Raw genomic sequence first — 57,671 nt, 5'->3', positions numbered from 1 at the left:
AGCGACAGGGATTGATTTACTATTCTATATTCGCTTTAAGGGTATGCAAACGTATCATGTGGCATTGGCCTCTATTGAGAAACTTAGGATAGTTTTAGCTTTTCTTAAAGGAGAGTATGGGTACGATGAGTTTATCATAGAGGACCTGCTCGTTATAGAGGAAATGACAGGTATCTGGTTATGCCCTAAATGCTGGAAAGAAATGGTGAGCATGGAGCATCTGAATCAGATAGATTTTGATTATATAAAAGATGCTATAGAGTTGATAAATATTGAGTTAGGAGGCTGGACCGATAAATGTCATATAATGGCGATGATGTTATGTTCCGCTTGCTGTCAAACGGGGGTTGACATGTATCTTTTTGTATATATTTCTGGAAGTGATAAATATAATATGATACCGGCCTCAATAGAAGAGCTTAAAGCTTTCCTTGCTCTGTGGGAGAAAGTAAGAATGAGCCATGATTACATATCATTGGGAGATTTAAAAGATGCACTTTATCTTATTCAATATCTTAAGGATAGTATGGGAAAAATAGATTTTCATCCTAAAGATTCTAGGAAAGGATACATGGAGGGACGGTTAGATAGGGAGTTCTCTTATCCCAAGGATGACAGTTGTATACGTTTTGTGGAACATTTGGATTTCTTGAAGAAAATAGTAGGCATAGAATCATGAGGAATCGGGTTATAAGATTACCAAGAAATGCGGTGTTGGAGGTTACATACCAATGTAATCACCGATGTCTCTTTTGTTCCTGTCCTTGGTATGCTCCCGAGGGGAAATATCCCAAAGGTGAGGAACTGGATTTACAAGCGTGGAAAGAGGTGGTAGATAGATTGTATGACAAGGGCGTGGAGGTTTTCTCTATCTCCGGAGGTGAGGCCTTGCTAAAGGATTGCCTACCTCAAATACTTGAGTACATCCATATACAGAGTGGTAAGAGAAACAAGTATCCGGGGATTACCTTGATCTCAAATGGACGTTTCATGACGAATGAGTATCTTCGGCTTTTCCAACGTTACCATGTGAACTTAGCGATGAGTTTACCGGGGTATGCTACGTTTAAGGATCATACCGGGGTTGATAATGCGGATGGAGTATTGGGTTGGTTCAGGGAAGCGAAAAGACTAAGGCTTAGAACGACGGTTAATATTACGGTGACAAGAATAAATTATGACGAGTTATTCGAAACGATAGCTTTAGGGTTATTGAATGGGGCCTCATCAGTCTTGTTAAACCGTTTTTTACCCGGGGGACGAGGCTTGCTGTATCGCCATAAGCTTGAGTTGAGCAGGGAGCAATTGAATGGAATGCTTGATACGGCGGAAGAGGTCTTATCGTATAGGAAATGTTATGGATATGTAGGGACGGAGTTCCCGAGGTGCCTCATCAAGGATATCAATAAATATCGTTACCTGGGGATTGGGACTCAATGCGCTGCCGCCAAGGGATTCTTTGCGATAGATCCGAGCGGACAGATCCGGACGTGTAATCATTCCCCAAGGATTGTCGGGCATGTTTTAGAGGGGGAAATGATAACAGACAATGCGTATTGGAATCTGTTTGCTCAAAGCGACTATCATCCGGCTTATTGCGCGAATTGTTCTGATATCGGTGTGTGTGATTGCGGCTGTCGTGAGGTCTCTAATATCTTGAATGGTACGCCTAAAGGCCTAGATCCTTGCGTGGCTCAGTAACATATTTATGGTGATGAAAACATGTGAAGAAAAAAGAGTTGATGATGGATATTAGTTTGGTATGAAAACAAGTAAATGCTTTGATCGTGCTTCTTGTAGCTGGGATTGTAAACCTCGAATCACGGGTTTAATACATGATCCGGTTGAGGAATCAGAAGCCTATTTATCCATAGAGAAGGAGTTGGAGGAAAAGCTACGATCTTACTTCTCTGATAAAAAAATTGATTCTGGTAGCTGGTTTCGTACCCCGGTCTCATGCTTCGAGTATTGGCAAGCGATGAGACGTTTTTTATGGGAGGACTATCGAATAGAGTGGAGATCCCCGGTTGAATTGAATCCTACTATATTCAAGAATGACCTATAATCGGTAAAAAAGGAGATATGGAAGATTTTTTAACCTTCTTATTCGTTTGTATTGTTGGTGGGGTGGTTGGATTACCGGCCTTCATAATCCTTCTATTCTGGGCAAGGCCGGAGCGATGGACGTTTAAGTCTTTTTGTCTTTGGTTGGCTACTTGGGTCTCATGGGGATGTTGTCCGCCTTTGTACGTGTGGGTTGAGCGGAGATGGCAGCGGGCGAGTTGGAAAAGATGTTCTTATGCGCTGTTATCTCCTATCTCTCTTATTAGCTTAATATATGTTTGCTCGTTTGTATCAGATATTGTCAATAAGCCGGATGGAAACCGGATGGAGATCTCATACAAGGTGGGTGTAGGATTGCCAGCGTACGAGGTTATAGATCGCACCTATGGAAAAAAGTCGTTCACTTTGGACTATATGGATCGGATAGATATTAAGTTTGAACCGGGTCGTGAAACGGAGAGATTCTATTGGTGGATGAAGATGAATCCCCCGGCTCATTGGAGCGTGTCGGAGGACGGTAGTTTTTACTTTAATGAGATTTCAGAAGATGGAACCTTCTTCACAATGCGTATAGATTCCCAAAAGGGTACGGCACGTATAGAATATGGAGCGTGGTAGATAACTGGGGTTCGATTGTTGGGGGAAGGCCCTGTGCCTGTGGACGACAGCGAGAGTCCTTTTCCCCTTATTTATGGTGTTTGGGTATTATAAGATTTATAGATGTAAATTATACATTGATTTTACCTATTGCTTCCATTGCTTCTTTTTTTGAATTATCAAGAACTTCTGTATAAATTTCTGTAACTGTTATACTTTGGTGTCCTAGTAGTTTAGATACAGTATAAATATCTACTTTCTTTGCAATAGCAAGAACGGCAAATGTATGGCGTGAACAATGGAATGTAAGATGTTTGTTTATTCCAGCTTTTTCAGCCCATTTAGGCAATATCTCATTACTTCTACCTAAAGTTATTAATCCAGAAAATACTAGATCTTCCATTGAGGCATTTCCTTGCTCTGGTAGCCATTTCCTAATATTTTCGTTAAGAGGTATATCTACTGGATCATTTGTCTTTTCTTGGACTAAAGAAATGCATTCTATGCCATTTTTAATAACTCCTATATTACCCCATTTCATTTGTTTAATGTCACAATGCCTTAAGCCTGTTAGACAGCCGATCATGAAAGCTCGTTTTAATAATTCATTTGGATGCTCAGTTCCTGCGAATCTCCTTAATTCATCTTCTGTGAGAAATTCCCGTTTTGGGGCTTTTTCTGCCGATGGACGGTATTTCTTTTTTATAGATAAAATAGGGTTCAATGGTATTATGTCATCACTTACAGCCTCATCCAAAACCATTTTGAGACATTTAAAGTACATGGCTTGACTATTCTTGCTTAGCTTTCTTCCTTTGTTTCTTTGGGTGTGTTCTATTTGAGCATCTTCTAAATACTCAATAAAGTCCATGATGTAATATTTATCTACTTTTCCTATTTGTATATCAGTTCCTTTACTCCGCTCTAGATGATATACAAGGGAGTTGAGATTCTGTTGGGTGGATTTTCCTTTGGTTTCTGCAAAGCTTCGGATATAGTCACGTAGTAATATTTTGGAACTTTCTTTTTGATTGCTTAGCCCGTGAATGGTTGTGTTTAGTTGAATGATCATTTGAGCCTTAATCGCTTCTGCTAAGTCCATATTCTTTCTGTTAATAGCTTTAGCCTTCTCATTTGTTTCTGGGACTAGATATAATTTAAGAAACTTATAGTTTCGTTTTCCGTTCTGGTAGATGTCCAAATAGATAGAAAGATTGCCATTCGCTAGTTTCTTGTATCTGATTTTAACTGGCTGTTTTTCTTTTGTGGAAAGTTCAGTTTTCTTCTTGCTCATTGTTATCAGTCTTTTGTTACCCGCTACAAAAATACAGAACAGGTAACAAATGAGTAACAAATTAAGGCTAAAAATAACATAAATAACGATAAGGAAGAGTAATAGAATAAACGTCTCTGTGTTCTTAATCTGTTGATTTATATGTTTTTATTTGTCATTTTTTTGCTTTTGTTTCTCATGCTTCTACCCTGCTTTTACAACACATTGTAATGCCATATTATTATCGTATTTTTTATTATCAATCTGTTATATAGTCGCCCCAAGCGACTTGTTTTGAGTTCGCAAAGATAATCAATTTTAGGCTGATACGGTTATTTTCTTAGGCTTTCTCTTCATGCTTAACCGGTTGCCTCATCGATTGTTTGCTTAATAATGTTTTAACGAGTTTGTTCATAGGCTTCTCGAAATAGTAGTAAGAAAGCAGGCTCAACAGGATTATGACACAAAATAGAAGCGGGATCGAGATGTACCAGTCTATATGAAAGTCGCTTTCTTTTTGCCATTTAGCATAAGAGAGCAGTACAAAAAGATGAATCAAATAGAAACTGTAACTGATTTCTCCGCCAATCACTAAGAGGCGGTTCGATAGGAGTCGTGAGACCATACCTTTTTGCAGGGAAAAACTTATTAGGATAAACGCGATGGGAATCCAGTAGTAGCAGGAGTATCGGTATACTTTGGGGATTTCAGCGGCATACAGATAGAAACTTAAGAATAATGCTATTGACGCGATCTCTATGATACTTCCTTGGCTGGAGGTGATGTTTTTAGTTTTCAAATGGTCGTATAATTGAAATAATAGCATCCCGGCTATAAAATCCGGAAGTCGGGTGATTGGATTAACATACCAATATCCTTTTATACTTTCCATAGGAGTAAAATACATACCGACAACGCTCAATATCGCGCAAATCAAGAAAGTGCTAAGTAACTTTCTATAGTCTTTCGTGAATGCTATAAGGAAAGGAAAACAAATATAGAAAAGCTGTTCACAACATAAACTCCACGAAGGACTGTTGAATGAAAAAAAGTAATTGTCTTTTGGTATATAGGCGTTTGTCAATGTGAGTGAGGCGAGGAAATGCTTGCACCAATCTATAGTTCCCGATGCTATTACATAGTTTCCTAAAGCGACGGCAATCAATAAGGTCAGCCAGTGTAAGGGATAAATACGGGCGATGCGTGCTACCCAAAAAGTGCGTTTGGTTATCTTATTCTCACTAAATTTCTTTTGATAATTGTACGCTATAATAAAACCGCTTAGCATGAAAAAGAAACTAACCCCTACAAATCCCTCCTTGAAAAAATGGATATCGAAGTGATTATCTATTACATAACAGTGCGCCCCAAAAACCATCATGGCGAATATAAATCGCAAAGATGTTAAAGTGTTAATCATAATTTCGTTACATTAAGTCTGTAAATGTAGGAAATTAATATGGAAATTTAGACAAGAGTATTTAAAACAATCTTTTGCTTTAATTATGGCATTACAAATATATTACAGTAATGCCATAATTAATTATTTTGATCTGGCTATATGAGTTCGATTGTATTCTTGATGCCAGTTAAATCAATTGATCCGGAGTTAGCGGGTATCTCTTTTCCATTTATCTTGATAGACTTACAGTTGACTGGTATGGTAAAATGTAGGTTCCACCCGTTTTCTGTACAAGAGATAACAAAAGATTTTTGTTGTCCGGATTTCTGGTAATCAATGCTTAACTGATTATTACCCACTAACAAATTATCAAGTTTGGCATACTCCCAGTCTTCCGGGATATCGGTCTTAATATTTATCTCTTTTTTATAAGCCATCGGGTCTACGCCGAATACGTAGTGTATTAATGGAATATTGTAGCCACTAACGTTCCAAGCTTGCACGAACATGCCGTAATCCGGAGAAACCTCATAAGTCGTTCCGGGTGTAGCGAAACTGAAATTATTCAGGATTTGCCGGATATATTTACGGGCACTCTCAAATCCCCTGTATTGGCACTCCGCTATCGCTAAGCTGGATGTCGCCCCTTGCATGATCGCCTCATTGTAATTGAAATCACCATTGAGGCGGTCGGCCACGGAACACTCCTCCAGCGTGATATCATCCGGTCGTGCGATACCTGCCACGTAAATACCGAACTTATTCGTAAAGAAAGATACCTCGTCCAACATTTGAAGAGCTTTATCCCGATCGGCAATGCCTTCCTTGATCGGTAAGAGGCAAGAAGCATTATAGAATACCGTAAAGCCTTTTTCCTTATGCTCCCCTTTCAATATCCGCTCTTTCAAGGCTGTTAGTTCCTTCCGTGCCCATTCATTTCGGTTGGGGATCACTCGCTCTTGAAGCGCCATATCGATCAATTGAACGGCTTTTTGCTGATCCGAGATAAAATCGGCAAAACGTTTCTCGGACGGACTCCACCAATCCTCGTTGATCTTTTCCTTCAATTGTTCCGCTTTAGAGGCGAAATCTTTCGATAAATCCGGTTCATTTAATACCGCTGCCGCTTGTGACATAACATCCAAGAATGTCTGGGTATGAACGGCTACGTCCAACATCTCGTCATTCAGTCCTTTGATCTCCACTCCTCCGGGGCCTTCCACGTATAAGTTATGGTTGGTATCGTGCTCCTGTAAAAACTCCCATACCTTTTTCCCATGCTCATAATAGGTTCTTAGGAAATCTATATTCCCGGTCCATTTGAATATTTCCCAAGTGGCGATGATAAACTCTTGGGATTCTTCCATACGCCCTTTATCATAGACCGCCCCGTTGGTAGAGAACTCGTGGACGATACGCCCTGTATTATTATTGAACTTGTCCGATACCTCCTTGATCATTTTCATGGAATTGTAGAATAAGCCCGGGTCACGGGTTCCGACTAGGGCCTTGAACGTGATGGATTGGTCATTACTAAAGAACCAAGGATAATCCGGAAGTCCGGCGCTCATGGCATTCCCTAAACCGGGGACATCACGAACCAACCAATCACTATTGTACTTACCCCATTGGTAGGCGGTCATAAGTAAAGTATCCGGTATGGTTATAGCGGCGGTACGGTCTATTTCCTCATACCGTAGTCTCTTTTGCTCATACAGGTCTTTTAGATTCTCTTTCGCTACCCGAAGGTTCTCTTGTATCTCGGTCTCGTTTTTCATGGAGCCGGAGATAAAGAAACGGATGTTCCTCACTTCGTTGGCCGCAAGGTTTAAACGGGGTGTATTAAGTTTCACGGAAATCCCTTGGCCTTGTACCGGGCTATTTCCCAAATCGTCGATCGATAAGCTATCTTGATCGGAAGTAACGCCGACGAACCAATTCTTTAAGCTGTCTTTAGCGAAAACCGTATTATGGATCAAACCGGTATATTGGTCTCTGGTATCCGTCATTCCACTACGTTCACCTAACCAGACCGGAGATAGATCGGTATCGGCGGTAAGTGATAAAAGGATTTCTTTCGGCTGATTCGTTTTATTACGGACTTGATACTCTACGGCCAATACCGGAAGGCTATCCGGAACAAAATCCGTACGTACAATTTCCAAATCATCGGCCCCGTCATATTTGAATTGGGTGGCTAACGGGTACGTGATAAAAGAATCGCATTTATCCAAAACGATGGATTTTGCCCCATCCTGTATGGATAAGGTAAAGCCGTCCAGTAACTTGATCGGATGTTGCCATATACCGCTCATCTCACCGGGTACGTGGAAACCTGCCGGCGGGAAATCTCCATACTGGTTACCGATGGAATATAAGTTATTTCCGGCGGTAACATATAAATAGTTCCCGTTTCCTTTCTTACCTTGGATATTAGGTAATTGACCAACCTCTTTCCCCAAGCTGAATGCTTGGGGAGCCTTAGGTGCGTTACAGCTAAGGAAAAGGGGGATGCTCGCTAATAATATACATAATTTCATGATCGAAGAATTTGAGTTATTTAATTAGATTCCGGATTCAATATCCCGGATTTTGTTTCAACAGCGGGTTTAAAAGTAACGCATTTGTCGGGATCGGTTGCAATATCCGGTCATTATTATTTTTCCATGGCATATCTTTACCAAAATAATAATGATATTTCTCATTTACTTTCTCCAATAACTTGCCGTGTCTCACTAAATCCTCACGGCGATAGCCTTCATGGTACAATTCCCAACCTCTCTCATCGAGAATGGCGTCACGCATGGATGCCATGTTTAAGTTTGCCGGGAGATTCTCCAAACCCGCCCGGCTACGAATTTTATCGACATAGGTTTTCGCTTCCTCCAAATGGCCTAATTCATTCTCGGCCTCCGCATAGGTTAACATAACTTCGCCAAGACGCAATGCGGGAACATTTAGGGAGGCATCCTCTCCTAATGGAATATTCGTTTGCACCTCCCATTTGAACGTAAGTATGCGACTTAGTTGTTCCTCTACGCTTTTGGGTTCCTCGGGAGTACCATAAACCGGCGTTCCATCACTCTTATAAACGATTCCGGATACGGCTATACCTTTGCCGGTAGCTGGATTATAAGGTGTGATGCGTTTATCGTCCGGATCGAAAGTTCGGAAGAAAGGTACGGCCATACCGTATCCGTTGGAAGCGGATACTCCGGTAATGCCAAGGGCGTCGCGGATGGATGCCTCCAATACCAAGGCTACGTATTTGTTTCCATGATTAGCCTCCGCTATATGATTAATAGCCAATATGACTTCATCATTTTGATTCTTGGAGAATATATCTTGATAATCAACCAAGTTGAAACCTCCCTTGTCGATAATCTCTTTCGCATAGATGGAAGCTTTCTTCCAATCTTTCTTATTCAAGTAATAGCGGGCTAATGTAGCCTTGACAGCCCATGAGGTGGGACGGCCATAATCCGTAGAGGAATAAGTTTCCGGCAAGACCTTCTCTACATCAGCCAATTCAGTCTCGATAAAAGATTCCATTTCCTCTTGGGAAGCCCGGGCAATGCCGTTTTTGATATCTTGGCTACCTGTAACCAAAGGAACCGTACCGAATAAATGATATAATTTGTCGTACGAGAAAGCCCTCCAGAAGCGAGCCTCAGCTACATACTGGATAATTTCCGGTTCTGTGGATTCCCCATATTTAGTGATTACCTCATTACATTGCGTAATAAGACTGTAGACACTATTCCAGTTTGTTTCCGACATAGCATGTCCGGCATCCATATTGAGGAAGTTTTGTGCGCCTCCCCATCCGGTTTCAGGCGTACCACCCCAATTACAGAAAAACTCATCGGAGTAAGAGCTAACATTCATTAGCCAATTATTTCCCCCGAAGTAACTGAAATACTGTACATATCCGTAAATACCATTGGTCAATAAACGAGCGCCTTCGATATCGGAAAGGTTACCGTCTCCGATCTGACTGAACAATTTTTCTTCTACCATGGAATCAGAGCAAGAAGTAAAAGCGAGATTGCCAGCTAACAAGGCAAGTAAAATATATTGGATAGAATGTTTACGTATCATATTGAATGTATGTTTTTAATGTTAGAAACTAAAGTTAAGACCAACCGTGAATGTCCGTGCCGGGGGATATGCGTTCATATCTACGCTACCGGGAAGGAATGCGGGAAGATTCTCGGAAGAGGACATATAAGCGTTATTCGCTAATTCCGGGTCCAAGCCGGAGTAAGGGGTGATCAGGAACAAGTTTTGTGCCTGCACATATATCTTAGCCGTCGGGAATATCTTACGAAGTGAAGGGATAGAAGCCAAGTTATAAGACAAGGTTACGTTTTGTAGACGGATAAACCAAGCATCCTCAATCCAGCGGGAATTATAAAGGGCATTACCATTTCCATTCGCACGGTTGGCCGCTATATCTGAGTTCGGATTGGATTCGGACCAATAATTCATGGCATCTACCATATAGTTGGAAGTCTCGAAAGTATTCGGCAGCGTGAAGTTCATCGCTGAGTAGTTATACATCTTATTGCCGAAATTAGCGTTAAAGAAGATATCTAAAGCGAAGTTCTTATACTTGAATGTATTGCCGAAGCCTAGGATTACCCGGGGATCCGGAGTCCCGAGAATCGCTTTGTCTTTGACCGTGATAGAACCGTCTCCATCTAAATCCTTGAAACGATACGAGCCACTGGAAGGATCGATGCCGTCGATGACGTAGGTATAATATGAGTTCGTGCGCTCTCCCTTGATAACACCGATCGTATTCAACGCCGCTACCGTGCTTTCGTCGGTTACGTTATAATCCGTGATCTTATTATCTGTCCAAGAGAAACTCAACTGTGTATCCCATTCGAAATCCCGGGTTTGTATATTGGTTGAGTTCAAGCTATACTCAAGACCCCATACTCGCATGGAGGCGGCGTTCTGCCATTGATATTTATGGCCGGTCATAGGTGATTGTGAAACCTGAACTAACATATCCTTCGTATTTTTCACGAAGAAATCCAGATTACCCGATAAACGGCTGAAGAAGCCATAGTCGATACCCAAGTTGACCTGTGAGGTAGTTTCCCACTTCAAGTCCGGATTTTCCATATAATTCGTTAGCGTGGCTCCGGATACTTTGTTTTGTCCGAGAATGCCATTCGTTGTCATATCATACTTAGAAAGAGATTGGTAAGGATCGATACCCGAGTTACCGGATTGTCCGTAACCCAGACGGAGTTTTAATATATCGACCTTATCTGCGGCTCCGGCCATAAAATCTTCCTTGTCTATTTTCCAACCTACTGAAACGCCCGGGAAATAAGCATATTTATTATTACCACCGAATACGGAAGATCCGTCACGTCTTAACGTTACCGTAGCGAGGTATTTATCATCGAAAGAATAATCGACTCGTCCGAAACCGGAGATATCTTTACGACGATCTTTGGAAGAACTCATCTTGGGAGCGTTTCCACCACCTAGATTGTTTTCGTGTGTGGCATCTGTACCAAAACCTGAGTTCTCGGCACGGAAATAATTGTTATCCCGTTGGTAATACTCGTATCCTAACAACCCGGTTACGTGATGTTTTTTATTGAATACGGCATCATAATGAAGTAAGCCATCGAAGGAGATACCGGTACTTCTCATCGAACTTTGGCTAGCGGTTCCTCCGTGCGTAAAGTTTCCATTATATGCGGTTGTCGACGGTACATAGAAGCTGCGGTGGGCGTTTTGTACGTCGTAGGTAAGCTTGATCTCCGGTTTCAATCCGGGTAATACCTCGTAAGAAGCGCCTGCGCTGAAATTTAATTTGTCCGTATAGATCTTATCGTTTATGTCTAATAAAGAAACCGGATTGGCGATAAAATCATTGTTCGGATCTTTATTATACGCTCCGTTTTGATCCCGTACGGTTACGTTGGGGGCGAAAGCGATGGAGGAGGAGATGACGGAATTACGGGTACCACCTTCCGTCGGCTGGTTCGTATCCAAGATATGGGTAGCGAAAATATTGGAACTGAAGGTGAATTTATCTTTCTTATACTCAATATTACTTCTTCCGGTATAGCGGTCCATTCCAGTATTTTTCACGATACCGTCCATTCCGTAATATCCGAGGGAGAAATAATATTTAAGTGATTCGGAACCACCGGAAAGGTTTACATTATGACTTTGCAAGAAGCCGTTTCTGGTTACTTGATCAAACCAATTCGTGGCTTGCGCCGCATTGATCTCTTGTTCGGTAAAGCTGGTCAAATTGAAAGCGTTGTTGTATCGCATATATTGTTGTGCGTTCATGACGTCATACTCGTTAGCGACAGTTTGTACGCCGGCATATCCATCATAGGATATGCGAATTTTACCTTGTTTACCTCTTTTGGTCGTGATGATAAATACACCATTAGAGCCTTGAGCACCATAAATAGCGGTGGCGGCGGCATCTTTCAAGACCGCTATGCTCTCGATATCGTTCGGGTTGATAGAGTTCAACGGATCACGGTCCGGAGCGTTGAACGCCATTCCGCTACTAGGAGCGCTAGGTGTGTTTACGACGAAACCATCTACTACATATAAGGGGTCCGTATTTAAGAAAAGAGAGTTACGCCCGCGGATAATCGTCTTACCGCCACCACCGGGCTGAGAGGTGTTTTGCTTGAACTGTACACCGGAGATACGACCGGAAAGCATTTGATCCACCGAAGTAGAGGCTCCTCCTATATTCGTCTTGTCCGCACGGATATTGGAAACGGCTCCGGTGATATCCTCAACCTTGCGGCTGGCATAACCAACGACTACTACCTCATCCAGATTCAAGGAGTTTTCTTTCAAGACGATATCGAAATTACTCTTGTTCGCTACCGGGATAATTTGTTTTCCATAGCCGACATACGAAATCTCTATCGAGCTGTTTTCCGGTAATTCCATAGAGAAACGTCCGTCCAAATCCGTGATCGTTCCGTTCGTGGTATTGCGTTGAACGATGCTGACGCCAATAACCGGTTCGTTATTCTCGTCTTTTACCACACCGGAAATCTTCTTGCTCTTTTGCGATATACCATTCTTTTCTTTAATAATAAGAGCGATCTGGCGGTTATCGATCTCGTAGGTGAGATTTGTGGTTTTTAACATAGCATTGAGGACCTCCTCTATACTTTGACCATTTGCGTTAGCGGAGACTTTCTGAGAAAGATCCGTTCTCTTGTCATCATAGAAAAAGGTATATTTACTTGCGGACTCAATTTTTTTCAAAGCCTCTTCCAGAGAGACATTAGAGAAAGAAATACGAAGCTTTTCTTGCGCATAGGTTACTCCCGCATGGAGGAGCATCACTATAAATAATGATAAAGTGCAAAATGAATGTTTAAAGATGGAATAATTTTTCATACTTTTGTATTAATAAAAGATTAAGAATCTGTGAGCTACGGAAAGCGCCAACTTTTGTCATAACTCACGTTTTTTTTCGTTTATGAGGGCATGCGATGCCCCCGAAAGGCATAATCAAATTATGCCTTTTGTCTTTTGTCATATACTCATAGGCAAAATAATTTAAGGTTCTACACTACTTATTGTTACACGGTTGTTATCATCGAATGTATATTTTATCGGATTAATCTTAGACAAAGTTCGTAATATCGTTTCCAAGGAATCATCTTTTACCGTGAACGTATAGAATTGACTCTCGGCTATCTTTGGATCGACATTGATTTTCACGTTGTACCATCTTTCCAGATATTTACAGATATAGCCGAGCGACTTACTTTTAAAGAATACTGATTCTTTTGCCCAGAATGTCTCTAGCTCCACATCCGACTGTTCAATCTTCAATGTCTGCTCCTTTTTATTGATCCTTGCGATCTCTCCCGGGCTTAGAAAGGCTTCCTTTCCGTCTTTTAGTGATACGGATACCGATCCGCTACGAAGGGCGATCTTCGCGTTATTATCGTTCGGGTAGGAATATACGTTGAACTTCGTTCCATATACCTTTACTTTTAAGTCTCCGCTGGAGACGATAAACGGGTACCTTTTATCTTTTGTGACCTCAAAGGAGGCTTCTCCCTCCAGAACTAATTGCCGTTTATGGATGAACGAAGAGGCATATTGAAGGGTAGAGCCGGTATTTAGCCAGACAACAGAGCTATCTGGTAAGATTATTCTGGATTTCCCGTTCAAGGCGGAATAATATTGATTTGTATTATATTGCCGTACGAATTGATAGCTATAACCGATACCTAACAGTAATAAGATACTGGCAGCGATGGAGATAACTGAGTACTTGATCCGGCGTAAATTTCTTTGTTTATGTTGGCCCGCATGTATACGAGTTTGCATCTTTTCCCAAGAAACTGCCAGATCCGGTTTCGCTTCCGATACCTCTTCTTGTATTTTGTCCCAGAGCAAGGTGATGTCGACGAATAACTCGGCGTTATCCGTTTCTTTTATCCATGCGTCGAACAATACATCTTGTTCCGGGGTGGATTCGTGTTTTAATTGAGCTATAAGTAGCCCCCATGGTATGATTTTTTCCATTACACCGAAATTAGCCTTTTATAATAGAGACACGGTTTTGGAAAAGAACCCTAACGTCTCGAATGAAATTTTTTCAGAAAAGATAATGATAGCCTTTCCCTAAATGAGCTTTAATATGTTTGAGCGCTTTGGTTATCTGGGCTTCTACGGTTTTTACCGTGATATTCATATCCGTGGCGATTTCTTTGTTAGAACGATTCTCCATACGGCTTTTTAAGAAGACTTCCCTACATTTGTCCGGTAAGGCATAAATGGCTTCGTTTATCAGTTGTTCCAGTTCTTTCATCTCGAGAGGATATTCCTCGATAGCGGATTCGAAAAGGGATATATTCTCCGTGTAAAGCTCTTGTTCATGGTCTCGGAGATAGTTTAAGGTCCGGTTACGGGCAGAGGTGAGGAGGTAAGCTTTTATGGATAATTTGATCTCGATTGTCTTTCGTTTCTCCCAAAGGGCCGTGAATACATCCAATGCTATTTCCTCCGATAACGTATCTTTCTTTATATAGAAAAAAGAAAGTCGATACACAGCGGTGAAGTAGGTGTCGAAGAGATATTTGAATGCCGCCTCGTCATCTTCTTTGATTCGTTGTAAAAGAAAGATATCATCGATATTTTTCATCATACCATTAGATTTACTGATCCTTATCTCCGCAAAAATAAGAGAATATGATGAAATATGTATACATATGGCTAATTTGTCATAATTTTCTAGCATGAATTATCGCAGAGACTTGCCTATGTATAGAAAGAATTTGAAAGCTTTTGATAACTTTGTATGTATTAGTATTTAATATTCATTCAAAACTTTATGTCAATGAAACACGTCTACTTGGCTTTGTTAGCTTGTGCTACGCTATGTGTACAAACACTTTCAGCTGATCCGATAGGTTCGGCCGAAGCGCTCCGGATTGCCCAGCAACAGTATTCGATGGAGAATACCTCGGTGTTGAGGGCCGGTTCTTTTCCTGAGTTTAAGTTGGCCTACGTAGGGACGGAGGAAGGCATCGAGGCCCCTTCTAAATTACGTTCCTCGAGTGTGGAGAATGCCTTACTTTACCTGTATAACGTAGGGGATAACCAAGGTTTTGTAATCGTATCCGGAGAAGATCGTGGAAAGCAGTTATTGGGTATATCCGATAAGGGGGCTTTGCCGGAGAAAGGTCTGTCCGCTACGATGGAGAATTTTATGCGTATGTATATCCATTATGTAAAGGCGTTACGGTCCGGGATGCCTCTAGCGGTGGATAGTGTTGAGGCTTCTTCACGGTTTCCAGAGGCGGTGATCCCTTTGATTAAAACGGAATGGAAGGATGATGCTCCCTACAATGAGATGTGCCCAGTTGTCAATGATGTTCTAACTTTTGCGGGTGGGGAAGGTGTCGCTATGGCGCAGATCATGAATTATTATCAATATCCGAAAAGCGGTATGGGTAACGTAAATTATAAGAATCCGGGAAGTACGTTGGTTGTTTCCGCTAATTTTGGGCATACAACGTATGATTGGGAAAATATGCCTGCTACTCTTGATGAGTCTTCCTCTTGGGATGAGATAGAGGCTGTTTCCACGCTGATTTTTCATTGTGGAGCGGCTGCCTATATGAATTATGAATGGGATATGGGGGCTAATAAAGAAGATGTACGGAAGGCTTTCATTAATAATTTTGGATATGATAAGAATATACAATTGTATGATAGGACCTTCTTTTCCGGAAAAGAATGGACGGATCTGCTGAAAACGGAACTAGCCGCTCAACGTCCGGTTTATTATGAAGGAGGTAGCGGAGAAAATAATCAGGCCTATAAATGGGCATTTGTTTGCGATGGCTATAATCGGAGCGGACTTTTCCATTTAAATACGGGCTGGTTTGGCAGTGGATATTTTGAGTTAGGTGCGATTGGCGATAATTTACGTACTTACAATGAACGCCAAGCCATGATCACGGGTATCCGCAAACCGTCTGATGACTCGAAGCCTGTGAAGTTGTTAACGATCAGTTCTTTGGGTACTAAAGATATTGAAAGTATCAAGCTTGGTGAGAAGTTTCCGATTACTTATAACCTATTTAACTTGGGGCAAGATGGGAGCTATGTCCATACATTAGCCTTTTTCGAAGAGAATGAGGCGGTGGAGTTGCCTGTTAGCGAAGCGGCATTTTTAGATACGATCGCGGACTTTCAGCTAGGTAATTATATAACGAAAGATTTCCTTTGTGAGTCCCTAGGTATCCCGGATACTACGGCTACTCTGTATATGTACGTACTGGGAGGAATGGAAGGAGATAGCATCTTACGTCCGATCCGTTCGGTAAATCATCCGTATGATTATATCTTGTTGGATGTGAAGGATAGCGTTATTTCTTTCTCACAGGCACGGAATAGCTTGACCGCCGATCCTGTAAAGGTCGAGTATGATGCGGAAAGTGGGACCGCTACCTTTGAGGTGACTTTCTATAACAAGCAAAAAACGAATTTCCAAGGTACGGCCGGCCTTTACGTGCGAGATCCTAATCTCTCGATAGACGATTACAGTTGGGAGGTGAATAATTGGCTGGAGATTCCGGCAGGGAAGAGCCAGACGGTATCTTATAGTGGCTCGTTTGATTGGGGTATTGGTGATATGCTTGCCGTAATGGCTACTTACCAAGGTGACTTGAGTGAGCTGTGGGAAACCAAGTATACGGATATCCGTGAAAGCTATCGTACGTTCTGCCTAAAGATCGATGGTTCGCTAGTGGTTTCTAATGAGGTTACCGAGCCGTCTGTCTCGGATTTGGAATATGCGTTTGATTCCGCTTCCGGCCTATTATCGGTTCAATCGGATGTGGCGATAGAAAATATGATGCTTTATACTTACGACGGCGCATCTGTCTGGGGAACTACCATAGATAGCCGGAAACAATATACGACTACCTTGCCGATACTTCCCGGGCATTATATCTTACGTATAAAGACGGCGGATGGAATAATCTCTAAGAAGATTTATAAGCAATAAGAGTTCCTCTTGATCACTAATAAATAGGGTGTCCTAAAAAGCTTCCGGCGATTTAGGACACCCTGTTGTTTTTACTTAGGCTGTTATGGTCTTAAAAAAACACGTACGTGTTTTTGGAAAAAGTCGTACATGTTTTTCGGAAAACACGTACATGTTTTTTTAAGGGGAATTCCGGCATTATTTTAATGCGCCTCCAACCAGTTCTCTCCCTCGCCGCAATCGGCGATTAAGGGGACTTGTAGTTTCATGACGTTTTCCATTTCCTCCAGCACGATTTTCTTTACCACCTCGGCTTCCTCTTTGTAGACATTGAAGTTTAACTCATCGTGTACTTGGAGGATCATCTTGCTTTTCAATCCCTCTTCCTCAAAGCGTTCGTAAATGCGTACCATCGCTAGTTTGATGATATCGGCGGCGCTCCCTTGGATAGGGGCATTGATCGCGTTTCGCTCGGCATAGCCGCGTACGACGGCGTTGTGTGAGTTGATATCCGGAAGGAAACGCTTGCGCTTGAAAATGGTCTCTACGTATCCTTTTTCCTTGGCGACCTTGATGCTCTCCTCCATGTATTCCTTGATGCGGGGGTAGGTGCTGAAATAACCGTCTATCAGTTCCTTGGACTCAGAACGAGGGATGCCCAGACGCTCGGCGAGCCCGAAGACGGAGATGCCGTAGATGATACCGAAGTTGGCGGTTTTCGCCTTCCGGCGCATATCGCTGGTTACTTCTTCTACCGGGATTCCGTAGATCTTGGCGGCTGTGGCGGCGTGGATATCCGCTCCGCTTTGGAAAGCCTCGATCATATGCGGGTCACCGCTCAGGTGGGCCATGATACGAAGCTCGATCTGGGAGTAGTCGGCCGAGAAGAAGAGGCAATCCGTATTGTCCGGGATAAATGCCTTACGGATCTCACGGCCCAGATCGTCCCGTACCGGAATGTTTTGCAGGTTCGGATTGGTAGAGCTGAGGCGTCCGGTAGATGTTACCGCTTGGTTGAAAGAGGTATGTATCTTTCCGGTCTGCGGATTGATCAACTCGGGTAGAGCGTCGATATAGGTACTTAATAACTTTTTAAGTCCGCGGTATTCAAGAAGCTTGCCGATGATGGGATGCTTGTTGCGAAGTTTCTCCAATACATCCTCGCTGGTACTGTAACCGCCTGTTTTGGTCTTCTTCGCTTTCTCGTCCAGCTTCAAGCGGTCGAAAAGGATTTCGCCGACCTGTTTCGTGGAGTTGATGTTGAATTCCGTGCCGGCCAGCTCGTAAACCTCTTGCTCCAGTTTGTTCATGGAGGCGGTAAGTTCGCCCGAAGATTGCTTAAGCGCTACTGTATCCAGCGTGACGCCGGTGGCCTCCATTTCCACTAATACATATATTAATGGCATCTCGATCGTGGTGAAGAGGGATTCCAGTCCTTCCTTCTTTAACTCGGGCGCGAAATAATTCTTTAGCTTGAGCGTGATGTCCGCGTCCTCGGCGGCGTATTCGGCGATTTGCTCCACGGGTACGTTTCGCATCGATAACTGGTTCTTTCCTTTTGGGCCGATCAGTTCCTCGATGTGGACGGTCTGGTACTTGAGGTAGGTCTCCGCTAGGTAATCCATTCCGTGCCGTAATTCCGGGTTCAGCAGGTAATGGGCGATCATCGTATCGAACAGAGGACCGGCTACCTTCACGTTGTATTTACGAAGTACCAAAATATCGAATTTGATGTTTTGCCCGATCTTTAATGATTTCGGATTTTGCAGGGCAGGGGAGAAGCGTTCCACTACTTTCGCCACCTCTACTGAGTTAGCGGGAACAGGGACATACCAAGCCTCGTTTTCTTTCACGGCGAACGACATTCCGACCAATCCGGCTTTCAAGGGATCGATGCCATCGGTTTCCGTGTCAAAAGCGAAAAATTCTTGACCCAATAAAAAGCGGGCTAAATCGGCTTGTTTTTCCTCTGTATCAGTTAAATAATAGTTATGGGGGGTGGACTTTAAGTCCGTGAGAATCGATTTTTTGGGCTCTTCCGTACTCTCGGGCGTAAAAATCGCGAACAAATCGCCTTGAACGGGACCTTTCGGAGCGGCTTTGACCGGCTCAGAACTTAGTTTGTTAATAAATGTTCTAAATTCCAATTCTGTGTAAATCTCAGTCAGCCGCTCTTCGTTTGGCTTTTCACGAACGCAACGGGCGGCATCGAACTCGATAGGGACATCCGTCTTGATCGTCGCCAAGAATTTGGAGAAACGGATTTGCTCGGCGTTCTCCTCTACCTTCTTCTTTTGCGCGCCTTTCAACTTATCAGTGTTCGCTAACAGGTTCTCGATACTTCCGAATTCGGTCAGTAGTTTTTGAGCGGTCTTCTCGCCGACACCCGGACAGCCGGGGATATTATCGGAAGCGTCGCCCATCAGTCCCAGCAAGTCGATCACTTGCTCCGTACTCGTGAGGCCGTACTTGTTTAAGACCTCGGGCACGCCCATGATCTCGTAATCGCCTCCGAATTTCGGACGATACATAAATATATGTTCGGACACCAATTGGCCGTAATCTTTATCCGGCGTCATCATGTACACCTCGAAGCCTTCCTTCTCCGCCTGTTTGGACACGGTGCCGATCACATCGTCCGCCTCGTAGCGGGGTACTTCCAGAATCGGAATATTGTAAGCCTCTATGATTTCTTTAATGATAGGGACGGATTGACGGATCACTTCCGGCGTCTCTTCCCGTTGTGCCTTGTATTGCTCGAAGGCCTCATGGCGGAAAGTCGGTCCCTTCGGGTCAAAGGCCACCGCTATATGAGTTGGGTTCTCACGTTTTAATACATCCTCCAGACTGTTGATAAAACCGAAAATGGCGGAGGTATTCACACCCTTGGAGTTGATACGCGGATTCTTGATGAAGGCGTAATAGGAGCGATAAATTAACGCATACGCATCTATAAGGAATAACTTCATTACTTTTAACACGTTTTAGTGGGACAAAATCTGGGTAAATGTACGAAAAAACTCGCTTACTCGATAGTTTTTGTTACTTTTGCGAATCTTTGCATGGAATTATGGATGAAAGAAGGAAAATAGAAGAACCGGTTTCCGCTGAATTTGAACGTTTCAATAAGGATTTCGAGGCATCTCTACGCAGCGAGACGACCCGGTTACAATCGGCTATCGACGTTATACTGAATTCTACCGGGAAGCATGTGCGTCCGTTATTGGTGCTCCTTACCGCCAAGGTCTGTGGACAGGTTACGGATAACACGATCAATTCCGCTGTTTTGCTGGAGCTTTTGCATACCGCTACATTGATTCACGATGACGTGATCGATGAGACGAAGCAACGTCGTGGCGTTCCCTCATTGAACGCTATCTTCGATAACCGTATTTCCGTGTTGGTAGGTGATTATGTGCTTTCTACCGCTTTGATCCGTTCCATACAAACCGGCGATTTGCGGATTGTCGGGATTATCTCTAATTTAGGCAGAGACTTGTCCGAAGGTGAGATCAAGCAATTGGAGACCGCCGAGGAGAGTATTTTAGACGAGAATTGTTATCTGCAAGTTATCAAGAAGAAGACGGCTACCTTGCTTTCCGCTTGCACGGAGATTGGGGCCATTTCGTCGGGCGCCTCCGCGGAGGTGATCGCTCTTTGCCGTGAGTTTGGCGAGTATCTGGGGTATTGCTTCCAGATCAAGGATGATATCTTTGATTATTTCAAGGAGGCGAATATCGGTAAGCCGACGGGAAATGACATTCGTGAGGGTAAGGTTACGCTTCCATTATTATATGCCTTGCGGCAGGGTAGGGAAGAGGAGGCCGCCCGTTATTTGGATATGATTTTACGGAAGGATTTCGCGGCGGAGAATGTCGATTCTTTGATTGAGTTTGCCAAGGCGAACGGTGGAATCGAATATGCCGAGGCCCGCATGAAGGAATATCATGATAAGGCGGTCGATGTTCTTTTGAGATTGCCAGAATCCGGGGCACGGACATCCTTGATCCAGTTGGCGGATTATATTATGACTCGCTCCAAATAGAAATTCCTTTATCTATTAGTTGTAGAGAGATGGCTCTTGTTAGTAAAAAAGTAAGTATGCTTCAATAGCCAATGAAGTTAACTTACTTGACGAAGTCAGTTAACTTCGATGCCAAGGTAAGTTAACTGACTTTGAGAGTGCTTACCGGACACAGGATTCTAAGTCATTTGCGCCCGGTTTATTAGAATGGACTATTTCCCGAGTCGTTTTTCTATATCACCGACCAGACTGCTCGCTCCTATACGGAACAAATCCTTGTTCAGCCATTCGTTGCCCAGTATTTCCTTTACGATCGTATAATATCGAACTGCGTCTTCCGCCGTGCGTACGCCTCCGGAGATCTTGATGCCAACCTTGTTTCCGGTGATGGAATGGTAGGTTTTGATGGCTTTGCACATGGTATAGGCGGCCTCGAAAGTGGCTCCCGGGTATCCTTTACCCGTGGAGGTCTTGATGAAGTCCGCACCGGAATACATGGCTAGGATGGATGCCTTTTGGATGTTCTCCGCTGTGACTAAAGCTCCGGTCTCTAAGATTACCTTTAAATGGGCGTGGCGACAGCTCTCTTTGATCTCTTGTAATTCTTCCGTCAGTTCCTCGAAATTGTCTTCCATGAAGTAGCCTAGGTTCATGACAACATCGATTTCATCGGCTCCTTGCATGACTGCCATGGCCGTTTCGGCGATCTTGACTTCCGTAAATGTCTGTGAGGAAGGAAAACCTCCGGCAACCGACGCGATCTTAATCTCTTGTGCGGTAAGTGCCTGCTTAACCGTTTCCACGAATAGGGGATAGACGCAAATAGCGGCTACGTTCGGGACATCCGGACGAGTTCCCTCGAAATCATTTACCGTGTCTACCATCTTCCAGATACTTTCTTTGGTATCCAGACTGGTTAATGAGGTCAAGTCGATGCAACCATGAATCGTTTTCAATACTTCCGGTGTAAAGTTCTCTTGGAAATGTTTCTCTAAAAGAGCGTTTACAGCCTCGGTGGTCTGGGTATCCGGCAGGGCCGGCTCAAACTTATTGAAAGCTTCATGATAACGGTCTATCTGTACGGAATTTGATTCGTGTTCATGTTCATGATGATGATCATGTCCACATTCGCAATCGTGATGATGTGCCATATGCTTATAGTTTTTGATTGTTTATATGTCGTTCTTTATCTCGGTCTGTTTTCTTTTGGAGATTCTTCTCGAAAGCGGCGGTAAGATCTACTCCGGTCTGGTTGGCCAGACAGAGCAATACCCATAACACATCCGCCATTTCATCGCCTAAATCCCGGTGTTTGTCACTTTCCTTGAAAGACTGCTCACCGTAGGTACGTGCCATGATCCGGGCTAGCTCGCCCACTTCCTCGGTGAGGATGGTCATATTGGTAAGCTCATTGAAATAACGGACCCCATAGGTCTTGATCCAAGAGTCTACCATTTGCTGGGCTTGTTGTAAGGTTATATCTGCCATACTTATTCTTTATTTTGAGAGTCGATAATAATAGTAACCGGCCCGTCGTTTAAAAGTTCAATTTTCATATCAGCTCCGAATGTTCCGGTTTGTACAGGTTTTCCGAGTTGAAGCCCTACCTCTTCGCAAAAAGCTTTATACATCGGAATGGCGATATCCGGTTTAGACGCTTTTAAGTAGGAGGGGCGGTTCCCTTTTTTCGTAGAGGCGTGTAAGGTAAATTGGCTGACAACCATGATCTCGCCTCCCGCTTCGATAACCGAGCGGTTCATGACCCCGTTTTCATCGTCAAATATGCGTAGGTTGGTGATCTTTTTTGCCAACCATTCAATGTCTTCTTGCGTATCCTTGTCCTCGATACCGACTAATACCAATAGCCCCTTTCCAATTTTGGACTTAAGCTGTCCGTCTATCGTGACGGAAGCGTGCTGCACACGTTGTGTAACTGTTCTCATCTTGTTCGCTTTTTGTTCGCTTTTGTTTTATTTTTGTTCGCTTTCTGTTCGCTTTCCATCCAGTCCCTCTTGTAGTGCCTTGGCTTTCGCCTCGCCAATCACGGATTTCAGTTCCTCGAAGCTTGCTTCCTTGATTCGTTTTACGCTTTTAAAGTGACGTAAAAGTAATACTTTTGTCTTTTCACCGATACCCTTAATGGTGTCTAATTCGGATTTTGTCTGGGTCTTACTTCGTTTATCCTTGTGGAAAGTGATGGCGAAACGGTGTACCTCGTCTTGTATCCGGGTAAGCAGATGGAATAGCGGACTGTCCAAACGCATGCCAACGGTTACGGGTGGGAACCCGAATAATAACTCCGAGGTTCGGTGCTTACCATCTTTCGCTAGTCCGGCGATTGGAATGGACAAGCCTAATTCATCTTCTACCACCGAGCGAACCACTTCCATTTGCCCCTTTCCACCGTCTGTTATAATCAAGTCGGGTAGGGGAGATCGCTCCTCGATCGCCCGCCCGTAACGCCTACGGACGACTTCTTTCATGGAGGCGTAATCATCCGGACCGACTACGGTCTTTATATTGTATTTGCGATACTCCTGCTTCGACGGTTTCCCCATCTTGAATACCACGCAAGCCGCTACCGCATCGCTCCCCTGTATGTTTGAATTATCGAAACATTCGATATGAGCAGGCAATTTCTCCAAATGCAAGGCTTCTTGGATCTCTTTCAAGATACGGGTATTCCGTTGTTCCGGATTCAACTTTTCCGCTTGTTTCAAGCGGTCAACCTTAAACTGCTTGACGTTCATCTCGGATAAATCGAGCAGTTTCTTTTTATCCCCTCTTTGGGGAATGGTGAAAGTGACATTCTCTAGCTGCATGTCCAGCTTGAAGGGTACGATAATCTCCCGGGCGGTGCTTTTAAAACGATTCCGCATCTCGATAATACCGAGGCTTAACAATTCCTCCTTGGTCTCGTCCAATCGTTTTTTATACTCGAATGTATAGGCTTGTACGATCGCCCCGTTTCCGATATGCATAAAGTTCACATAAGCGGAATGGTCATTCTCTATGATCGTGAATACATCTATATTATGTAGCATCGGGGTTACGACCGTAGATTTAGAACGGTAGTTCTCGATGACTTCGTATTTTTCCTTGATCTTTTGCGCTTCCTCGAACTTGAGCTCGGCAGCGAGCGATTGCATCTCCTCATAGAGGTGTTTGCTAATTTGCGAGATGTTGCCTCGCAGAATCTCTTTGATCTCGGAAATATTTTGCTGGTATTCTTCCAATGATTGCAAGCCTTCACAAGGCCCTTTACAACGCTTGATATGGTATTCCAGACAAACCTTATAGCGTCCTTGTGCGATGGATTCGGGAGTGAGGGGATATTTGCAAGTGCGTAAAGGGTAAAGTTCCTTTAGCATCTGTAGCATCACTTTCGCCGTGAACAAAGAGGGATAAGGACCGTAATATTGTGATCCGTCCCGAACGATGTTCCGGGTTTGGAAAACCCGGGGAAAGTACTCATTCTTTACCACGATGGAAGGGTAGGTTTTGTCGTCCTTCAATAATACGTTATAGCGGGGACGATACTGTTTGATGAGGTTGTTTTCCAGTAGTAACGCGTCTTCTTCCGTATCGACGACTATATATTTGATATCCCGGATTTGCTTGACTAACACACGGGTCTTATTGCTGTCATGTACCTTGTTGAAATAAGAGGATACCCGTCGTTTTAGGTTCTTCGCCTTGCCGACGTATATAATCGTTCCGTTTTCATCGAAATACTGGTAGCATCCCGGCTTTTCCGGAATGACCGATAGGATCGTCTTGATATGTTCGTCTTTATCGGCTATCATACGAATAGGGAAGTAAATTGGAATGTCTCGCTATTGAACAAACCTTTGTTGCTAAGTTTCAAGGATGGGATCACCAGCAATCCCATAAAAGAAAGCGTCATTTGTAATGAATCCATCGGTGTCTTTAACCGTTTGATCTTTTCCTCGATCTCTTCGTAACGGCGGCTCGTCTCTTCCAATGATTCGTCACTCATCAATCCCGCTACCGGCAAGGGCAGGAGAGTGACTTCGTCCATACTGCTTACTGCGATTCCACCTTTAGCCTTTATTACCGCATTGATCGCTTGCATAAGCTCGAAATCGGTTACGCCTATAGCGATGATGTTATGGCTATCGTGGGAAATACTTTGAGCGATGGCACCGAGCTTGAGCCCTGTTCCTTTTATAAAGGCAATAGCGGGAGGAGCCGTTTGATAGCGATTTAGAATGACGAGTTTTAAAATGTCTCGTTCTGTATCTGATTCTACAAATCCATCGAATGTATGTACAGGATATAGTTCTTCTTTCGTGATTAATTCGCGGTCTTCGCAAACAATGACACGCATCTGTTTTCCTTTCGCTTTTACCGCTAGCTTTTCTAATGGGATCGGTTTCGTGTGGAAATTATTGCGGAGTATAGGTTTGTGGAAAGGAAGCGTGCATTTCTCTCCATCGTATACACAGGTTCCTTGTATATAGGTTGCCTGTATGGTTAGATTCTTTAAATTGTTTACTTGGATAAAATCGGCGGAGTCTCCCTCTCGTAAGAAACCTGCGGGAATTTTATAGTGCATGGCCGGATTATAGGAAGCGGCCCGTAATACATCATATAGATCATATCCTAAATCCAGCGATTTTTTTACCATCCTATTTATGTGTCCTTTGTTTAAAAACGAAGGATGTGCGTCATCCGTACAGAACATGATTTGTTCGGGATACTCTTTCAATAGCGGATGAAGTGCGTCAAAGTTTTTCGCTGCGCTTCCTTCCCGAATAAGGACATGCATCCCAAGCTCACATTTTTCACGGCCTTTTTCTAGATAGATGGTTTCATGATCGGTGGAAATGCCAGACTCGATATATGCCTTTAGCTTGGGGCCTGTTGCTAGGGGATAATGTCCGTCGATGGGTTTCCCTGCGTTTTTTGCGGCTTCTATTTTGCGCATAACTTCCGGATCTTTATTTAAGACTCCGGGGTAATTCATCATCTCTGCCAAGAAGTGTAGATCCTCTCGTTCCAACAAACGAGCGGTTTCGTCTGCGTCTATGATCGCACCGGAGGTTTCCATAATCGTAGCCGGTACGCAAGATGGGACACCGAACCATGTGTAGAAAGGAATCCCTTTCGCGTTGTCGAGCATATATTCGACTCCTTCGGTGCCCATTACATTCGCTATCTCATGAGGGTCCGCCACGGCACCGATACTGCCATGGCGTACGGCTGCGTGAATGAATGCCGCAGGGGTTACCATGCTACTCTCTATATGGACATGCGCGTCAATAAAGCCGGGGAGGAGGTAAGATCCCTCATCTTGTCCGGTAGGGATTACCTTTCCGATATGCCCGTTTAGGATTGAAATCTCTGCCCCGAAGGTGCGCCTGTTGATTATATCTACCAGATTTCCTCGTATAACCAGTGTTTTAGCTTCATTCATTTGAATATCTCCTTTAATATGTTTCACGTGGAACATTTCGTGTTTTATCTTCCGAGCAGTACCAAAAGGATGTTGATGTCGCTAGGGGAAATACCCGGGATGCGGCTCGCTTGAGCGATCGTGTCGGGGTCTATCCGGGTCAATTTCTGGCGGGCTTCCGTAGATAAAGACTGGATAGAATTGTAATCGAATTTACCCTTGATCCGGATATTCTCTAAGCGGTTTATCTTGTCCGCTATGATTTGCTCTCGTTTGATGTAGCCGCTATACTTAATCAATATCTCGGCGGCCTCGATGATCTCTTCCTTACGAGAGGCCGGGACTTTGTCCAGCTCCGCACGAAGGGCCGGAACTAGATCCGCAAGGTTCTCCAAGGTAGTCTGCGGACGGAGTACGACATCGAATAATTTGCAACCATGGGATAGGGGGGCTGTGCCCAGTTTCTCCAAACCGCTATTTATATATTGAGGCTTTACGGAGTAGGTCTCCGCAAAACGGATGATAGCGTCACGGCTCTCTTTTTTCTCTCGCAGTAAATCGTAGCGGTCTTGTTTGGCCAATCCCATTTGGTAGGATTTCTCGGTGAGTCGCATATCTGCGTCGTCTTGGCGCAGTAAGATGCGGTACTCCGCACGAGAGGTAAACATACGGTAAGGCTCGTCTACGCCTTTTGTTACCAAATCATCGATAAGGACACCGATATAAGCCTCATCCCTTCCGAGGATAAAAGGTTGTCCGCCGTGGCAATTGATGTGGGCGTTGATACCCGCTACCAAACCTTGTCCGCCGGCTTCCTCGTATCCGGTAGTCCCGTTGATCTGTCCGGCGAAGAAAAGATTTCGGATTTGTTTGGTCTCCAAATTGTGTCTTAGCTGAGTCGGGTCGAAGAAATCGTATTCAATCGCATATCCGGGACGATAGATTTGCACGTCACGGAAAGCGGGGATCGCTTGGAGCGCACGAAGCTGGATATCCAAGGGTAGGGAAGAGGAGAAGCCATTTAGGTAGTATTCCTGCGTGGTCTCGCCTTCCGGCTCTAGGAATAGTTGATGCTGCGTCTTGTCGGCGAACGTCACGATTTTCGTTTCGATACTAGGACAATAACGGGGACCGATACTTTTGATCTGTCCATTATAAAGAGGAGAGTCGGGGAGACCTTCCCGTAATATATCGTGGCAAGTCTCGTTCGTAAAGGTAGTCCAGCAACTCAATTGTTTTAATTTACGATGACTGGTATCCATGTAGGAGAACTTATGGAAATCGTTCTCCCCCGGTTGTTCCTCCATTTCATCGAAGTGAACGCTCCGGCCATCGATACGGACCGGTGTTCCGGTTTTCATGCGATCTGTTTGGATACCTAAAGAGATAAGTTGCTCGGTAAGTCCGGTCGCCGCAGGCTCGGCGATACGTCCGCCCCGTATCTGGGTTCTTCCGATATGAAGCAGGCCGTTTAGGAAGGTCCCGTTCGTAAGCACCACCGCTCCGGCACGGAATACGACATTCATTCCCGTACGAACGCCGCAGACTTGTCCATGCTCGATAATCAGTTCTTGAACCATGTCCTGCCAGATGGATAGATTCGGCATATTCTCCAGTATGCCCCGCCAGCAATCGATAAAACGGGCACGGTCGCTTTGGGCACGCGGGCTCCACATGGCCGGTCCTTTGCTACGGTTTAACATACGGAATTGGATAGCGGTCTGGTCGGTCACGATTCCCATATATCCGCCTAGCGCGTCGATCTCTCGTACGATCTGTCCTTTGGCGATTCCCCCGACTGCCGGGTTACAACTCATCTGGGCGATCTTGTTCATGTCCATCGTGATCAAAAGCGTCTTTGATCCTAGATTCGCCGCGGCGGCGGCGGCTTCACAGCCGGCATGTCCTGCGCCTACTACTATTACGTCGTAATTGAAAGTCATTTTTATTCCCTTTTATTTTACGCGAAGATAGTGAGTGTTCGTGAAAGAATTCGTTTATATTTGTATAATAAATACATACATTGTTTTCAGGTTTAACGAACTAAAGATTTAAGCTGCTATGAATTCTATTCAATGCCGTATCCTTGTTTTCCTTGTTTTACTGACCTCTTGCTTCAGTCCGGTTTGTGGGAAAGATAAGAAACCTCGTCAAGCGATCGAGAAGTTATCGATCGATGGTCCCTATCTATTGAAAGCGGATGATGGTAGTATGCGTGCGATATTTGTAGATGGGAAGGGCCGGTTATTGGATAAGCATTATAAAAGTATACCTACCACCTTTTCATTCGAGGTGTTTTCCGATAACGGAGAGAGATTGTTTCCGGTAACCATACACTCCGTCTCTCGTCCGAAATGGAAAGATGTGCAACCAGAGAAGACGTTTGTTCTTTCAGATCCACATGCGAACTGGTCTTGTTTCGCCTCCTTGTTAAAGGCGGGAAAAGTGATCGATGCGGACTATAATTGGATTTTCGGGACTAACCAATTGGTAATAATCGGTGACGTCTTTGACCGGGGCGTGGATGTACTCCCTATCTATTGGTTGATCTACAAATTGGAGAAAGAAGCGGAGGATGCCGGTGGAAAAGTGACTTTCTTAATCGGAAATCATGAGACCATGGTTCTGGGAAATGATTTGCGATATACGAAGAAGAAATATACTCAATTGGCGGATACTTTAGGAATGACCTATCCGGAGCTTTGGCAGAAAAGCGAGTTGGGACATTGGTTGAAAACTCGTAACTCTATACAAGTGGTCGGAGATAACCTGTTTGTCCATGCTGGGTTGAGCAAGGAGTTTTTAGACCGGAATTACGATATCCCTACCGTGAATGAGATCGTGAGCGATGGTCTCTTCTTGACGAAAAAAGAACGTAATATAGATAAAGGCTCCGATCTTTCTTTTATGTTCGCTACGTATGGACCGATCTGGTATCGGGGTATGGTACGTAGCGCGGATAAGTATCATCCGCTAGACCGGGATGATTTGCGGAAAATATTAGAGAAATATAATGTGAACCGCATCTTTGTAGGTCATACCATTTTCGATGATATCACGACTTTCTATCATTATAAAGTGATTGCCGTGAATGTCGATAATCAAGAAAACAAGGAGAAGGAACGAGGCCGTGGCGTCATGATCGAGAAAGACGGCTCTATGTTTGTCGTATATGATTCGGGAAAACAGGAACCGTTGTTGATCGAGTAATATTTGGTGCTTGAGCTGTCAAGGCTGCTACCATCATGGTGGAGGAAGAAGTGCCTCCCCTAATGTGAAGTAATGAGATAGGGAGTGCAACTTTTATGTATCTTAAATCATCTATAAATATAGATATGTTTTAAATGTAGGAGTTATGAAAAAAGTTGTATTACTGTTTATCTTGTTTGTTTTCTCTTTGTCGCGAGCCGATGCTCAAGAGTTCCATTTTATTCCTAGGATTGGCTTGAATTTGGCAAATACTTATCCCGAAAGTTTTGCGGACATGCGTCCGGGGTTAAATATTGGTGTGGCGGAGGAAATACGTTTTAGTAAACTGTTTGCTTTAGAACCGGGTGTTTATTATTCTATGCAAGGTTATCAAAAAGAAAACGCTAAAGGCGAGACAGCCCGGCTAAAGGCAGATTATTTAAATATTCCTATTTACGCTAAATTTTATTTGTATCGAGGATTCCATCTTTTCGCGGGCCCACAAGTTGGCTTTAATGTAAGGGCGAAAGCTTCGAATTATATTTTCGTCTCGGGTCCTACTCCGGTGCACCAGAGCGAGTACGATTTCTCCGGTGATAAAAAAGAAGAGATCCGGAATTGTGATTTCTCCGTTTCAATGGGGCTTGGCTATACCTTTGACATGGGATTAGTCATCTCCGCCAATTATAATTTAGGATGTACTCATTTCTTTAGGGAGCCGGAATACTCATTAGGTGGAAGCAATCATTTTAGGGGAAAAGATCATAATGGGGTTATTCAATTCAATCTAGGATGGCGTTTCTGATCTCCAGTAAATCGTGAATTAAGAGAGATCGCTTGTTCCTCGTTCAGCCTTGCGGCATGGCTACGTAGGCAATGAACTGCTTTCGGGCATTGCTCGTCCGTGGCGTAGCAATACGTGTAATCGTAAGGTATGTCTTCTGTTTTCATATTTGTGTTTTTGGGATTGATCGATGTTTTATCCCCGACATTCCTCCGGCAAGATCGCTAACGCTCTGTTCTCGTTTTCCTCCATGATCTCCCGCTCGCCGGGGCCTTTGTCGTTGATACCGCAAAGATGCAGGATGCCGTGGATGATGGTGCGGTGTAGCTCCTCGTTGTAGTCCGTGTGGAAAGTCTCCGCATTTGTCCTGACCGTATCGAGGCTGATAAACAGGTCACCCGAGATCTTATTTCCTTCCGTATAATCGAAGGTGATGATATCCGTGTAATAATCGTGTTGGAGATATTGGCGGTTTACCTCCAATATCTTCTCGTCGGAACAGAAGATATAGCTGATATCTCCCGTTTTCTTTCCGTATGTCTCGGCCACTGCCTTGACCCAGCCGCTAACCGCTCTTTTCTTGATTGCCGGAAGCTCGATATCTTCGGCGTAATATGCTATTGCCATAAGGTCTATTTATCGTATTGAAATTTCGTTACAAATGTAATCATTCGATTTTAAATAGATTCATTTCAAATCTATTGATTGCATAGAATGTTAAAAGAACAGATAAGCCATCGCTATCGCCGCTATCGCCCCGGCCAGATCCGCTAACAAGGCGCATTGTACTGTATAGCGGGTATTACGGATACCTACGCTACCGTAGTAAAGAGCAACTACATAGAATGTCGTATCGCAAGAGCCCTGAACGATGGATGACAGGCGACCGACGAAAGAGTCCGCTCCATACGTGTTCATGGCGTCCAGCATCATGCCCCTAGCCCCGCTCCCGCTTAACGGTTTCATCAACATGGTAGGCAGCGCTTCCACGAAATCCGTGTTGAGCCCTATCGAAGCAATGCCGAAACGAACGCCTTGTATGATGAAATCCATCGCTCCGGAAGCCCGGAAGACACCGATACCTACTAGGATAGCTACCAGATAAGGAATAATCGTTATAGCAGTCTGGAAACCTTCTTTCGCCCCTTCTATAAAAGCATCATATACATTGATCTTTTTACGCATGCCGCTGATGATAAATCCGCAGATAATGGTAAAAAGAAGCGTGTTGGCGAATAAAGTCGAATACAAGGAAACTTGCTCCTGTTCCATCGAGTTGAATAACCATACCAGGCCTCCGATAAATAACCCCAGTCCCCCGAAAAACAGGATTAGGTTCCGTTGGAGGATATTGATCTTCTGCCGTACGCAAACCGCTAAAATAGCGACTAAGGTTGATGTGAATGTAGCGAGCATGATCGGCAGGAATACGTCTGATGGATTCGCCGCTCCTAACTGCGCCCGGTACATCATGATGGTGATCGGGATCAAGGTCAGTCCCGAGGCATTGATGCATAAGAACATCACCATGGAGTTGCTGGCGGATTCTTTATTCGGGTTTAATTCCTGTAACTGTTGCATGGCTTTCAATCCCATTGGCGTGGCGGCATTATCCAGTCCCAGTAAATTTGCCGATAGGTTCATGAAGATAGAACCGGTCACGGGATGGTCTCTTGGGATATCCGGGAAAAGCTTGCTGAATACGGGAGCCGCCAATCGTGCGAACGCTTGTATCACCCCCCCCTTCTCGCCGATCTTCATGATGCCCAGCCAAAGCGACAAGATCCCCGTTAATCCTAACGAAATCTCGAAACCCGTCTTAGCCGAGGCGAAAGAAGCGTTGATAATCTCGGTAAAAACAGCGGTATCCCCACCTATGACCAATTTACCGATAGCCACTACAAAAGCGATTAAGAAAAAAGCGATCCAAATATAGTTTAGTACCATAATAAATATATATTGGTCACAAATTTAGGAATTAATTGCCAATTGATTTGTATTTTTGCTTTTTGAATAACAAATAGATCCAAGATGAAGATATTAGTGACATACGACATGTTCCGCGAGGGATTTACCGAGTTGGAAAGTAAGTACGAGGTAACCTTTCCCGAAGGAAGAGATTTTACGTATGAGGAGGTTTTCGAGATGATACCGGAGTACGATGTGCTCTGCTCCATGTTCGATTTCCCGGTAAACAAAGAGTTGATCGACCATGCGTCGAAATTGCGGCTGATCGCTAACTACGCCGTTGGTTATAATAATATCGATGTGGTCTACGCCCTCGAGAAAGGCTTGACGGTGGCGAATACGCCTGATCCTGTCACGGCCCCTACCGCCAATATCGCTTTAGGCTTGATGCTGGATACCGCCCGGCGTATCACGGAATGTGATCGTAAGCTGCGTACGCTTGGTAAGGATATGAAGGTCGGTGTACTGGAGAACCTCGGTATGCCGGTTACCGGACAGACCTTGGGCATTATCGGTATGGGACGTATCGGCAAGGCTTTAGCGAAACGGGCGAATGCTTTGGGCATGGATGTGATCTACCACAATCGCCGTCAGCTTTGCATCGAGGACGAGACCAAATTGAATGTTACCTACGTCTCCAAGGAAGAGCTTCTGGCGAAAGCTGATTTCGTATCCTTGAACGCCCCTTACACCCCCGATACCTATCATATCCTCGGCGAGGAAGAGTTCAAGCAGATGAAGCCTTCCGCCATCCTGATCAACACGGCCCGTGGCCCGTTGGTGGACGAGCATGCCTTGGTAAAAGCCTTGCGAGAAGGTACGATTCATGGTGCCGGTTTGGATGTATTCGAGTTTGGAGACTATCCTCTTCCTGAGTTGTTGGAAATGGACAACGTGGTATTAACCCCGCATATCGGTACCCAGACGACGGAAACCCGTATCATTATGGCACGCACGGTATGCAACAACGTGATCGGGTTCTTGGAGGGCGATCGTCCCGTATCACGGGTACTCCGGCCATGACGGCGGCGTTTATCCTATCCGAGCTACAGTCGGTCGGTACACCCGAGAAGGCGGTTCATTTGAGCCGCTTTTTCAAGACTGGTCCCGGTCAATATGGCGAGGGCGATCAGTTTCTCGGGGTGGTTGTCCCGCAAACCCGCAGCATAGCGAAGGCTAATAAGGCGACTCCTTTCGATGAGCTGCAGCTGTTGCTGGATAGTCCGTGGCATGAGGCACGTCTATGTGCCTTGCTGATTTTGGTCTATCGTTTCCAGGATCGGAAAGCGATGCCGGAAGAGCGGGAAGCCATCTTCCGATTCTATCTGAAGAATATGCGGCGTTGCAATAACTGGGATTTGGTAGACTTAACCTGTCGGGATATCGTCGGCGAGTATTTGGTGGACAAAGATCGTTCCCTCCTCTACCGTTTGGCGGAAAGCGAGAATTTATGGGAACAACGGATCTCGATCGTCTCTACGTGGGCATTTATCCGTCGGAATGATTTTGGGGATACCTTGGAGTTATCCGAACGGTTGATCGGTCATAAACACGATTTGATGCATAAGGCGGTTGGGTGGATGCTGCGTGAGGTCGGCAAAAAGGAGCGGCAGACGCTTACCGATTTCTTGGAACGCAACGCTACTCGTCTTCCTCGTACGGCGCTTCGTTACGCTATCGAGCATTATCCGGAACCCGAGCGGCAATATTTTCTAAAGAAGAAATAACATGGATACAAAGACCATCTCTTTACTTCGTGAATGGGCGAAAACGTACAATACGGAATCGTTTATCAAGGATGATCCGGTGCGATTCCCCCATCGGTTTACGGAGAAACGGGATATTGAGATATCGGCTTTCCTGACGGCGTGGATCTCTTACGGTCGCAGGGCGCATATTCTCCAAAAAGCGGAAGAGCTACACCGGCTGATGGGCGAAAGTCCTTACGAGTTTATCCGTACCGGAGAGACTTCTTTCGCTCCCCTACGGAACCGCCCGGTTCGTGGGCGGGATACCTTTTACCGTTTTTATACCTATCATGATCTGCATCTCCTTTGTTGTCGCCTAAAGGATATATACGATACCTACGACTGTATGGAAGACGCTATGGCCGCCGCCGGTCCTTGCGAAGATCCTATCTTGCGGTTGCGACAACTTTTTGCTGATCTCAATGGCATTCCGGTCTTGCACGGGACTTCCGCTTGTAAGCGTCTGGCGATGTTCTTGCGTTGGATGGTGCGTACGGATGGTATCGTCGATCTCGGTATCTGGAGAACAGCCGTGCATCCCCGCCAATTAATCATCCCGTTGGATACGCATGTGCACCAGATCTCCTTGCGCTTGGGCTTGACAGGCCAAAAAACCGCTACCCTTCGTACGGCCCGTGAGATAACGGACGCATTGGCGAAAGTCTTCCCCGATGATCCTTGTCTGGGGGATTTCGCCTTATTTGGCTACGATATAAATCAAGAATAAAAAGATATGGAAGAAAAGAAGATAAATAACATCTCGTCTGTTTGCGTGTATTGCGCATCCAGCACGAAGATTCCCCCGGTTTATTTTGACGCCGCCAAGGAATTGGGGCGTCTTTTGGGGGAGCGAAAACTACGGGTAGTCAATGGTGCCGGGAATATCGGTTTGATGTGCGCTGTCTCCGACGCTGCGTTAGCGGCTGGTGGAACGGTAACGGGCGTTATCCCCCATTTTATGGTGGAGCAGGATTGGTATCATAAAGGCTTGACCGAGTTGATTGAGGTCGAGACGATGCACGAGCGTAAACAGCTCATGGCAAACCTCTCGGATGCGGTGATCGCCCTTCCCGGTGGATGCGGTACATTAGAGGAACTTCTGGAGATCATCACTTGGAAACAACTCGGTCTCTACCTCAATCCGATCGTAATCCTCAATATTAATCATTACTATGATCCCTTGTTGGAACTTTTGAGGAACGCCATGAACGAGAATTTCATGCGTCCCCAGCACGCCAAGATGTGGGCGGTAGCCGACACGCCGGAAGAAGCTATCCGTCTCATCCACGCCGAGCCGAAATGGGACGCAAGCCTTCGGAAGATCGCGGCGATTTAATACTATTAGGCGAAAGGAGACGCAGCACGCTACGTCTCTACAATTAAAAATGAATATGATAATGAAAAAACTAGGTTTATTAATGATGTTGTTGCTCCTGTCAAGGATCGCTTTATTCTGCCAGTCACAGACGGCAGGCATCGAGGAGAAAGAAGTGCTTAAGAATGAAGATGTGGTATTCCGTCAGATCGATGAGCATACATGGTTGGGTACAGGAAATTTAATGGCGAACGAGAGCCTGTATCTGGTCGAGGGCGATACGAAAGCGATCTTGATTGATGCCGGAACAAAGATCAAGAATTTGGATAAGCTCGTGGCTTCCATCACGGATAAGCCGGTTACGCTGGTCGCCACGCATGTGCATCCGGACCATACAGGCTCGGCTATCGATTATTTCCCCGAGATCTATATCAATCCGGCGGATACGGTAGGTATACCGGAATTTATGCCGAATTATAAAGGCAAAGTTTGTTTCCTTGAAGATGGTGAAATCCTAGATTTAGGTGGGCGTATTCTAGAGATAGTCTTTACTCCCGGGCATACTCCCGGCTCAACCACTTTTGTGGATAAGGATGCCGCTTATGGTTTTAGCGGCGATTCGTTCGGCTCCGGTAATCTATTGCTGGGAGTTGACTTCTCTACGCTCATATCTACTTGTAAGAAGATGAGTGCGGTGATCGAGAAATATGATATCAAATACCTCTACCCCGGACATTATTTCGGAATGAACAAGGAAACCCCTCAACGGGTAAAGGATCTAATCACGATGAGCGAGGAGATCTTATCCGGTAAAGCGCAAAGCGAGCCTAACCCCAGCGGCCTGATGGGGTTAGACCGAATATACACGAAGTATGGTGTCCGTATAAATTATAAAGAAGAAAGTATGAAATGAGGGGACCTTTAGATTCTGAACTCGATTTCACTGATAATCTTCAATTCAAGCAATTTCTCCAATATTAATCTATCCATATGAGAGTGAGCGGTTTTTCCGTGTGCTAACTTATATACACGGAAGCCGCTGACATTGAATTCTTTCCCTAATTGATCATACAAGCTTTTCTTGTTTGTCTTAAACCAGTAATTAAATAAGTTCTTCATAATCCGACTTTTGTAATTATCTTTCATTGTACGTTGTTAAAGAGCGTATTTTTACCTACCAGAATTGTAAGCGATGAAAACGAATAGCTAAAACGATGGTTTAAGCTAGTCGTTTTAAAGAAGCACTTAGGAATGAAGATGTGCTTTTCCATCAGATTGATGAGCGTACATGATTTGGAACAGGAAATTTAATAGCAAACGAGAGCCCGTATCTAGCCGAGGGAGAAACGAAAACGATCTTGATTGATGCAGGCCAATAGTAGCCTATATATTTATTATAGGTAAAGGTGGAATAGCCCCCTCCTTCATGCATGCATCCCCACTGTCACCCTCTTGGCATTCGTAATCGGTTTGGGTAAGCCCTTTATAGAGAGGAGTGCATATCTATGATTGCGATATCTTCTTTTCCCATCATGGCCAATAATGTGCTGCAATTTGAGGCGTATCCGGATGTGTAGGTTATCGCATACTTATTTTTAAGGTAGGCTTATTGTATATTTCCATATACGCTCTTGTTTCCTGTCGTGTGATTCAGTAAAAACATGTACGTGTTTCCCGAAAAACATGTACGACTTTTTCCAAAAACACGTACGTGTTTCGCAGAAAGTATAATTGTCTTTTTAAGTTGTTTATGTTCAGTGATTTATATAAGAACATTATTTACGTGCTTATTGTCTAGGATTTGCCTTGGGATACGTATGCTCTAAATAGACTCCGGATACTTAAAATCGGGTGGAAAAAGTAAACAGGGATCGTTGGCAAACTTACCAGCGATCCCACTAAATCCCTATTATAATTTCGCTTGATTCACTTGCGGCGTGCGGATACCCGGTTTCAATTCTCCGTTGATGATAGTTAACCGGCCATCTTGGATAACCGCTCCCGCTCCGGCACGGGCCAACTGCTCATATTCGCCCAGATCGCTCCATGCTTTCGTGGATAGGTCGTATTGAAGTAAGGTGGTATTGAATCGGTACCATTCTACCGGATGGTGCATATAGGCCTTGGCTTCCGCTTGCAGGCGGGTAATGGCCGCTGAATCTCGCGTCGCCTCCGCTTTCGCTAAATGGATCGGGCGGGCGATGGCGGCTAGGAAACAATCGTAGTTCACACCTCCCATAAATAAGATTTTATCCGTTTGGAAAGTCACGGCACAGCCTCCTGTTAGGGTACGGTTCGTTCCGTCCTTAAACGGGGGAAGAACGGTCTCTTGTTGCCAGGTAAAAGTTGCCGGGTCGAATACCAATACATCCGTCGGGACGATCGGTTCCTCTTCGTTTAGGATGGGCTGGAAGCCTCCGGCTAGATAAATACGTGTGCCGTTGGGACTTTCTCCGGCCGCTAATACCGGTTGTACACGGGCTGCTCCCGGGAAGTCCGGTAGTTGTTCCCATCCCTTTTCGATATTCGCGAGGTTGAGGCGTAAGAAGGTATGGCAGGGCTGTCCATTCTCATTTCCCCCTGCTACGTAAATCTCCTGTCCGGTAAAAGCAGCCGAGAGATTATCCATTGGAGACGGTAAGGAGGGTAAGGCGCAAACCGCTACCTCTCCTTTCGTGGGGTTATAGGAGATGCGGGAGACCTCGACCAAGGAAGAATCACTGTTGTTTCCTCCGATGCAAACGATACCTTCCGGGGTGGAAACCGTAGCGCCGTAGGCGACGGGACGAGGCAGTCGGTCGATCTCTTTCCAGCCTTCGGGAAGAAGGACGAATATCTCGCTATAATATCGCTTGGCTCCTCCCTCGGTGACGGGTTTGTCCGGAAAGTTGCAACCTCCGGCAACGATCAATACGCCGTTATGGATGCCGGCGAACGGGGCGGAAACGCCAAGGGAAGCCGTATCGGCTGCTCCCGGTAGATCCGGTAATTTTGTCCAGTTTATCATGGTGTTCTGTTTTTTAGATACAGGTTGGCCGCATCCCGCTACGCAGAGTAGCAGGAGGAACAACCAGCCGGTGATTTGTTGTTTATTATGCATAGCTTATTCTTTTATTGCCCGGAACGTAGAGGCCGGCATGCCCGCCTCGTTTACAAGATTCGCTCTCGTGAAGGGTTGCCAGCCGTAGCGTACCAGCTTCGGGTGAGTCACTTGATCGTTCCACACCTTTACTTTCCCGTTCTCTACCACGGCTTGCGCCGGATAGTAAAGTCCTTCCTGCTCGGCGATCTCGAATGTACGGATGGGGTCCCCATCGGAAGTTCTCAAGCCCTTTGCGTAATCGAAAGTGATATAGGCGGCGTTATCGGTAAACGTTGCGCTGCGGAACAAAGGGCCGGATGGGATTACGTTATGTCCGTAGGTCTTGTTCAAGGCCCAATGTGCCAGTCGTTCGCCAATCTCTTTTTTTCGGGTAGGGTGAACGTTTAAAGAATCCCCGCGATCGCTACTAACGGCCATACCCGTATTCGATACGGTTTGCGCCAGGCGGCGTTGGCTGTCCCTGAACCAAGTCCAACTCGGGCGGTCTATGCTGGATAGTTGGACATAGTAGAAAGGCAGGGCTGCGTTCCAATTCTGGCGCCAGCTGTTCACCAATAACGGGAATAATCGTTCGTGTACTTCCATATTATGGGCGTTCGATTCTCCTTGGTACCAAATAATCCCTTTGATGGGATATCGATGAAGGGGTTGGATACCCGCCTCGAACAGATAACAAGGCTCATACGGATGGCGTTGGAGCGGGTTGGACGCTTGCTTGATGTTTAAGGCCGCCCGTTCACGTACCCAATCTTGGATAAAGTCGTTCTTCGTCCAATCCTGTAAGATATCCGGAAACTCGAATTCCAGTGTTTTCCGGTCGATCCATGCCTCCGTAGGCGAGCCGCCAACAGCGTTCAATATCAATCCGATGGGTACTTGTAAGCTATCGGCCAGCATACGCCCGAAGGCAAATCCTATGGCCGAGAAGCGTGCGGTATTCCGCGTGTCGCATACTTCCCATTGGGCGTCGTGGTAATATTGCAGGCGGTTCAATGAATCCAGTACGGAAGCGTCCCATTCCACGGCGTAGGTCTCCCAGCGGGGCTTTAGGTCGAATAAACGGATTTGCGAGTGTTGTTTCGCGTAATCCAATTGTTGCTGTTGTTCTTCCTTTACGCTCTCGTTTACCCGAAACGCCATGTTGGATTGTCCGGAGCATAGCCAGACTTCCCCGGCTACTACATCCCGATAGTTCAGCGTGCGGCTGGGGGTAGAAACCGTTAAGGTATAGGATTTCCCGCTTACCCGTAAGGGATCGAGCGTGACAGTCCATTTCCCGTTCGTACCGGCTACGGTCTCCTTCCTTTGTCCGGCGAGGGTAACGGTTACTTTCTCCCCTTGGTTGGCGATGCCAGATATAGGAAGCGGTTGATCCCGTTGCAAGACCATCCGGTCCGAATAGATGGCAGGAAGCTGTAATCCTCCGTAATCGCCGGTTAGCGCCCCATAAACGGTGCGGGCCAAGATACCGGCACCTTCAGCGTTGGGATGCAATGCGTCGGGCAATAGATCCGGACGGTCATATAATCCTTCCTGCAAATCGATCAAGGTTGCGCCGGCTATCCGGGCGATTTCTTCGATAAGCGCTTGCTCCATCCAGTACCAGTCTCTTGTACCGGATTTAAAACGAGAATGGCGGTGAGATATCGGAGTCATACGGCAAACCCATACCTTGCATCTCGGATTGGCTTTCCGGAAGGATTCGATCAAGGAAAGATAATCCCGAACGAAATCGTCCCGGTAATTCGGCCATGCCCGAGGGTCCGTATCGTTCAATCCCAGATGGATGATCACGTAATCCCCGGCAAACCTCAGTGCCTTTTGATACGCCTCTTGTTGGGTATAAGGACGATATCCCTTGTTTAATAAAGTAGCCCCGCTATGCCCGAAGTTCTCCACTTCGTAGGCATCTCCAAGCATCTGTTGCAATTGGGCCGGGTAGCAGTTTGTTTCCCTGTTCTTGATTCCGTAGCCGTAGGTCACGCTATTACCTACGCAAGCCACCTTGATCTTTTGCGCTTGGCTCATAAATGCGAAAGCGAGGAAGATGGATAAGATTCCTATTATTTTTCTCATTTCATTCAACCGAATTAGACGTTATTTAAGTTGTTTATCCGGAGAGTAAACCAGTCCTTCCACCGCTTTCTCTCCATCCGGGGTGACGCAAACGAACGTAAACATCCATTTCACCAGACGGACCTCGGGGGTATTGAACGTACCGACCGGAAGCTTCATGAACACCTTGTTCCAGCCTTTTTCCAGATGGACCGGGGTTGGTTTACGGCTTACGCAGTTCTCGTTCCCCAGTGGGATCTCATTGGACTTCTCCCGGTGGGTAGCGGTCCATACGGGGGGCGTTATCTCTTGATCATTTACCCAGATACGGCTCTCTTTATAATCCCATTTCCCTTGTGAGGGAGGAAGATCCATCTCCGAGCGCCCGTAATTCTGGAATTCGATCCACGCCCCTACGTCTTGCGTCTTGGGCGAATAGATCCAAGTCCATGCGTAAGCGGTATGATTCGGCTGCGGGTCCTTATAGACACCGGGAACCAGCGGTCCCCAGACATGGCGCAGGTAGATTCCGGCACCGATGGCGTCGTGCGTGCCGTAGCTTTTCCCTTCATAGGTATATTGCGTCTGAAGCGCCTTTTCCGGAGGGAAAGAGCGGGTCAGTTCCCCATCATTCGGGAAAGGGTCGGTGATACGCCATCTCACGTTGGTTTGCTTGACGTAGGCGAACGGGTATCCTTGGAAATGATGTTCTTTATGCCATAACATCCGCCGCTCAAAATCGACAAATGCCTTATGCTCCTCGTTATCGGGATCGATAGGCAGCATCGTTCCGTTCTTATCGAAATATTGATAGCCGCCGCCCAACCAAGAACGTTCGGCGATCGCTAATAGATTCGGATACAAATTATTCTCCCGGATCAATTTGTCCTCCGGCTGTACGATCCGGTCGTGCCATACGGCAAGGATCGTACCCGCCAAATCATGGCTTCCTTGCGGTTCATTGTAAATACGGCTGGTGTACAAGGCGATTAAGTCGGCGAACGTATCAAAATGGTTGATATAATGGAAACGGGAGTCGATCGCAGGAATGCCCGGTCGTGCTTTTCCCCGGTAACTCCACATTTGCTCCATGTCGATCTCACCCGGTTTGTACTTCCATCCCGGGTTCCAAGAGATCACTTGTTTCCCTTTCGCACGGATATAAGCGACCATCTCGGGTACGAACTTCGGATTGGTAAACTTTACCTCGTCCGTACCGATATGTAAGTAAGGAACCTCCTCGAATACCTCGCAAACCTCATCCATCAATAGTTTTAAGATCGCCATACCCTCCTTGCCCTGCATATCATGACGGAAGGCCCGTATGAAAGCGGCGCTATGTCCCGGCATATCTACCTCCGGGATGAGTAGTACGTTATGTTCTTTACAAAAGCGAACCAGCTCCTTTGCCTCCTCGATCGTGTAATATTTTCCGGGCATACGGCTCATATTGCAGCTGTCGTTCAGCATCGGAAAGATCTTGCTCTCCAGACGCCAAGCTTGGTTCTCCGTGAGATGCCAATGAAATACGTTCATCTTGTAGCGGGAAAGTACCTCGATCTCCCGTTTCAGTTCTTCCATGGAGATATAGCTCCGCCCTACGTCTTGCATGAATCCTCGTATGCGGAAAGCAGGCCAGTCGGTGATCTCGCAACCTTGGATGGAATATTGGTTTCCTCGTCGCTCGGTCAGTTGGCGTAAGGTCTGTATCGCCCAATAAGCCCCTTGCTCGGACACTGCCCGGATGGTTATGCCCCGGGAAGAGACGCTTAGTTGATAAGCCTCCTCGGAGTTGAGGGGGATTCCGTCCAATTTGTCAACCAAGGAAACCTCTATCTTGTATCGGCTGTCCGGTTGGACGCTTACCGGCAGCTCCTCCAAGAATTCCATTAGGATGGAACGGAGTTTCCCTTCGGAAGAAACCGCGATTTCCTTCGGATGGAACGAAGCGTTTGTCCGGACGTATTTTTGGGGCAAGGGCAATAAAACAGGATTCCGGGCCTGTAAAGACCCGGAAATGCCTATATATACAATAAGAATAAGATTCAGTATTGATCTCATAGATTGTTTCTCTAAGGAATAAGATCTGTTAGCTTAATGGCTTGGAAGGTCATATGCGCCACGCTTGACTCGTAGAAGATTCCAACCGTTTCCTTATCGATCATGGAGAGACAGGAATATCCCCAGCCCTCGGCCTCGTCTAATAAGACTTGATGTTCCGTAGGCCAAGTAAGTCCGCCGTCCAGACTCGCCTTGATCGTGATATGATTACGCCCTTTTGTCGTATTCGGGTTGGAGAAGAGTAAAAGGTCTTTGCCGGTGATGTTGTCTTTGGCGTTTACCTTGATCAAGCTGGCCATACAAACGGGTTCCTGCAAGGCACTGCGGCTGGAAGGATGCTCTGTCCATGTCTTGCCTAAATCTTTTGTCGTGGCTACGGCACGGCTACCGCCCCGGTTATCGCGCATATTTAGCATCAATACGCCCGGCTCTACCTCGGCAACTTGCGCCTCCGTGGTATTCGTGCGGGCTAAGTTATGCAGGTGCCATGTTTTCCCGCGGTCTTTGCTATACATAATGCCGGCGTTGGGCACACGGGTAGCGTCGATAAACTGGATGGGGAAGACCAAAGTACCGTCTTGCATCGTGATGCCTCGTCCCGGGCCTTGCAATAGGAAATACCAAGACGGGTCTTTTACTTGAGACGTGATGTTGATCGGTTCGCTCCACGTCTTACCATCGTCCTCACTTTTCACGAGCATAAGTTGGGCGGTCTCGTCCGGTGTCATTCCCGGCATGGAGTTCCACCAAGCCCGTTCGTTACCCATACCATGCGTCCATGCGGCTACTACCCAGATCGTATTGGTCTTTTCGTCTACCAAGATCGATGGGTCTCCCACGCCGTTTTGTCCGTGGGGCAGGCCATCCGTTTGTTTGAAAGTCATGGCTACTCGCATCGGTTCCCAAGTTTGTCCCTTATCGGTACTGCGGCTTACTCCGATATCGATTTTCTCTTGCAGGTCCACGCTGCTATTATAGCGAATATCGTAGACTCCGAGTAATGTTCCGTTATTCGTCGTCACTAATCCCGGGATGCGGAAGGCCGCCGATCCGTCATCCCCGGCTTGGCGTACGCCGATACCTACATGGCGTTCGTCCACCTTTCCTTTCCAAGTGATGTCGATCGGTTTGTTGTTGATCTGGGCGTTAGGTATCGTAGTCGCTACTTTTGCCAATAAGGAAGTCTCTGGCTTCATCTGGATACTTACCCAGAAATAATTGATGCCTTTAAGCATCGGTTGTTTGGAGGTTAGTTTTACCGTGCGCGACAAGGGGGCGGTAACCTCATCTTGCCGTACGGAATAAGATTCAAGAGCCTTACGGGTATTTCCCGGTATATGGCTGGATATGTACGTAACGGGACTGAAATGTTCCCCTTTGCGGGATGGAGCTTCCACTCCGCTATAAAATAGACGTATCGCTTGGATGTCCGACAGATTGACATTGTCTCCGATCTGTATCGTGATCTCGTTTAATACATCCCCTTTTTGGGCCGGTATCCGCATCTCGTAAAGTACATTGTCGATCCGGTCTATCAAGATGGGGATTTGTTGCTCTCGCACATAAAGACTATCTGCCGCAAAAGCCGTTTGTACGATGAAAAGAAGGCAGAAATACAGGAAAGTTTTTTTCATGATGTTTTTTGTTTGTAGGTTGAAATTAATAGATATGTGAATTCCAAAGGTAGCGATATTCATTCATATGAACAAAGCCCCTTTGGAATTCGTGCCAAAAACCTAGTTATATCCAATCGCCTTAAACCTATGTACGATTAGTATCCGGGAGTCTGTTTCAATGCGGGATTGTTTGTCAATGCATCCTCGTTGATCGGCCACAAAAGACGAGACTCTTGTGCGGTCGTGTATTTCAAGACATATTGATTACCGAAACGTCTCAAGTCATACCAACGCTTGCCCTCGAAGAAGAACTCGCGCAGCCGTTCTTTCAATATAGCTTCCATCACGTTCTCATCGCCCCCCTCAAATGGGTTATCGTTATAGAAACTTCCCTTGTCATTCGGATAAGCGACCTCGTTTTTATGTGCGTTGAAATATTCAGAACCGTAAGCACGCTCGCGTACGGCATTGATCTCCGTGGAAGGATCTTCTCCTAAGAGAGCTTTAGCCTCGGCTAGTAGTAACAGGGCATCGGCATAACGGTAAATAGGATAATCATCCAGCCAGTTACGTTCGTTGCTACCCTCCAATGTTGTTCCTTGGAATTTGTATGCGAATGGAGCGATGTACTTTATGCTTCCGTCTTCCTGTTTTTGATAAACAGCTTTCAAGGTTCCTGTCAGACGGGAATCATTTTCGCGGAAAGTTTTCCAGTAATGATCTTTCTTAACTTGGTAACGCATTAAACCGTGGAAATTATAACCCGGAATTTCCATGAATGGGGTTCCTGATTCATCGCAATAGTTTGCCATGTATTCACGTTGCGGAACCATGTTGTTTCGCCAATTATAATCTTTCCACATGGTGAATTCATCTTTGATACTCTTGAAAGCGAAGATGATCTCGCTATTCTCCTTATTCCCATAGGCGAATACATCAGTAAACTTATCCTGTAGCTTTAGGTTGCCGTTTTGTTGAAGATCTTGCAAAGCAGCCTTGGCGGTAGAATAATCTCCTGTACCTCCACCCATTTGGCGACCACTCCATAAATAAACTTCACCTTTTAGTATCAATGTGGCTGATTTAGACCAGTAGCCTTTTCCATATTTGTAAGAATAATCACTACCGAAAGCATTGACGGAAGCGTCAATGTCTTTCTTGATCTGGTCCATGACCTCACTTGCTGGAGACGCCGCTTTTTCCAAATGAGAGATATCCAGTTCGTTACCTAGAGTAGGTTCGGTTACCAAAATTACATCTCCCCATGAACGTAATAGATGGAAATAAATATACGCACGCATACCATATGCTTCACCTAAGAAGTAGTTCTTCTCATTTTCATCTAATAAGGTAGTCTCGTTGGTCTTACGGATCATGAGGTTTAATTGGTTGATTGTCTCATAGAAATCTCCAAAATTGCTGATGCCCGTAAATTCAGCGTTGATCGTATTATACGGATATCGTTCTACGCCTTGAGTGGCTTCACCTCCGAAAGGCTGGTCGCCATAAATATCGGCACGTGGTTCACCCAGTACGAATATATTATAGCTACGTAAGCGAAGCAAGGAATGCAGACCTGTATTGAATGCCTTGAATTGGTCCGATGATTTCCAATAGTTAGCATCGGAAATACTGCTGACTGGCTCCATGTCCAACGAGGTGCATCGATTGAATGTCAACAAGGACACAGCCACCATAAAGGTTATAAATATCTTTTTCATATGATGTTTAATTTTTATGCGTTAATTAGAAAGTTACAGATACACCCATAAGGACAGTCTTAGGAGTCGGATATCTACCATTGTCGATGCCTTGACCATAATAGGTATCTACGGCTGGTTCTGGTGATACTCCGGAATAACCGGTAAAGTAGCACAGATTTTGTCCGGTGACATAAACAGAGGCGTTTGACATAAACGCTTTATTGATCCATCTTTTCGGTAAGTTCCATGTCAATGTGATCTCGCGAAGTGCCAAGTAATCACCCTTTTCATAGAATCGTGAGCTGTTGTTATCTACAGCCGTAAGTCCGTTGTTGGAGCGGGTGATATTCTTTTTGCTCAATTGATCCGCATAGTAGAATTTCGGGATATCCGTATTCGTGTTCTCTTCAGACCAGCTTTGTTTAACCATGTCGATGATGTTAAATGAACCTTGGTATTGTCCGATAGAGCGTGCGGCCAAGTCGTTATACAATGTATGGCCTAATGCGTAGTCGAAACGGGCGTATAAAGAGAAATCCTTGTAAGAAACGGTGGTAGAGAAACCTCCTGTTACGTTCGGGAAGATATTGCCTACCTTCACACGGTCTAGATTGTTGATGACACCGTCACCATTCAAATCGGCCCAACATACGTCACCCGGCTCGATTTGTTGTTTTCCGGTTTTGTCTTTCAGGGCTTCCCATGCCGCTGGACCATATAATTCACCAATGGCGTCATAACGATTATTTGCGTTTGCTTTTACGTCATCCCAATCTTTGAAAATGTGATCTTGCTTGAATGCGAACAAGTCACCCAGCTTTCCTCCTTCTTGTTTTCCGCCAACCCAAACGACTTCGCCTTTTTTCGGATCCCATACTTGGTATCCACCTTGGCGGTTGTTCTCGTTTCCGTTTGCCGGAAGCTTGATGATCTTGTTGGCTACCGTAGATAAGTTAGCTGTTACGTCCCAACTGAAACCTCCTACATTATTTAAGATGTTAGCTTTTACCTCCATCTCAAAACCTTGGTTACGCAGTGTTCCTAAGTTGGTTTTGATACTTTTGAATCCCGTGTAATTAGGCAAATCCAGATCAGTCAACAAATCGGAAGTCGTACGGTTATAATAGTCTAAGATAAAGCTTAAGCGGTTATTGAAGAAACCTATATCCAGACCTACTTCGAAAGACTTACTTTGCTCCCAACGTAAACCGCTATTAACCAATTGGTCATTGTAAAAACCAACGGAATTGTTGTAGTTTGTTATGATGTTTCCGTCTTTGTCCTTCTGTCCGTAACTACCGTATACGTCATAATAGCCTAATCCGTTTACATTACCGTTTACACCATAGCTGACACGTGGTTTCAGGTTCGAGATAATATCCGCTAATTTGGAGTCCTTGAAGAAATCTTCCTCCATGATGTTCCAACCTGCGGAGACACCCGGGAAGAAACCCCAACGGTGGTCGCTCAGTTTGGAGATACCATCATAACGAGCTACAACAGACAACAGATATTTGAGGTTGTAGTTATAGTTTACACGAGCGAAGCCGGAAAGGATACGATAGCCTTGTTTGTAACTGTATGAATACGTACGGTTACTTCCTGCGTTCAAGGTTGGGATATCATCCGAAGGTGAATTTTGAGTCTTGGCGTTTAACGTATATTGATGCCAATTGAAATACTCACCGCCGACCATGGCTTCCAAATTGTGCTTGTCCTTGAAACTATCAGAATATGTCAAGGTCACACTATGTTGCTGTTGATTTTCCTTTACATATTTCGCTTCAGCCTGGCGCGTTAGGTTCGGTGTGCTAGAGTTCTGTTGTTGATAGGCTTTATCAAATTTATCCGTTTGATTATCTACGTGATACAAAGCGCTATTAGCCTTTAATACTAATTTCTCGGGAATGATTTGCAAATCGAAACCTATGTTGTATGTTGAACGACGGATTCCATTTGTATTCGTTAGCTTGTCCTTGTAGTAAAGAGGATTACCATCACCGGTACCGAAACCGGAAGCGGGAGATCCATCTTCCATATAGGGGTTCCAAGTTGGGCGTTGGCTCATCGTACGATAGAAGAACTCGTATTGACCGATCCATAATCCCGGCGTACGAGACCAAGTGTAAGTCGCCCCGCCGTTTACAGTTAAGATCGGGAATATTTTATAGGAACCGTTTAACGTTCCGGAGAAGCGTTCGTAACTAGTACCTTTGATCAAACCATCTTCTTTGTAATAACCTAAACTAGCAGCGAAAGTACCCTTATCGTTACCGCCTGTAATGTTCAAATAATGATCTTGCGTGAATGAGGGGTCTTTGAAAGCTGCATCTTTCAATTGGCCTGAATAATCCTTAAATAAAAGTTGCTTTGTAGGATCATTGGGATCTGTCATTTGTTGCCAACCTTCGTTTAACAGACCTTTCGTCGTGTCATCTAGATAGCGAATGTCGAATAAATCGTTACCAACTCCATAGCCCATTTGGTTATCGATACCCGAACGTCCGGTTCGCTTGTATCCTAAGCGATTATAATAGATATAGTCCTCTGCGTTCAAGTAATCATATCCTGTACGGGCGAAGTTTGCTCCTCCTTTAAATTTATAGGAAACGGAAGCTACGCCTTCTTTTCCCCGTTTGGTCGTGACAAGGATTACACCGCCATTCGCACGTGCTCCATAAATGGCCGTTGAGGCAGCATCTTTTAATACTTGGATGGACTCGATATCTGAAGGGTTGATATCTGCCAAAGAGTTACGAACGATACCGTCTACCACTACCAAAGCTCCATTGTCTTTTCCGGTCATGGTAGCTCCACCACGAAGTACGATATTGGGGTCTTTACCCGGCTGGCCACTTATGTTTACTACGCGTAAACCGGAAACCGTACCTTGTAAAGATTGTCCGGCATTGGCCATAGCTGCATTTTCCAGTACGGCGTTATCCAATTTAGAGATAGAGGTTGTCAAGGTCGCTCTCTTTTGTGAGCCACCGTAACCGGTTACCACTACTTCGTCTAGCTGTTCGGCGTTTTCTTGTAGGATCACGTCTACTTTGGCTTTCCCGGCTACTGGAATTTCTTGTGTCTTGTACCCAATGAAAGAAAATACTAATGTGGCGTTTTTGTTGGATACGGTGAGAGTGTAATTACCGTCGAAATCGGTAATCGTTCCATTTGTCGTGCCTTTTTCAACGATAGACGCACCGGGGACACCCATTTTATAGGTATCCAGCACTGTTCCGGAGACTGTCTGCTCTTGTCCGTACATAAATGCCGGAAGTAGGAGCGCAAGCATTAAGAGCAGTAGATTCTTCTTCATAATGAATTACTTTTTTGTTGTTTATTTAGTTTATTGGATGAGATTAATTAGCATTCGTCGGTCATATTAGCGACTTTCGGACGTAAGAAGATCACTTGGATTAAAAGTGCGATGAGTACCAATCCGGCTAGCATGGCGAAGTCATGGCCAAGGTTACCAGCATCGGTAGATTTTCCTAGTATATCCGTGATGGCGGCTCCGGCGAATACACCGGTCATATTCATAATTCCATAGGCTGTAGCCCGATAACGGGGGGAGATGAATTGGCAAAGGATAGGCATATTATTGGCGTCGAATATACCATAACCGATACCGAAGCAAAGACCACCGCCGATAATCATCGGGAAGTTGTGCCCAAATCCTAGTAATAGGAGAGAGGGTATCGTTAATGCCAAACCAATGGCGCCTGTGTATACACGTCCCCGGACATTCCGCTGGATCCATTTATCGGATAAAATACCTCCGGCGATTACCCCTATAAAGGAAGAGATAGCGATCGTGAATGTAGATAACGGACCGGCCTCGGACATATCCAACGAGAGATTTTCAGCGAATAGGGTAGGGAGCCAGTTCTTTGTCGCCCAACCCGGTAAGCTCGGCGTGGCGAAATAAAGAAGAATGATCCAAAAAGCGATGTTCGTGAATAACATCCCTAATCCTTTAAACGCACCGGAAATCGGATTCTCTTTCGGATAATTTTCCAGTTTTACGGCTTGTTCCACATGATCTTTCTTATCGTGTAAGAAGATGATCAAGACCACGCTATAAGCGATGCCGATGATACCAAACCAATGGAAAGTCGTTTCCCACGTATAAGCGCTGGCCACCGTAGCTCCGAATCCTCCCAAGGCTTGGCCTACGTATAGACCTGTCATATGGATACCTACGGCTAATGACCGTGTTTTCTCTTGGTGATAATCTGTGATAAGCGATAATCCGGCAGGAATATACAGGGCCTCACTAACCCCCATCAAGGCACGTAGGTAATAGATCTGATTGAAATCCGTGCAATACCCCATCATCAAAGTCACGAAGGACCAGACAAATAAGCTACCCACGATTAGCCACTTCCTGTTTACCCTGTCTGCCACCATACCGGCTACAGGGCTCATGAATCCGTAGATCCAGAGGAAGACCGCCATCAAACGTCCGAAGTTCGCCGCAGACTCTAGTTCCACGATATCCACCATCATAGCTGATTTCATGGTTGATAGCATCTGGCGATCCATATAGTTCAGTAAGGCGACAACCCATAGTAAACCGACTACGATCCAAGGATATAATTTCTTATTTTTCATTTGATTGAGGAAAATAAAAAGGAAAACAAAGCCTTAGAAACATCAGGAGCCACGGTTGTGACCCCTGATGTCAATTGACCAATTTTCAGTATTTTAGATAAAGTTATTTAGAAAGAATTTCGTCGCAGAGTAAACTACATTTGAGAAGCATTCTAGGAATGTGGAACGGACCTTTGAATAGATTGCCTTTGGCAGATTGAGAGACACTACCATCGAAGTGTAGGTAGCCATACCATTCCCCATATTCTTTGTCGGGGAGATGATTAAATGTGTAATCGTTTATTAGTTTGTGCATTTCGAGATATTTGGCGTCGCCAGTCGCTTGGTAGGCGTAAAGCGTAGCGATAACCGCCTCGCATTGTGGCCACCAAAACTTCATGTCGTGCCAATACTCTTGGGGAGGGAAGTTTTTGCAATCCTTGAAATAGTTGATTCCGCCGTACGTCTTATCCCAGCCCCAGTCCCAAGACCAGTTGAGGATTTGTAAACCCATCTCTTTCAGTTGGGGGTCCCATCCTCGGTATTTGGCCTCTTCCAAGATAAACCATGCGGTCTCGATGGAGTGGCCGGGATTGATGGTACGCCCGGCGATAGAGTCGATAAACTCACCGTTGGGTCCTACTGTCTCCAAGATAGCCTTGAATTCGGGATGCATGAAATCACGGCGTAACTCGGCTATGGAATCATCGATTTGTTGTGTAAGTATGGGATCGTTTATGGCCTCACGGATGCGTGCCGCCGTATCGATCAGTATCATGCAGAAAGAATGGCCTTTCGCCACGAGACCTTCACGAAATTTAGGCTCCAATAATCCCGGGGTATTCTTATAGTGCAATACTTGCTTGAATAAGTTCACGGCCTTCTCGGCATAGCCTTTGTCACCTGATGCCAATGCATAGTGGGCCATAGCGATCGCCGCGAAAGTCTCGGAGAATACGTAACGGCGTTTACGTACAGGGATGCCTGTCGCTGTCACCTCGAAGAACATACGTCCGTCCGTATCAAAACAATGTTTCTCGATGAAATCGATACCGTTTTTACAGGCTCTCAGCCATTCTTCGTTCTTCTCAATGTGATTATAGGCATATGCCAAGATAAAGGCGAATCGTCCTTGGAACCAAACGGATTTAGTGGAGTCCATCAGAGTACCATCCCGGTCTACGCAAGTAAAGTAACCGCCGTTCTCTTTGTCCAGTCCGTATTTCATCCAAAAAGGAAGAATATTGGAAAGAAGCTCATTCCGATAGGTCTTGCCCCAATAAGCTAGATATTCCGATGGATTAGATAAATTGTCAAACGCTGCCATACCTTAGAATTTATTACATCTTTCAAAGAAATTGATAGCCTCTAATTCCGCTTTCATCGCGGCCTCTTCTTCGTCCGTCATATTCCGGAACGGGGTACGGTTCTTGCCGAGATCTAATCCGATCAATTTCATGATGCGTTTTCCTCCGACGATATTACCACGGTAATTGCAGATAACGTTAATAACCTCCTGAGAGAAGTTTTGTCTCTCGCGAGCTGTCTCTAAGTCACCGGCTGCCCAAGCCTCTAGGATACCGGTTAATTCTTTTCCGTTATAGTTTGTGGTACCACCGATACCTCCTTGCGCTCCACCCATCGCAAGGCAAGGAAGAATCGTTTCATCCTGTCCGTGCAACATGTCGAATTTACCATCCTTGTATAAACGACATTGATTGTATTCGTATAAGCTCTCGTATGTATATTTGATACCGGCGAAATTAGGGATATGCCCGTCTACTGCTTTTAAGAAATCCAGCATAGGGAGGAAAGCGTTGTTAAACGCAGGGATATGATAGTAGTAAAACGGTAAGGCAGGAGCGCCGCAAGCGATCTCCTCGCAGTACTTTACCAATTCCTCAATTCGACCGATACGAGGGAAAGGAGTAGCCATAGCGCCAATACCCCAAGCGCCGATCTTTTGAGCATGTTCCGCCAAATTACGACTAGACTTAACGCATGTGCTACCTACGTGCACAATTACCTTAAAGCCTTCCGGAGCTGCTTCCATCCATTTCTCGGCCAATTTCATGCGTTCTTCCTCTGTCAGCATATAACCTTCTCCGGAAGAACCATTGATGAACACGCCTTTCAGTCCGTTTTTCACAAGAAGTTTCGCATAAGCTTCAATTGGCTCGTAATTAACTTCCCCGTTCTCATGGAACGGAGTGAAGGGAGCATCGATCAGTCCTTTAATTTTATCCATACCTGCGTTATTTTTATGAGTTTTAACCTCTAATTTTAATTATGATGCAAATATAAATAAAATAATTTAATAATATAGTAGTGTTTTATCGAGAAAATGAAATAATTATTTATTTTTTATTTAATTCCTTTGAAATACATATTAAATCATACCTAGAATTTTAGATCGAGATAGCAGGCAGGCTCCTAATATACCCGCTCTTTCACCTAATTTGGATACTTTGATCTGAGTATCACGGGTTACCAAGTTCAAAGAGTACTTCCTGACGGCACTTTTAATAGGTAGGCTTAAATATTCTCCCGTCTGCGACAAGGGGCCGCCCAGTACGACCAGTTCCGGATTGAAAATGTTCATCAATCCGGCTATTCCTTTACCTAGATTAAAACCGATCTCCTCCAGTATCTCAATAGATAGCATATCCTCTTTCTGAATAGCGTCGATCAAGTCAGAGAGCCCGATGTATTCCCCGGCATCGATTTTACTGGCCAATATGGTGTTGCTACCCTCTTTATACCGCTCAAGGAGGGTACGGTATAGGGCAGAACCGGAAGCTCCAGTCTCGAGGCATCCTTTTTTACCGCAATGGCAAAGAATCTCATTCTCGAAGAAGCTGAAGTGCCCAAATTCTCCGGAGAAGCCTGATTTCCCGAAATAAACCTTGCCGTCTATGATGATACCGATACCTAATCCCCAAGATATATTGATGAATAGGATATTTTTTTCTCCTTTTACGACTCCTTGAAGATATTCGCCGTAAGCCATGGAACGGGTGTCATTCTCTATATAGATCTTTATATGTAGTTTTTCCTCAAGGATTTGAGACAAGGGCTTCTCCTCAAAGTAAAAAATGCTATAGCTATATCCGGCGAAAGGATTTACCCGTCCGGATATATTAATGCCAATGCTTAATATCTTTTCCCTTGGGATCGGCAACGAGTTTATAAATTCATTGATACATTCGCAAAGATGGTCTAAAGCGGCTGGTGTGTTTTCGAGTGTATAAGGGATATTCTGCTCAATGCGGATCTTATCTCCTTTAAAATCTAATATGGCTAGATTCAGTTGATCTTTCAGTATATCTACGCCCACAAAATAGCCGGATACGGGATTGAGCCCGTAAATACTAGGTTTACGCCCTCCGCTAGTCTCTTGTTTTCCAAAGTCGAGTATATAACCGTCCTCTTGTAATTCGCTAATTAGCTTAGTGACGGTGGGGATACTGAGATTCATTTCTTTACATACCTCCGCTATAGTAGCGTCTCCATTGGCCATATAATAATGTATGATCTTCTTTTTCAGAAGGCCACTGCGAGTATTGTCATCGGACGAGAGCAAGAACTTAGTTGTCATGGTTATACCTTTATTGAGTGATTAGGGCAAAGGTACAATAAGTTTTTTCAAAAACTAAGCGTAATAAAATAAAATTTTTTCATAAGGAGCTATCTTAATTGTAAGAATTTGTAATAGAAGTTGAATGACATAGTCTGCGGCGAACTCTGTCACTCGTGACATCTGTGATAAACGCATAGGAAAGAAAGGATAATATTACACTAAAATCCTTCTTTCACGATCCGTTTGATCGGGAGGAAGAATCGTTCGATCAGGCGTAATTCTTCCGTTACGATCTCCGCGGAGGCTTGCGTCTCGGGCGAGACGGGCAGGTCGATACCGTAATTGGTTCTCAGACCCTCTGGAAAATCGATATCCGCCGTATAGTACTCGTCGGTGGGGACCAATGAGATATTCGATACCACGCCGTTTACCACGCCAAACTCCTGATCCGGGAAATTGGAGAAACGGACGATCGCCCGCTGGCCTCTCCGGACTTTTCCCGAGCGTGCTATCGGTATGCGCACCTTCCCCACCAGCCGGCTCTCGCCTTGCGGCACGACGGTGAAAGCCACCTCTCCGGATGGGATATACTGGTTCTCGTTCCAGTACTTGGTGAAAGTCACGACACCCCCTACCGGGGCGATGAGGCAATAACGCAACCTCCACTCGTTCATGCTATTCAGCAATTGTTCCCGGGCGGTCTGTAATTCCTGCCGTAGCGTAAATTCTTTCTCGCTCCGCTCCAGCGTCAGATCCAGCAAGGATTGCTCTTGCTCCCCGATCTGTATCCGGAGATTCTCGGCCGAGGCTGCCGCCCCTTCCAGCGAATAACGGCTTTGCAGCAGGGAAGCCCGTGCGGTCTCATGCTCGTAGGAGGAAATCACGGACCGGCTATACAATAATGAATCCCGGGCGTATTGCCGCCTTGTCAAGGCGAATTGCTCCGAGAGGGTCTTCCGCTGCCGTTCGGTCTCGTTATAGTAAGCCTTATACAACGCTATCTGTTTGCGGATGGAGGTCATTTTTTGCGGATAATAATCGATCTCCCTGTAATTGATGCAGGCATGGAGCGCCGAGAGTAGTCCCGAGTAAGCCGCTTGCATATCACCCAGCGATAGCTCCTTGTACCTTGATAACGCCTTGTCCAGGCTATCCACGTCGCTTCCGGATCGTTCCAACGCCTTATCCAGATAGATGGCGTCGTCCGTGTCGGCGTGATTCTCTATGACCGCCAGCCAATCCCCCTCCCTTACCGGACGATTATCCCTGACGAGCAGCTCCTGTATCTTCCCCGCTGCCCGTGTCACTACCGCCGTCGCGGGATGTTGCCCCGTCAATGTCATGTCTGCCGTGATCACGTCAGGATATTTGAAGAAACAGCTCCCCACCAGCAACGTCACGACCACGAGGAATAACAGCCTTATCCCCCACCGTACGATCCAGGCCGGCACTTGCCCCATCACCTCCTGTACCTCCTCGCTCCTCAGTTCTATGTCCTTATTTCTCTTCTCCAACCAATTTTCAACTTTCAATTCTCAATTCCCAAGCTCCAACTGGTTCTTCACCAACTTATAATAAGTCCCCCGCAAGGCCGTGAGTTCCTGATGCGTCCCTTCCTCCACGATGCGTCCCTTGTCCAGCACCACGATCTTGTCCGCGTCACGTACCGTGCTTAGCCGATGCGCCACGACCACCACCGTCCGTCCTTTATAGAAGGCGTGCAACTGCTCCATGATCTCCCGCTCGTTGTTTGCGTCCAAAGCGTTCGTGGCCTCGTCCAGGAAGATGAAGTCGGGATTCTTGTACACCGCCCGGGCGATCAGGATCCGTTGCCTCTGCCCTTGGCTTACTCCATTGCCCTCCATGCCGATCTTCGTATTATAGCCCGGCGGGAGCGAATCGATGAAATCCCGGATATTCGCTACCGTCACGGCATGCAGCAGGCGTTCCTTGTCCACCACCTCTTCGCCGGGGGCGATGTTGTTGGCGATCGTATCCGAGAAGATAAAACCATCCTGCATGACCGAACCGGTCTTGCTGCGCCATACGTGGGGATTCAAGTTCCTGAGGGAGGTATCGCCGATCCTCACGTCCCCCTTGTTGGGGTTGTAAAAACCGAGCAGGAGTTTCACGATCGTCGTCTTCCCGCTCCCGCTGGCCCCTACGATGGCGGTCACCCTGTTATGGGGTATCGTCAGGTTGATATCCTCCAGCACGTAATCCCTGTCCGCCCCGTCATAGCTGAAGCTGAGATTTTCCAGCCGTAGCGTCCTGTCATCGGGGAGAACATTCAGTCTTATCCCGCCTACCTGTTCCTCGTCCTCCTTCCCGTGTATCTCGCCGAGCCGCTCCAAACTGATCTTCGCGTCCTGTAAGGACCGTGAGAAATCGATCAATTGCTCGATAGGTGAGGAGAGCTGCCCCACGATGTAGGTCACCGACATCATCATACCCAGTGTCATATCCCCTTGCACGACGGCCCGTGCCGCGATGAAGGAGATGAGTATGTTCGTGGTCTGGTTGAAAAAGACCGCCCCGAGTTGCTGATATTGTTGTAACGCCAACCCCTTGATCCCTATCTTGAAAAGTTTTACCTGTATCCGTTCCCATTTCCATCGCATCTTGGTCTCGCAATTATTGAGCTTGATCTCCTGCATTCCGGTGATGAGCTGGAATAGGTTGCTCTGCTCCCCGGCCGCCTGCGAGAAACGCTTTACGTCCAGCTCCCTCCTCCATCTCATGAAGCCCAGCACCCACGCCACGTACAACCCGTTTCCTAGTAGGAACAATCCCAGTATGGTCCAGTCATAGTAGGCCAGTACGAACCCGAACACGATGAAGTTGACGAAAGAGAAGAGCGTATTGATGGATGTCCCCGTCATGAAAGCCTCGATGCGGTCATGGTCTCCGATGCGCTGCATGATATCGCCCACCATCTTGGTATCGAAGAAATGCAGGGGCAGGCGCATCAGCTTGGCGAGGAAATCGGAGATCAAGGCGATATTGATCCTCGTGTTTACGTGCAGCAATATCCAGCTCCGTATGAAGTCCACGGATAGCTTGGCGATAAAGATCACCAATTGCGATATAAGGATCAAGGTTATGAAACCTAGGTTGTTGTCCCGTATACCGGTATCTACCAAGCTCTGCGTGAGGAAAGGCAGGATGAGTTGCAGTACGCTGGCTGTCACCATGCCCAGCACGAGCTGTGCCATCTCCCGCCTGTAGGGCGATATATATCGGAAAAAGAATCCGAGGTTACGTTTCCTGTCTCTCCCCTCGTCCTCCATCCCGTAGAACTCCGGCCCCGGTTCCAGCAAGAGCGCCGTCCCGGTATCCTGTCCGTCCACCTTGGTGCTGACCCAGCACCGCTTGAACTCCTCCCTCGTATAGGTGATAAGTCCCGCCGCCGGGTCCGCTATGTAGAACTTCCCTTTCTTTATCTTGTAGCAAACCACGAAATGCCATTGGTTCCAGTGCAGTATGCAGGGTAGGGGACATTCCTTTTCCAATTCCTCCACCGTGATCCGCACGCCCTGTGTTCGGAACCCGATCGCTTCCGCCGCCTCGCTGATACCCAGCATGGAGACTCCTTCCCGGGTGATGAAGGCTTTCTCCCGTAAGTTCTGGATCGAGTACACACG

Annotated in this window: 43 protein-coding genes (1 of these 43 running past the window's edge); 13 read left to right on the top strand and 30 right to left on the bottom strand. The window is 45.6% G+C overall.

Going from position 1 to position 57,671, the window contains the following annotated elements; genetic code table 11:
• From DW205_RS17675 to DW205_RS17660, 4 genes are all read left to right on the top strand, one after another.
• Nucleotides 1–679, top strand: the 3' portion of a protein-coding gene (locus DW205_RS17675; RefSeq protein WP_121963127.1) for a hypothetical protein. The gene continues 446 nt to the left of window position 1, outside the view; the window shows 679 of its 1,125 coding nt (coding positions 447–1,125); its start codon lies beyond the left edge, outside the window; the stop codon is at nucleotides 677–679.
• The gene (locus DW205_RS17670; protein ID WP_121963126.1) at nucleotides 676–1,701 is read left to right on the top strand and encodes a radical SAM protein; all 1,026 of its coding nucleotides are present in this window, start codon (nucleotides 676–678) and stop codon (nucleotides 1,699–1,701) included. Before DW205_RS17675 ends, DW205_RS17670 begins: the two co-directional genes overlap by 4 nt.
• A gap of 61 nt (nucleotides 1,702–1,762) precedes the next feature.
• Complete coding sequence (locus tag DW205_RS17665; RefSeq protein WP_121963125.1) at nucleotides 1,763–2,065, top strand: hypothetical protein; 303 nt, start codon at nucleotides 1,763–1,765, stop codon at nucleotides 2,063–2,065.
• Between the two features lie 17 nt (nucleotides 2,066–2,082).
• On the top strand, nucleotides 2,083–2,682 hold the full coding sequence (locus tag DW205_RS17660) for a hypothetical protein (RefSeq protein WP_121963124.1): 600 nt from the start codon (nucleotides 2,083–2,085) through the stop codon (nucleotides 2,680–2,682).
• Between the two features lie 109 nt (nucleotides 2,683–2,791).
• On the opposite strand, the gene DW205_RS17655 is transcribed toward DW205_RS17660, so the two are convergent.
• The 7 genes from DW205_RS17655 to DW205_RS17625 form a co-directional block, all read right to left on the bottom strand.
• The gene (locus DW205_RS17655) at nucleotides 2,792–3,955 is read right to left on the bottom strand and encodes a site-specific integrase (RefSeq protein ID WP_121963123.1); all 1,164 of its coding nucleotides are present in this window, start codon (nucleotides 3,953–3,955) and stop codon (nucleotides 2,792–2,794) included.
• 319 nt (nucleotides 3,956–4,274) lie between these two features.
• The gene (locus tag DW205_RS17650) at nucleotides 4,275–5,354 is read right to left on the bottom strand and encodes an acyltransferase (protein ID WP_005863786.1); all 1,080 of its coding nucleotides are present in this window, start codon (nucleotides 5,352–5,354) and stop codon (nucleotides 4,275–4,277) included.
• A 137-nt stretch (nucleotides 5,355–5,491) separates the two neighbouring features.
• On the bottom strand, nucleotides 5,492–7,876 hold the full coding sequence (locus DW205_RS17645; RefSeq protein WP_005863788.1) for a hypothetical protein: 2,385 nt from the start codon (nucleotides 7,874–7,876) through the stop codon (nucleotides 5,492–5,494).
• Nucleotides 7,877–7,913: 37 nt separating this feature from the next.
• On the bottom strand, nucleotides 7,914–9,437 hold the full coding sequence (locus DW205_RS17640) for a RagB/SusD family nutrient uptake outer membrane protein (protein WP_005863790.1): 1,524 nt from the start codon (nucleotides 9,435–9,437) through the stop codon (nucleotides 7,914–7,916).
• Between the two features lie 21 nt (nucleotides 9,438–9,458).
• Nucleotides 9,459–12,752 carry a TonB-dependent receptor gene (locus tag DW205_RS17635; RefSeq protein ID WP_005863792.1) on the bottom strand — a complete coding sequence of 1,098 codons (3,294 nt, stop codon included), beginning with the start codon at nucleotides 12,750–12,752 and terminating at the stop codon, nucleotides 9,459–9,461.
• 162 nt (nucleotides 12,753–12,914) lie between these two features.
• Nucleotides 12,915–13,895: a FecR family protein gene (locus tag DW205_RS17630; protein WP_005863794.1), complete on the bottom strand. Its 981-nt coding sequence runs from the start codon at nucleotides 13,893–13,895 to the stop codon at nucleotides 12,915–12,917.
• 73 nt (nucleotides 13,896–13,968) lie between these two features.
• Nucleotides 13,969–14,517 (bottom strand): RNA polymerase sigma-70 factor, encoded by a 549-nt coding sequence (locus DW205_RS17625; RefSeq protein ID WP_008773220.1) that lies wholly within the window; start codon nucleotides 14,515–14,517, stop codon nucleotides 13,969–13,971.
• 192 nt (nucleotides 14,518–14,709) lie between these two features.
• Between DW205_RS17625 and DW205_RS17620 the strand changes: the two genes are divergently transcribed.
• Nucleotides 14,710–16,887, top strand: coding sequence for a C10 family peptidase (locus DW205_RS17620; RefSeq protein ID WP_005863799.1), 2,178 nt, complete (start codon nucleotides 14,710–14,712; stop codon nucleotides 16,885–16,887).
• 182 nt (nucleotides 16,888–17,069) lie between these two features.
• Here DW205_RS17620 and polA read toward each other — a convergent pair whose 3' ends face one another.
• On the bottom strand, nucleotides 17,070–19,835 hold the full coding sequence (gene polA / locus DW205_RS17615) for a DNA polymerase I (protein ID WP_005863801.1): 2,766 nt from the start codon (nucleotides 19,833–19,835) through the stop codon (nucleotides 17,070–17,072).
• 101 nt (nucleotides 19,836–19,936) lie between these two features.
• Here polA and DW205_RS17610 point away from each other — a divergent pair, with 101 nt between their 5' ends.
• Nucleotides 19,937–20,911: a polyprenyl synthetase family protein gene (locus DW205_RS17610; RefSeq protein ID WP_008773223.1), complete on the top strand. Its 975-nt coding sequence runs from the start codon at nucleotides 19,937–19,939 to the stop codon at nucleotides 20,909–20,911.
• A 191-nt stretch (nucleotides 20,912–21,102) separates the two neighbouring features.
• On the opposite strand, the gene deoC is transcribed toward DW205_RS17610, so the two are convergent.
• Genes deoC through mnmG form a run of 6 tightly spaced genes read right to left on the bottom strand, consistent with a single transcriptional unit; the run spans nucleotide 21,103 to nucleotide 28,252 of the window.
• Nucleotides 21,103–22,041: a deoxyribose-phosphate aldolase gene (gene deoC, locus DW205_RS17605; RefSeq protein ID WP_005863803.1), complete on the bottom strand. Its 939-nt coding sequence runs from the start codon at nucleotides 22,039–22,041 to the stop codon at nucleotides 21,103–21,105.
• A gap of 4 nt (nucleotides 22,042–22,045) precedes the next feature.
• Complete coding sequence (locus DW205_RS17600) at nucleotides 22,046–22,378, bottom strand: nucleotide pyrophosphohydrolase (protein ID WP_005860438.1); 333 nt, start codon at nucleotides 22,376–22,378, stop codon at nucleotides 22,046–22,048.
• A 2-nt stretch (nucleotides 22,379–22,380) separates the two neighbouring features.
• Complete coding sequence (gene dtd / locus DW205_RS17595; protein ID WP_005860440.1) at nucleotides 22,381–22,833, bottom strand: D-aminoacyl-tRNA deacylase; 453 nt, start codon at nucleotides 22,831–22,833, stop codon at nucleotides 22,381–22,383.
• 27 nt (nucleotides 22,834–22,860) lie between these two features.
• On the bottom strand, nucleotides 22,861–24,696 hold the full coding sequence (gene uvrC, locus DW205_RS17590; protein ID WP_005863805.1) for an excinuclease ABC subunit UvrC: 1,836 nt from the start codon (nucleotides 24,694–24,696) through the stop codon (nucleotides 22,861–22,863).
• On the bottom strand, nucleotides 24,693–26,330 hold the full coding sequence (gene ade / locus DW205_RS17585) for an adenine deaminase (protein WP_005863807.1): 1,638 nt from the start codon (nucleotides 26,328–26,330) through the stop codon (nucleotides 24,693–24,695). Before ade ends, uvrC begins: the two co-directional genes overlap by 4 nt.
• A 44-nt stretch (nucleotides 26,331–26,374) precedes the next feature.
• Nucleotides 26,375–28,252, bottom strand: coding sequence for a tRNA uridine-5-carboxymethylaminomethyl(34) synthesis enzyme MnmG (mnmG, locus tag DW205_RS17580; RefSeq protein ID WP_005863809.1), 1,878 nt, complete (start codon nucleotides 28,250–28,252; stop codon nucleotides 26,375–26,377).
• 118 nt (nucleotides 28,253–28,370) lie between these two features.
• On the opposite strand from mnmG, the gene DW205_RS17575 reads away from it, so the two are divergent.
• Both DW205_RS17575 and DW205_RS17570 read left to right on the top strand, forming a co-directional pair.
• Entirely contained in the window at nucleotides 28,371–29,519 is a 1,149-nt protein-coding gene (locus tag DW205_RS17575; RefSeq protein ID WP_005863811.1) for a metallophosphoesterase, read from the top strand.
• A gap of 145 nt (nucleotides 29,520–29,664) precedes the next feature.
• The gene (locus DW205_RS17570; RefSeq protein WP_005863813.1) at nucleotides 29,665–30,303 is read left to right on the top strand and encodes a porin family protein; all 639 of its coding nucleotides are present in this window, start codon (nucleotides 29,665–29,667) and stop codon (nucleotides 30,301–30,303) included.
• Here the strand turns inward: DW205_RS17570 and DW205_RS22350 are convergent.
• The 3 genes from DW205_RS22350 to DW205_RS17560 all read right to left on the bottom strand — a co-directional run bounded on the left by DW205_RS22350 (nucleotide 30,276) and on the right by DW205_RS17560 (nucleotide 32,229).
• Entirely contained in the window at nucleotides 30,276–30,449 is a 174-nt protein-coding gene (locus DW205_RS22350; protein ID WP_005863815.1) for a hypothetical protein, read from the bottom strand. The genes DW205_RS17570 and DW205_RS22350 overlap by 28 nt on opposite strands.
• A gap of 28 nt (nucleotides 30,450–30,477) precedes the next feature.
• Nucleotides 30,478–30,909 (bottom strand): rRNA maturation RNase YbeY, encoded by a 432-nt coding sequence (gene ybeY / locus DW205_RS17565; RefSeq protein ID WP_005863817.1) that lies wholly within the window; start codon nucleotides 30,907–30,909, stop codon nucleotides 30,478–30,480.
• 90 nt (nucleotides 30,910–30,999) lie between these two features.
• A complete protein-coding gene (locus tag DW205_RS17560) occupies nucleotides 31,000–32,229 on the bottom strand; it encodes a nucleoside recognition domain-containing protein (RefSeq protein ID WP_005863819.1) in 1,230 nt (409 codons plus the stop codon).
• Between the two features lie 84 nt (nucleotides 32,230–32,313).
• Here DW205_RS17560 and DW205_RS17555 point away from each other — a divergent pair, with 84 nt between their 5' ends.
• The 5 genes from DW205_RS17555 to DW205_RS17535 all read left to right on the top strand — a co-directional run bounded on the left by DW205_RS17555 (nucleotide 32,314) and on the right by DW205_RS17535 (nucleotide 36,226).
• Nucleotides 32,314–33,273, top strand: coding sequence for a 2-hydroxyacid dehydrogenase family protein (locus tag DW205_RS17555; RefSeq protein ID WP_005863821.1), 960 nt, complete (start codon nucleotides 32,314–32,316; stop codon nucleotides 33,271–33,273).
• Nucleotides 33,270–33,977: a DNA alkylation repair protein gene (locus DW205_RS17550; protein ID WP_005860462.1), complete on the top strand. Its 708-nt coding sequence runs from the start codon at nucleotides 33,270–33,272 to the stop codon at nucleotides 33,975–33,977. Before DW205_RS17555 ends, DW205_RS17550 begins: the two co-directional genes overlap by 4 nt.
• A 1-nt stretch (nucleotide 33,978) precedes the next feature.
• Nucleotides 33,979–34,725, top strand: coding sequence for a TIGR02757 family protein (locus tag DW205_RS17545; RefSeq protein ID WP_005863824.1), 747 nt, complete (start codon nucleotides 33,979–33,981; stop codon nucleotides 34,723–34,725).
• A 6-nt stretch (nucleotides 34,726–34,731) separates the two neighbouring features.
• Entirely contained in the window at nucleotides 34,732–35,334 is a 603-nt protein-coding gene (locus DW205_RS17540) for a TIGR00730 family Rossman fold protein (protein ID WP_005863826.1), read from the top strand.
• A 61-nt stretch (nucleotides 35,335–35,395) separates the two neighbouring features.
• A complete protein-coding gene (locus DW205_RS17535) occupies nucleotides 35,396–36,226 on the top strand; it encodes an MBL fold metallo-hydrolase (RefSeq protein ID WP_005863828.1) in 831 nt (276 codons plus the stop codon).
• Between the two features lie 8 nt (nucleotides 36,227–36,234).
• On the opposite strand, the gene DW205_RS17530 is transcribed toward DW205_RS17535, so the two are convergent.
• The 13 genes from DW205_RS17530 to DW205_RS17465 all read right to left on the bottom strand — a co-directional run.
• Nucleotides 36,235–36,432, bottom strand: a complete 198-nt coding sequence (locus DW205_RS17530) for a hypothetical protein (protein ID WP_005863831.1) — start codon at nucleotides 36,430–36,432, stop codon at nucleotides 36,235–36,237.
• Nucleotides 36,433–37,222: 790 nt separating this feature from the next.
• A complete protein-coding gene (locus DW205_RS17520) occupies nucleotides 37,223–38,413 on the bottom strand; it encodes a cyclically-permuted mutarotase family protein (protein ID WP_005863833.1) in 1,191 nt (396 codons plus the stop codon).
• Nucleotides 38,414–38,416: 3 nt separating this feature from the next.
• Nucleotides 38,417–40,492 (bottom strand): GDSL-type esterase/lipase family protein, encoded by a 2,076-nt coding sequence (locus DW205_RS17515; protein WP_005863834.1) that lies wholly within the window; start codon nucleotides 40,490–40,492, stop codon nucleotides 38,417–38,419.
• Nucleotides 40,493–40,513: 21 nt separating this feature from the next.
• The gene (locus tag DW205_RS17510; protein ID WP_005863835.1) at nucleotides 40,514–42,532 is read right to left on the bottom strand and encodes a family 20 glycosylhydrolase; all 2,019 of its coding nucleotides are present in this window, start codon (nucleotides 42,530–42,532) and stop codon (nucleotides 40,514–40,516) included.
• Nucleotides 42,533–42,543: 11 nt separating this feature from the next.
• Entirely contained in the window at nucleotides 42,544–44,166 is a 1,623-nt protein-coding gene (locus tag DW205_RS17505) for a sialidase family protein (protein ID WP_005863836.1), read from the bottom strand.
• A 137-nt stretch (nucleotides 44,167–44,303) separates the two neighbouring features.
• Nucleotides 44,304–45,869 carry a SusD family outer membrane lipoprotein NanU gene (gene nanU / locus DW205_RS17500; RefSeq protein WP_005863837.1) on the bottom strand — a complete coding sequence of 522 codons (1,566 nt, stop codon included), beginning with the start codon at nucleotides 45,867–45,869 and terminating at the stop codon, nucleotides 44,304–44,306.
• Between the two features lie 25 nt (nucleotides 45,870–45,894).
• Nucleotides 45,895–49,170 (bottom strand): TonB-dependent receptor, encoded by a 3,276-nt coding sequence (locus DW205_RS17495; RefSeq protein ID WP_005863838.1) that lies wholly within the window; start codon nucleotides 49,168–49,170, stop codon nucleotides 45,895–45,897.
• Nucleotides 49,171–49,217: 47 nt separating this feature from the next.
• Complete coding sequence (locus DW205_RS17490) at nucleotides 49,218–50,468, bottom strand: MFS transporter (RefSeq protein ID WP_005860494.1); 1,251 nt, start codon at nucleotides 50,466–50,468, stop codon at nucleotides 49,218–49,220.
• A 103-nt stretch (nucleotides 50,469–50,571) separates the two neighbouring features.
• On the bottom strand, nucleotides 50,572–51,774 hold the full coding sequence (locus DW205_RS17485) for an AGE family epimerase/isomerase (protein WP_005863839.1): 1,203 nt from the start codon (nucleotides 51,772–51,774) through the stop codon (nucleotides 50,572–50,574).
• 3 nt (nucleotides 51,775–51,777) lie between these two features.
• Nucleotides 51,778–52,695 carry a dihydrodipicolinate synthase family protein gene (locus DW205_RS17480; protein ID WP_005863840.1) on the bottom strand — a complete coding sequence of 306 codons (918 nt, stop codon included), beginning with the start codon at nucleotides 52,693–52,695 and terminating at the stop codon, nucleotides 51,778–51,780.
• Between the two features lie 141 nt (nucleotides 52,696–52,836).
• Nucleotides 52,837–54,045: an ROK family transcriptional regulator gene (locus DW205_RS17475; RefSeq protein ID WP_005863842.1), complete on the bottom strand. Its 1,209-nt coding sequence runs from the start codon at nucleotides 54,043–54,045 to the stop codon at nucleotides 52,837–52,839.
• 200 nt (nucleotides 54,046–54,245) lie between these two features.
• A complete protein-coding gene (locus tag DW205_RS17470; RefSeq protein WP_121963134.1) occupies nucleotides 54,246–55,541 on the bottom strand; it encodes an HlyD family secretion protein in 1,296 nt (431 codons plus the stop codon).
• A 21-nt stretch (nucleotides 55,542–55,562) separates the two neighbouring features.
• Nucleotides 55,563–57,671, bottom strand: a 2,109-nt coding sequence (locus tag DW205_RS17465; protein WP_147326766.1) for a peptidase domain-containing ABC transporter, incomplete at its 5' end; no start/stop codon positions are given.

The sequence above is a fragment of the Parabacteroides sp. AM17-47 genome (assembly GCF_003434625.1).
GTDB classification, from domain to species: Bacteria; Bacteroidota; Bacteroidia; order Bacteroidales; family Tannerellaceae; genus Parabacteroides; species Parabacteroides distasonis.
This window is presented reverse-complemented; position numbering and strand designations above follow the sequence as displayed.

Bases quoted from the DNA above. Each gene is read 5' to 3' on its own strand.
- DW205_RS17670 (WP_121963126.1), top strand. From the start codon at position 676: ATGAGGAATCGGGTTATAAGATTACCAAGAAATGCGGTGTTGGAGGTT.
- DW205_RS17665 (WP_121963125.1), top strand. From the start codon at position 1,763: ATGAAAACAAGTAAATGCTTTGATCGTGCTTCTTGTAGCTGGGATTGT.
- DW205_RS17660 (WP_121963124.1), top strand. From the start codon at position 2,083: ATGGAAGATTTTTTAACCTTCTTATTCGTTTGTATTGTTGGTGGGGTG.
- DW205_RS17655 (WP_121963123.1), bottom strand. From the start codon at position 3,955: ATGAGCAAGAAGAAAACTGAACTTTCCACAAAAGAAAAACAGCCAGTT.
- DW205_RS17650 (WP_005863786.1), bottom strand. From the start codon at position 5,354: ATGATTAACACTTTAACATCTTTGCGATTTATATTCGCCATGATGGTT.
- DW205_RS17645 (WP_005863788.1), bottom strand. From the start codon at position 7,876: ATGAAATTATGTATATTATTAGCGAGCATCCCCCTTTTCCTTAGCTGT.
- DW205_RS17640 (WP_005863790.1), bottom strand. From the start codon at position 9,437: ATGATACGTAAACATTCTATCCAATATATTTTACTTGCCTTGTTAGCT.
- DW205_RS17635 (WP_005863792.1), bottom strand. From the start codon at position 12,752: ATGAAAAATTATTCCATCTTTAAACATTCATTTTGCACTTTATCATTA.
- DW205_RS17630 (WP_005863794.1), bottom strand. From the start codon at position 13,895: ATGGAAAAAATCATACCATGGGGGCTACTTATAGCTCAATTAAAACAC.
- DW205_RS17625 (WP_008773220.1), bottom strand. From the start codon at position 14,517: ATGATGAAAAATATCGATGATATCTTTCTTTTACAACGAATCAAAGAA.
- DW205_RS17620 (WP_005863799.1), top strand. From the start codon at position 14,710: ATGAAACACGTCTACTTGGCTTTGTTAGCTTGTGCTACGCTATGTGTA.
- polA (WP_005863801.1), bottom strand. From the start codon at position 19,835: ATGAAGTTATTCCTTATAGATGCGTATGCGTTAATTTATCGCTCCTAT.
- DW205_RS17610 (WP_008773223.1), top strand. From the start codon at position 19,937: ATGGATGAAAGAAGGAAAATAGAAGAACCGGTTTCCGCTGAATTTGAA.
- deoC (WP_005863803.1), bottom strand. From the start codon at position 22,041: ATGGCACATCATCACGATTGCGAATGTGGACATGATCATCATCATGAA.
- DW205_RS17600 (WP_005860438.1), bottom strand. From the start codon at position 22,378: ATGGCAGATATAACCTTACAACAAGCCCAGCAAATGGTAGACTCTTGG.
- dtd (WP_005860440.1), bottom strand. From the start codon at position 22,833: ATGAGAACAGTTACACAACGTGTGCAGCACGCTTCCGTCACGATAGAC.
- uvrC (WP_005863805.1), bottom strand. From the start codon at position 24,696: ATGATAGCCGATAAAGACGAACATATCAAGACGATCCTATCGGTCATT.
- ade (WP_005863807.1), bottom strand. From the start codon at position 26,330: ATGAATGAAGCTAAAACACTGGTTATACGAGGAAATCTGGTAGATATA.
- mnmG (WP_005863809.1), bottom strand. From the start codon at position 28,252: ATGACTTTCAATTACGACGTAATAGTAGTAGGCGCAGGACATGCCGGC.
- DW205_RS17575 (WP_005863811.1), top strand. From the start codon at position 28,371: ATGAATTCTATTCAATGCCGTATCCTTGTTTTCCTTGTTTTACTGACC.
- DW205_RS17570 (WP_005863813.1), top strand. From the start codon at position 29,665: ATGAAAAAAGTTGTATTACTGTTTATCTTGTTTGTTTTCTCTTTGTCG.
- DW205_RS22350 (WP_005863815.1), bottom strand. From the start codon at position 30,449: ATGAAAACAGAAGACATACCTTACGATTACACGTATTGCTACGCCACG.
- ybeY (WP_005863817.1), bottom strand. From the start codon at position 30,909: ATGGCAATAGCATATTACGCCGAAGATATCGAGCTTCCGGCAATCAAG.
- DW205_RS17560 (WP_005863819.1), bottom strand. From the start codon at position 32,229: ATGGTACTAAACTATATTTGGATCGCTTTTTTCTTAATCGCTTTTGTA.
- DW205_RS17555 (WP_005863821.1), top strand. From the start codon at position 32,314: ATGAAGATATTAGTGACATACGACATGTTCCGCGAGGGATTTACCGAG.
- DW205_RS17550 (WP_005860462.1), top strand. From the start codon at position 33,270: ATGACGGCGGCGTTTATCCTATCCGAGCTACAGTCGGTCGGTACACCC.
- DW205_RS17545 (WP_005863824.1), top strand. From the start codon at position 33,979: ATGGATACAAAGACCATCTCTTTACTTCGTGAATGGGCGAAAACGTAC.
- DW205_RS17540 (WP_005863826.1), top strand. From the start codon at position 34,732: ATGGAAGAAAAGAAGATAAATAACATCTCGTCTGTTTGCGTGTATTGC.
- DW205_RS17535 (WP_005863828.1), top strand. From the start codon at position 35,396: ATGAAAAAACTAGGTTTATTAATGATGTTGTTGCTCCTGTCAAGGATC.
- DW205_RS17530 (WP_005863831.1), bottom strand. From the start codon at position 36,432: ATGAAGAACTTATTTAATTACTGGTTTAAGACAAACAAGAAAAGCTTG.
- DW205_RS17520 (WP_005863833.1), bottom strand. From the start codon at position 38,413: ATGCATAATAAACAACAAATCACCGGCTGGTTGTTCCTCCTGCTACTC.
- DW205_RS17515 (WP_005863834.1), bottom strand. From the start codon at position 40,492: ATGAGAAAAATAATAGGAATCTTATCCATCTTCCTCGCTTTCGCATTT.
- DW205_RS17510 (WP_005863835.1), bottom strand. From the start codon at position 42,532: ATGAGATCAATACTGAATCTTATTCTTATTGTATATATAGGCATTTCC.
- DW205_RS17505 (WP_005863836.1), bottom strand. From the start codon at position 44,166: ATGAAAAAAACTTTCCTGTATTTCTGCCTTCTTTTCATCGTACAAACG.
- nanU (WP_005863837.1), bottom strand. From the start codon at position 45,869: ATGAAAAAGATATTTATAACCTTTATGGTGGCTGTGTCCTTGTTGACA.
- DW205_RS17495 (WP_005863838.1), bottom strand. From the start codon at position 49,170: ATGAAGAAGAATCTACTGCTCTTAATGCTTGCGCTCCTACTTCCGGCA.
- DW205_RS17490 (WP_005860494.1), bottom strand. From the start codon at position 50,468: ATGAAAAATAAGAAATTATATCCTTGGATCGTAGTCGGTTTACTATGG.
- DW205_RS17485 (WP_005863839.1), bottom strand. From the start codon at position 51,774: ATGGCAGCGTTTGACAATTTATCTAATCCATCGGAATATCTAGCTTAT.
- DW205_RS17480 (WP_005863840.1), bottom strand. From the start codon at position 52,695: ATGGATAAAATTAAAGGACTGATCGATGCTCCCTTCACTCCGTTCCAT.
- DW205_RS17475 (WP_005863842.1), bottom strand. From the start codon at position 54,045: ATGACAACTAAGTTCTTGCTCTCGTCCGATGACAATACTCGCAGTGGC.